Source organism: Allobosea sp. GW822-FHT03F07 (assembly GCF_058801345.1).
In genome coordinates this window covers 1-53,693 of sequence record NZ_JBXAND010000014.1, presented here as the reverse complement: position 1 = coordinate 53,693, position 53,693 = coordinate 1, and the positions used below count along the sequence as shown (strand labels likewise).

Annotated in this window: 57 protein-coding genes; 27 read left to right on the top strand and 30 right to left on the bottom strand. The window is 66.7% G+C overall.

Features of this window, described 5'->3' with window-relative positions:
- The first annotated feature begins 92 nt into the window (after window positions 1-92).
- The gene (locus AC1RMY_RS24560) at window positions 93-1,340 is read left to right on the top strand and encodes a ubiquinone biosynthesis hydroxylase (RefSeq protein ID WP_492869074.1); all 1,248 of its coding nucleotides are present in this window, start codon (window positions 93-95) and stop codon (window positions 1,338-1,340) included.
- Window positions 1,341-1,405: 65 nt separating this feature from the next.
- Here the strand turns inward: AC1RMY_RS24560 and AC1RMY_RS24555 are convergent, their stop codons facing one another.
- Together AC1RMY_RS24555 and AC1RMY_RS24550 are read right to left on the bottom strand one after the other, a co-directional pair.
- Window positions 1,406-1,606 carry a Trm112 family protein gene (locus AC1RMY_RS24555; RefSeq protein WP_492869072.1) on the bottom strand — a complete coding sequence of 67 codons (201 nt, stop codon included), beginning with the start codon at window positions 1,604-1,606 and terminating at the stop codon, window positions 1,406-1,408.
- 26 nt (window positions 1,607-1,632) lie between these two features.
- A complete protein-coding gene (locus AC1RMY_RS24550; protein ID WP_492869070.1) occupies window positions 1,633-6,480 on the bottom strand; it encodes an NAD-glutamate dehydrogenase in 4,848 nt (1,615 codons plus the stop codon).
- A 173-nt stretch (window positions 6,481-6,653) separates the two neighbouring features.
- Here AC1RMY_RS24550 and AC1RMY_RS24545 point away from each other — a divergent pair, with 173 nt between their 5' ends.
- Both AC1RMY_RS24545 and AC1RMY_RS24540 read left to right on the top strand, forming a co-directional pair.
- Complete coding sequence (locus tag AC1RMY_RS24545; RefSeq protein WP_492869085.1) at window positions 6,654-7,202, top strand: peroxidase-related enzyme; 549 nt, start codon at window positions 6,654-6,656, stop codon at window positions 7,200-7,202.
- Window positions 7,203-7,572: 370 nt separating this feature from the next.
- A complete protein-coding gene (locus tag AC1RMY_RS24540) occupies window positions 7,573-7,941 on the top strand; it encodes a DUF2794 domain-containing protein (protein WP_492869068.1) in 369 nt (122 codons plus the stop codon).
- 9 nt (window positions 7,942-7,950) lie between these two features.
- Here AC1RMY_RS24540 and AC1RMY_RS24535 read toward each other — a convergent pair whose 3' ends face one another.
- The 4 genes from AC1RMY_RS24535 to AC1RMY_RS24520 form a co-directional block, all read right to left on the bottom strand.
- Entirely contained in the window at window positions 7,951-8,487 is a 537-nt protein-coding gene (locus AC1RMY_RS24535) for a GNAT family N-acetyltransferase (RefSeq protein ID WP_492869084.1), read from the bottom strand.
- Window positions 8,488-8,579: 92 nt separating this feature from the next.
- Window positions 8,580-9,356 (bottom strand): Bax inhibitor-1/YccA family protein, encoded by a 777-nt coding sequence (locus AC1RMY_RS24530; protein ID WP_492869066.1) that lies wholly within the window; start codon window positions 9,354-9,356, stop codon window positions 8,580-8,582.
- A gap of 220 nt (window positions 9,357-9,576) precedes the next feature.
- Window positions 9,577-12,162, bottom strand: a complete 2,586-nt coding sequence (locus AC1RMY_RS24525) for an ABC transporter permease (protein WP_492869065.1) — start codon at window positions 12,160-12,162, stop codon at window positions 9,577-9,579.
- A gap of 2 nt (window positions 12,163-12,164) precedes the next feature.
- On the bottom strand, window positions 12,165-12,896 hold the full coding sequence (locus AC1RMY_RS24520) for an ABC transporter ATP-binding protein (protein WP_492869063.1): 732 nt from the start codon (window positions 12,894-12,896) through the stop codon (window positions 12,165-12,167).
- Between the two features lie 171 nt (window positions 12,897-13,067).
- Here AC1RMY_RS24520 and AC1RMY_RS24515 point away from each other — a divergent pair, with 171 nt between their 5' ends.
- The 4 genes from AC1RMY_RS24515 to AC1RMY_RS24500 all read left to right on the top strand — a co-directional run bounded on the left by AC1RMY_RS24515 (window position 13,068) and on the right by AC1RMY_RS24500 (window position 15,875).
- The gene (locus AC1RMY_RS24515) at window positions 13,068-13,670 is read left to right on the top strand and encodes an arylesterase (RefSeq protein WP_492869061.1); all 603 of its coding nucleotides are present in this window, start codon (window positions 13,068-13,070) and stop codon (window positions 13,668-13,670) included.
- An 83-nt stretch (window positions 13,671-13,753) separates the two neighbouring features.
- Window positions 13,754-14,809, top strand: a complete 1,056-nt coding sequence (locus tag AC1RMY_RS24510; RefSeq protein WP_492869059.1) for an aldo/keto reductase — start codon at window positions 13,754-13,756, stop codon at window positions 14,807-14,809.
- A gap of 194 nt (window positions 14,810-15,003) precedes the next feature.
- A complete protein-coding gene (thpR, locus tag AC1RMY_RS24505; protein ID WP_492869057.1) occupies window positions 15,004-15,582 on the top strand; it encodes an RNA 2',3'-cyclic phosphodiesterase in 579 nt (192 codons plus the stop codon).
- 2 nt (window positions 15,583-15,584) lie between these two features.
- Window positions 15,585-15,875, top strand: a complete 291-nt coding sequence (locus AC1RMY_RS24500) for a 4a-hydroxytetrahydrobiopterin dehydratase (protein ID WP_492869055.1) — start codon at window positions 15,585-15,587, stop codon at window positions 15,873-15,875.
- Window positions 15,876-15,910: 35 nt separating this feature from the next.
- Here AC1RMY_RS24500 and AC1RMY_RS24495 read toward each other — a convergent pair whose 3' ends face one another.
- On the bottom strand, window positions 15,911-16,570 hold the full coding sequence (locus AC1RMY_RS24495; protein ID WP_492869083.1) for an RluA family pseudouridine synthase: 660 nt from the start codon (window positions 16,568-16,570) through the stop codon (window positions 15,911-15,913).
- A gap of 172 nt (window positions 16,571-16,742) precedes the next feature.
- On the opposite strand from AC1RMY_RS24495, the gene ftsY reads away from it, so the two are divergent.
- The 4 genes from ftsY to AC1RMY_RS24475 are packed head-to-tail and all read left to right on the top strand — an operon-like array spanning window position 16,743 to window position 19,774.
- A complete protein-coding gene (gene ftsY, locus AC1RMY_RS24490) occupies window positions 16,743-17,924 on the top strand; it encodes a signal recognition particle-docking protein FtsY (protein ID WP_492869053.1) in 1,182 nt (393 codons plus the stop codon).
- A complete protein-coding gene (locus tag AC1RMY_RS24485) occupies window positions 17,921-18,571 on the top strand; it encodes a septation protein A (protein WP_492869051.1) in 651 nt (216 codons plus the stop codon). The genes ftsY and AC1RMY_RS24485 overlap by 4 nt, the downstream gene beginning before the upstream one ends.
- A gap of 58 nt (window positions 18,572-18,629) precedes the next feature.
- Complete coding sequence (locus AC1RMY_RS24480) at window positions 18,630-19,043, top strand: MbcA/ParS/Xre antitoxin family protein (RefSeq protein WP_492869049.1); 414 nt, start codon at window positions 18,630-18,632, stop codon at window positions 19,041-19,043.
- Window positions 19,040-19,774: an RES family NAD+ phosphorylase gene (locus AC1RMY_RS24475; RefSeq protein WP_492869047.1), complete on the top strand. Its 735-nt coding sequence runs from the start codon at window positions 19,040-19,042 to the stop codon at window positions 19,772-19,774. The genes AC1RMY_RS24480 and AC1RMY_RS24475 overlap by 4 nt, the downstream gene beginning before the upstream one ends.
- A gap of 24 nt (window positions 19,775-19,798) precedes the next feature.
- Here AC1RMY_RS24475 and AC1RMY_RS24470 read toward each other — a convergent pair whose 3' ends face one another.
- The gene (locus AC1RMY_RS24470) at window positions 19,799-20,584 is read right to left on the bottom strand and encodes an SDR family NAD(P)-dependent oxidoreductase (protein ID WP_492869045.1); all 786 of its coding nucleotides are present in this window, start codon (window positions 20,582-20,584) and stop codon (window positions 19,799-19,801) included.
- Window positions 20,585-20,768: 184 nt separating this feature from the next.
- Here AC1RMY_RS24470 and AC1RMY_RS24465 point away from each other — a divergent pair, with 184 nt between their 5' ends.
- Window positions 20,769-21,143 (top strand): YkvA family protein, encoded by a 375-nt coding sequence (locus AC1RMY_RS24465; RefSeq protein ID WP_492869043.1) that lies wholly within the window; start codon window positions 20,769-20,771, stop codon window positions 21,141-21,143.
- 3 nt (window positions 21,144-21,146) lie between these two features.
- Here the strand turns inward: AC1RMY_RS24465 and AC1RMY_RS24460 are convergent, their stop codons facing one another.
- Window positions 21,147-22,121: an NADPH:quinone oxidoreductase family protein gene (locus AC1RMY_RS24460; RefSeq protein ID WP_492869041.1), complete on the bottom strand. Its 975-nt coding sequence runs from the start codon at window positions 22,119-22,121 to the stop codon at window positions 21,147-21,149.
- Window positions 22,122-22,335: 214 nt separating this feature from the next.
- On the opposite strand from AC1RMY_RS24460, the gene AC1RMY_RS24455 reads away from it, so the two are divergent.
- From AC1RMY_RS24455 to AC1RMY_RS24445, 3 genes are all read left to right on the top strand, one after another.
- Complete coding sequence (locus AC1RMY_RS24455) at window positions 22,336-22,941, top strand: invasion associated locus B family protein (protein WP_492869039.1); 606 nt, start codon at window positions 22,336-22,338, stop codon at window positions 22,939-22,941.
- Between the two features lie 247 nt (window positions 22,942-23,188).
- The gene (gene rlmN / locus AC1RMY_RS24450) at window positions 23,189-24,412 is read left to right on the top strand and encodes a dual-specificity RNA methyltransferase RlmN (protein ID WP_492869037.1); all 1,224 of its coding nucleotides are present in this window, start codon (window positions 23,189-23,191) and stop codon (window positions 24,410-24,412) included.
- Window positions 24,413-24,417: 5 nt separating this feature from the next.
- Window positions 24,418-24,894: a hypothetical protein gene (locus tag AC1RMY_RS24445; protein WP_492869035.1), complete on the top strand. Its 477-nt coding sequence runs from the start codon at window positions 24,418-24,420 to the stop codon at window positions 24,892-24,894.
- Between the two features lie 18 nt (window positions 24,895-24,912).
- Here AC1RMY_RS24445 and ggt read toward each other — a convergent pair whose 3' ends face one another.
- The gene (gene ggt, locus AC1RMY_RS24440) at window positions 24,913-26,682 is read right to left on the bottom strand and encodes a gamma-glutamyltransferase (RefSeq protein ID WP_492869033.1); all 1,770 of its coding nucleotides are present in this window, start codon (window positions 26,680-26,682) and stop codon (window positions 24,913-24,915) included.
- Between the two features lie 159 nt (window positions 26,683-26,841).
- Here ggt and AC1RMY_RS24435 point away from each other — a divergent pair, with 159 nt between their 5' ends.
- The 3 genes from AC1RMY_RS24435 (at window position 26,842) to AC1RMY_RS24425 (ending at window position 29,041) form a co-directional block, all read left to right on the top strand.
- On the top strand, window positions 26,842-27,450 hold the full coding sequence (locus tag AC1RMY_RS24435; protein WP_492869031.1) for a LemA family protein: 609 nt from the start codon (window positions 26,842-26,844) through the stop codon (window positions 27,448-27,450).
- Between the two features lie 101 nt (window positions 27,451-27,551).
- Complete coding sequence (locus AC1RMY_RS24430; protein ID WP_492869082.1) at window positions 27,552-28,436, top strand: TPM domain-containing protein; 885 nt, start codon at window positions 27,552-27,554, stop codon at window positions 28,434-28,436.
- Window positions 28,436-29,041 carry a TPM domain-containing protein gene (locus tag AC1RMY_RS24425; protein WP_492869029.1) on the top strand — a complete coding sequence of 202 codons (606 nt, stop codon included), beginning with the start codon at window positions 28,436-28,438 and terminating at the stop codon, window positions 29,039-29,041. The genes AC1RMY_RS24430 and AC1RMY_RS24425 overlap by 1 nt, the downstream gene beginning before the upstream one ends.
- Window positions 29,042-29,048: 7 nt before the next feature.
- Here AC1RMY_RS24425 and AC1RMY_RS24420 read toward each other — a convergent pair whose 3' ends face one another.
- The 11 genes from AC1RMY_RS24420 to acnA form a co-directional block, all read right to left on the bottom strand.
- Window positions 29,049-29,810, bottom strand: a complete 762-nt coding sequence (locus AC1RMY_RS24420; protein WP_492869028.1) for a DUF1223 domain-containing protein — start codon at window positions 29,808-29,810, stop codon at window positions 29,049-29,051.
- 64 nt (window positions 29,811-29,874) lie between these two features.
- On the bottom strand, window positions 29,875-30,852 hold the full coding sequence (locus AC1RMY_RS24415) for a lipid A biosynthesis lauroyl acyltransferase (protein ID WP_492869026.1): 978 nt from the start codon (window positions 30,850-30,852) through the stop codon (window positions 29,875-29,877).
- Between the two features lie 130 nt (window positions 30,853-30,982).
- A complete protein-coding gene (locus AC1RMY_RS24410; RefSeq protein WP_492869024.1) occupies window positions 30,983-32,005 on the bottom strand; it encodes a zinc-binding dehydrogenase in 1,023 nt (340 codons plus the stop codon).
- A gap of 15 nt (window positions 32,006-32,020) precedes the next feature.
- Window positions 32,021-32,305: a type II toxin-antitoxin system RelE/ParE family toxin gene (locus tag AC1RMY_RS24405; protein WP_492869023.1), complete on the bottom strand. Its 285-nt coding sequence runs from the start codon at window positions 32,303-32,305 to the stop codon at window positions 32,021-32,023.
- Window positions 32,302-32,544: a CopG family ribbon-helix-helix protein gene (locus AC1RMY_RS24400; protein ID WP_492869021.1), complete on the bottom strand. Its 243-nt coding sequence runs from the start codon at window positions 32,542-32,544 to the stop codon at window positions 32,302-32,304. The genes AC1RMY_RS24405 and AC1RMY_RS24400 overlap by 4 nt, the downstream gene beginning before the upstream one ends.
- Window positions 32,545-32,603: 59 nt before the next feature.
- Window positions 32,604-33,350, bottom strand: a complete 747-nt coding sequence (locus tag AC1RMY_RS24395) for an SDR family oxidoreductase (RefSeq protein WP_492869019.1) — start codon at window positions 33,348-33,350, stop codon at window positions 32,604-32,606.
- A 13-nt stretch (window positions 33,351-33,363) separates the two neighbouring features.
- Window positions 33,364-34,662 carry a beta-ketoacyl-ACP synthase gene (locus tag AC1RMY_RS24390; protein ID WP_492869017.1) on the bottom strand — a complete coding sequence of 433 codons (1,299 nt, stop codon included), beginning with the start codon at window positions 34,660-34,662 and terminating at the stop codon, window positions 33,364-33,366.
- Between the two features lie 10 nt (window positions 34,663-34,672).
- Entirely contained in the window at window positions 34,673-35,800 is a 1,128-nt protein-coding gene (locus tag AC1RMY_RS24385; RefSeq protein WP_492869015.1) for a beta-ketoacyl-ACP synthase, read from the bottom strand.
- 2 nt (window positions 35,801-35,802) lie between these two features.
- The gene (locus tag AC1RMY_RS24380; protein WP_492869013.1) at window positions 35,803-36,270 is read right to left on the bottom strand and encodes a 3-hydroxyacyl-ACP dehydratase FabZ family protein; all 468 of its coding nucleotides are present in this window, start codon (window positions 36,268-36,270) and stop codon (window positions 35,803-35,805) included.
- Between the two features lie 175 nt (window positions 36,271-36,445).
- A complete protein-coding gene (locus tag AC1RMY_RS24375) occupies window positions 36,446-36,727 on the bottom strand; it encodes an acyl carrier protein (RefSeq protein WP_492869011.1) in 282 nt (93 codons plus the stop codon).
- A 252-nt stretch (window positions 36,728-36,979) separates the two neighbouring features.
- Window positions 36,980-39,679 carry an aconitate hydratase AcnA gene (gene acnA / locus AC1RMY_RS24370; protein WP_492869009.1) on the bottom strand — a complete coding sequence of 900 codons (2,700 nt, stop codon included), beginning with the start codon at window positions 39,677-39,679 and terminating at the stop codon, window positions 36,980-36,982.
- 232 nt (window positions 39,680-39,911) lie between these two features.
- Here acnA and ccmA point away from each other — a divergent pair, with 232 nt between their 5' ends.
- Both ccmA and ccmB read left to right on the top strand, forming a co-directional pair.
- Window positions 39,912-40,532, top strand: coding sequence for a heme ABC exporter ATP-binding protein CcmA (ccmA, locus tag AC1RMY_RS24365; protein ID WP_492869007.1), 621 nt, complete (start codon window positions 39,912-39,914; stop codon window positions 40,530-40,532).
- Window positions 40,529-41,197, top strand: a complete 669-nt coding sequence (gene ccmB / locus AC1RMY_RS24360) for a heme exporter protein CcmB (protein ID WP_492869005.1) — start codon at window positions 40,529-40,531, stop codon at window positions 41,195-41,197. Before ccmA ends, ccmB begins: the two co-directional genes overlap by 4 nt.
- A 19-nt stretch (window positions 41,198-41,216) precedes the next feature.
- Here the strand turns inward: ccmB and AC1RMY_RS24355 are convergent, their stop codons facing one another.
- Window positions 41,217-41,459 (bottom strand): hypothetical protein, encoded by a 243-nt coding sequence (locus AC1RMY_RS24355; protein ID WP_492869003.1) that lies wholly within the window; start codon window positions 41,457-41,459, stop codon window positions 41,217-41,219.
- Window positions 41,460-41,692: 233 nt separating this feature from the next.
- On the opposite strand from AC1RMY_RS24355, the gene AC1RMY_RS24350 reads away from it, so the two are divergent.
- From AC1RMY_RS24350 to AC1RMY_RS24335, 4 genes are all read left to right on the top strand, one after another.
- Window positions 41,693-41,932, top strand: a complete 240-nt coding sequence (locus AC1RMY_RS24350; RefSeq protein ID WP_492869001.1) for a hypothetical protein — start codon at window positions 41,693-41,695, stop codon at window positions 41,930-41,932.
- A 112-nt stretch (window positions 41,933-42,044) separates the two neighbouring features.
- Window positions 42,045-42,806 (top strand): heme ABC transporter permease, encoded by a 762-nt coding sequence (locus AC1RMY_RS24345; protein ID WP_492869000.1) that lies wholly within the window; start codon window positions 42,045-42,047, stop codon window positions 42,804-42,806.
- Window positions 42,803-42,976 carry a heme exporter protein CcmD gene (gene ccmD / locus AC1RMY_RS24340; protein ID WP_492868998.1) on the top strand — a complete coding sequence of 58 codons (174 nt, stop codon included), beginning with the start codon at window positions 42,803-42,805 and terminating at the stop codon, window positions 42,974-42,976. The genes AC1RMY_RS24345 and ccmD overlap by 4 nt, the downstream gene beginning before the upstream one ends.
- Window positions 42,973-43,590, top strand: a complete 618-nt coding sequence (locus AC1RMY_RS24335) for a DsbE family thiol:disulfide interchange protein (RefSeq protein ID WP_492868996.1) — start codon at window positions 42,973-42,975, stop codon at window positions 43,588-43,590. Before ccmD ends, AC1RMY_RS24335 begins: the two co-directional genes overlap by 4 nt.
- A gap of 15 nt (window positions 43,591-43,605) precedes the next feature.
- Here the strand turns inward: AC1RMY_RS24335 and purQ are convergent, their stop codons facing one another.
- From purQ to purC, 5 genes are all read right to left on the bottom strand, one after another.
- The gene (gene purQ, locus AC1RMY_RS24330) at window positions 43,606-44,301 is read right to left on the bottom strand and encodes a phosphoribosylformylglycinamidine synthase subunit PurQ (protein WP_492868994.1); all 696 of its coding nucleotides are present in this window, start codon (window positions 44,299-44,301) and stop codon (window positions 43,606-43,608) included.
- A 3-nt stretch (window positions 44,302-44,304) separates the two neighbouring features.
- Window positions 44,305-44,820, bottom strand: a complete 516-nt coding sequence (locus AC1RMY_RS24325) for a hypothetical protein (RefSeq protein WP_492868993.1) — start codon at window positions 44,818-44,820, stop codon at window positions 44,305-44,307.
- A gap of 18 nt (window positions 44,821-44,838) precedes the next feature.
- Window positions 44,839-45,078: a phosphoribosylformylglycinamidine synthase subunit PurS gene (gene purS, locus AC1RMY_RS24320; RefSeq protein ID WP_492868991.1), complete on the bottom strand. Its 240-nt coding sequence runs from the start codon at window positions 45,076-45,078 to the stop codon at window positions 44,839-44,841.
- A gap of 82 nt (window positions 45,079-45,160) precedes the next feature.
- Window positions 45,161-45,769 (bottom strand): hypothetical protein, encoded by a 609-nt coding sequence (locus tag AC1RMY_RS24315; protein WP_492868989.1) that lies wholly within the window; start codon window positions 45,767-45,769, stop codon window positions 45,161-45,163.
- A 29-nt stretch (window positions 45,770-45,798) separates the two neighbouring features.
- Window positions 45,799-46,593: a phosphoribosylaminoimidazolesuccinocarboxamide synthase gene (purC, locus tag AC1RMY_RS24310; protein ID WP_492868987.1), complete on the bottom strand. Its 795-nt coding sequence runs from the start codon at window positions 46,591-46,593 to the stop codon at window positions 45,799-45,801.
- Window positions 46,594-46,945: 352 nt separating this feature from the next.
- Between purC and AC1RMY_RS24305 the strand changes: the two genes are divergently transcribed.
- Together AC1RMY_RS24305 and AC1RMY_RS24300 are read left to right on the top strand one after the other, a co-directional pair.
- Complete coding sequence (locus AC1RMY_RS24305; RefSeq protein ID WP_492868985.1) at window positions 46,946-47,269, top strand: DUF1476 domain-containing protein; 324 nt, start codon at window positions 46,946-46,948, stop codon at window positions 47,267-47,269.
- A 170-nt stretch (window positions 47,270-47,439) separates the two neighbouring features.
- Window positions 47,440-48,219: an HpcH/HpaI aldolase family protein gene (locus AC1RMY_RS24300; RefSeq protein WP_492868983.1), complete on the top strand. Its 780-nt coding sequence runs from the start codon at window positions 47,440-47,442 to the stop codon at window positions 48,217-48,219.
- 10 nt (window positions 48,220-48,229) lie between these two features.
- On the opposite strand, the gene AC1RMY_RS24295 is transcribed toward AC1RMY_RS24300, so the two are convergent.
- Window positions 48,230-48,871, bottom strand: coding sequence for a DNA-3-methyladenine glycosylase family protein (locus tag AC1RMY_RS24295; protein ID WP_492868981.1), 642 nt, complete (start codon window positions 48,869-48,871; stop codon window positions 48,230-48,232).
- Between the two features lie 217 nt (window positions 48,872-49,088).
- Here AC1RMY_RS24295 and gluQRS point away from each other — a divergent pair, with 217 nt between their 5' ends.
- A complete protein-coding gene (gene gluQRS, locus AC1RMY_RS24290; RefSeq protein ID WP_492868979.1) occupies window positions 49,089-49,985 on the top strand; it encodes a tRNA glutamyl-Q(34) synthetase GluQRS in 897 nt (298 codons plus the stop codon).
- A 10-nt stretch (window positions 49,986-49,995) separates the two neighbouring features.
- Here gluQRS and AC1RMY_RS24285 read toward each other — a convergent pair whose 3' ends face one another.
- Together AC1RMY_RS24285 and AC1RMY_RS24280 are read right to left on the bottom strand one after the other, a co-directional pair.
- The gene (locus AC1RMY_RS24285; RefSeq protein ID WP_492868977.1) at window positions 49,996-50,913 is read right to left on the bottom strand and encodes an AEC family transporter; all 918 of its coding nucleotides are present in this window, start codon (window positions 50,911-50,913) and stop codon (window positions 49,996-49,998) included.
- Window positions 50,914-51,025: 112 nt separating this feature from the next.
- Window positions 51,026-53,053: a peptidoglycan DD-metalloendopeptidase family protein gene (locus AC1RMY_RS24280; RefSeq protein ID WP_492868976.1), complete on the bottom strand. Its 2,028-nt coding sequence runs from the start codon at window positions 53,051-53,053 to the stop codon at window positions 51,026-51,028.
- Window positions 53,054-53,693: the final 640 nt, after the last annotated feature.

The window sequence follows — 53,693 nt, the reverse complement described above, 5'->3', positions numbered from 1 at the left end:
TGACGGTTCGGCCGGACGTGCCGCATCAGCACCGACGCCTCGCGAACCGTCAAGCCGGCGGGAGAGCCGGCAATGCGCAGGAGGAAAACAACATGGCCGCCTCGACCAACAGCCGCGATGCGATCGTCATCGCCGGGGGCGGCATCGCAGGGCTTTCGCTCGCGCTCGCGCTGAAGCAGGCGCTCGGCCCGGGTTACGCGATCGTCATCGCCGATCCGGCTCTGGCGAAGATGTCGCGCCCCGACAACCGAGCCTATGCGATCGCGGCGGCGGCCCAGGCGATGCTGGGCGCACTCGGCATCTGGGACGACATCGCCGCCACTGCCCAGCCGATGACCGAGATGATCGTTTCCGACAGTCGCAGTGGCGACGTGGTGCGCCCGGTGTTCCTGACCTTCGACGGAGAGGTCGAGCCGGGACAGCCCTTCGCCTATATGGTCAACAGCTCAGCCCTGACGACCGCGCTGACCGATGCGTGCCGAGCGGCGGGCGTGATCCTGCGGGCCGAGGGCGTCGCCAGCTTCGACAGCAGCGAAGCGGGCATCACGGTTAGGCTGTCTGGCGGCGAAGAGCTGCCCGCGCGGCTGCTGGTCGCGGCCGATGGCGCCCGCTCGAAGCTGCGCGAGCAGGCCGGTATCGGCTGGGTGGGCTGGGATTACGGGCAATCGGGACTCGTCGCGACGATCGGCCATGAGAGGCCGCATGGCGGCCGCGCGGTCGAGCATTTCCTGCCGTCGGGGCCCTTCGCGATCCTGCCGCTGACCGATGGCGGTTGGCTGGGACATCGCTCCTCGATCGTCTGGACCGAGCGGGCCGAGAACCTGCCGGCGCTGCTCTCGCTCGACGATGAGGACATGCTGGCCGAGATCGAGCGCCGTTTCGGGCTAGAACTGGGCGAGATCACGCTGGAAAGCCCGGTCTCCGCGCATCCGCTCGGCTTCGGCGTGGCGCGGCGCTTCGTGGGCGAGCGCCTCGCGCTTCTGGGCGATGCCGCGCATCTGATCCACCCGATCGCCGGCCAGGGCCTCAATCTCGGCCTCAAGGACGTCGCGGCGCTGGCCGAGGCGATTGTCGATGGGGCCCGGCTCGGACTCGATCCCGGCACGGCCGATGTGCTCGAGGGTTATGAGCGGGCGCGGCGCTTCGACACGGTGGCGATGGGCGCGGTCACCGACGGGCTCAACCGGCTGTTCTCGAACGACGCGACGCCGCTCAGGCTGGCGCGCGATCTCGGCCTGGGCGTGGTCGATCGGCTGCCGGCGCTGAAGCGCTTCTTCATCCGCGAGGCAGCAGGCGTCGCAGGCGAACCGCCGCGATTGATGCGGGGCGAAGCGCTGTGAACTGCTTCGCATTGCACGGGGTCACGGCGTGTTTCCCGTGAAACATTAGAGCGATCGAGCGGTTCTCAATCCTCCAGCGGCCGTGCCTCTTCCGGCAGCATGATCGGGATGCCGTCGCGGATCGGATAGGCGAGCTTTGCAGCCCGGCTGATCAGCTCCTGACGGGCAGCATCGTATTCCAGCGTCGTCTTGGTCAGCGGGCAGACCAGGATTTCGAGCAGCTTGGGGTCGATGCGGGTGGCGGCTTGGTTCTGGGCGTCGGTCATCGCTTGTTTTCCGTGGGTGCGCCGGGTCAGGCGCTTTTGCGTGGCAGATCGGCGAGCATGCCGGCGGCCACCATCAGTTTCGGTAGGGACAGGCCCGAGGCGGCAATCGCCTGGACCGTGCTGCGCGTCCGGTCGGCGTCGTCCTTGCGCTGGTCCTGCCAGGATTCGAGCGTGCCCTTGCCGCCTGCGCCCGATGCGATCTCACGGGTCAGCCCGGCATGGGCGTCGGTCAGGGTCTCGATGGCGCGTTCGCGGGCGAGGCGCTCGTAATCGTCGGTGGCCGGAACGGCGGCTGCCGAAGCCGCGAGCGCCGACAGGCCAAAGATCGAATCGACCCCGAAATGAATCGTCGCGACGTCGGCGATGTCGCGGCTCGTCTGGCCGGCGATGTCGACGATATCCGTCGCCTGGGCCAGCGACGGCAAGCTGGCGATGCGGGCCGCGAGCACGTCGGGAACGCCTTCGGACACGAGCACGGCGATGCGGGCCTGCCGCGCCTGGGCCGCAGCCTCCGGCAGCAGGCTGTGGAGATCGGCGGCCAGCGCCGTGACGCCAGCAGCATAATGGGTGACCGTCGGCTCGATCGCGCCCGGCTTGGCCACGCCCCGGCGCAGGAACCAGCCCATCCTGTCGGTGACGAGTTCCTGCACGGCGGCATAGAGCCCGAGCTGGGTCTTGCCGGGCAGCTTGGTATCGAGCGCATCGATCGCGCCGTTGAGCGAAATCAGATCGAAGGAATCGCACGCGATCGCGTAGGCGGCGGCGATGGCAGGTGCCTGTGCGTGGGTCAGCGCCGAAAGCACGGGCACCAGCGCCGGGCCGCCACGATTGACGATCGCGTTGGCCAATTGCGTGGCGACGATCTCGCGGCGCAGCTTGTGGCCCGCGATCTCCGGCGCATAGCGCTCGCGCAGCGCCTGCGGGAAATAGCGAACCAGCTCGCCGTTCAGATAGAGGTCGTCCGGAACGTCGGATTCCAGCAGGGCGTCATGCAGGGACAACTTGGCATAGGCCAGCAGCACCGCCAGCTCGGGCCGGGTCAGCCCCTCGCCGCGCTTCTCGCGCTCGGCCAGAACCGCATCGCTGGGCAGGTACTCGACCGTGCGGTCGAGCCGGCCCTGCGCTTCGAGCGTCTGCATCAGGTAGCGCAGGCCCGGCGTCGCCGCGACGCCCCGCGCTTCGGTCAGCGAGAGGGCCAGCGTTTGCAGATAGTTGTTGCGCAGGACGAGCAGGCCGACCTCGTCGGTCATCTCCGCGAGCAGGGCGTTGCGGGCGTCCTCAGCGAGGCGCCCATTCTTAACGGGCCCGGCGAGCGCGATCTTGATGTTGACCTCGACGTCGGAGGTGTTGACGCCGGCGGAGTTGTCGATCGCGTCGGTGTTGAGCCTGACGCCTTTGCGCGCGGCCTCGATGCGGCCGCGCTGTGTGGCGCCCAGATTGGCGCCTTCGCCGATGACGCGGGCGCGGACGTCGCCGCCGCTGATCCGGATCGCGTCATTGGCGCGGTCGCCGACCTGCGCGTCGCTCTCGTCGGTGGCGCGGATATAGGTGCCGATGCCGCCGAACCAGAGCAGATCGACACGGGCCTTGAGGATCGCCGTCATCAACTCGGGCGGCGAGACCTCGGCTTTCGGCAAATCGAGCAGCTCCTGCAGCGCGGGCGAGAGCGGGATGCTCTTGGCCTGGCGCGAGAACACGCCACCACCGGCCGAGATCAGCGACTTGTCGTAGTCCTGCCAGGACGAGCGCGGCAGATCGAACAGGCGCTGGCGCTCGGCCAGCGATTTCGCCGCATCCGGGTCGGGATCGAGGAAGATGTCGCGGTGGTCGAAGGCCGCGACCAGCTTGATCGCCGGTGAGAGCAGCATGCCGTTGCCGAAGACGTCGCCCGACATGTCGCCGACGCCAGCGACGCTGAAGGGCGTCGTCTGGATATCGATGTCGATCTCGCGGAAATGGCGCTTCACCGCCTCCCAGGCGCCGCGCGCCGTGATGCCCATCTTCTTGTGGTCGTAGCCCTGCGACCCGCCGGAGGCGAAGGCGTCGCCGAGCCAGTGATGCTTTTCCAACGAGAGCGCGTTTGCCGTATCGGAGAAGGTCGCGGTGCCCTTGTCGGCGGCGACGACGAGATAGGGGTCGTCGCCGTCATGGCGCACGGTGTCGGGCGGGGGGATCACCGTCTCGCCGTCGAGATTGTCGGTGAGTTCGAGCAGGGTTCGGACGAAGATGCGGTAGCTCTCCGTGCCCTCAGTCAGCCAGGCCTGGCGATCGGAAGCCGGCGGCAGCTGCTTGGGCACGAAGCCGCCCTTGGCGCCGACGGGCACGATGACGGCGTTCTTGACCTGCTGCGCCTTGACGAGGCCCAGCACCTCGGTGCGGAAATCCTGCGGCCGGTCGGACCAGCGCAGGCCACCGCGGGCGACCTTGCCGTAGCGCAGATGAATACCCTCGACGCGCGGCGAATAGACGAAGATCTCGTAGAGCGGGCGCGGCAGCGGCAGCGAATCGACCTTCGCGCATTCGTACTTGATCGAGATCGTGCCGCGCGGCTGCCCGTCCGGGCCGATCTGGAAGAAGTTGGTGCGCAGGCCTGCGTCGATCAGGTTGACGAGGCGGCGCAGGATGCGGTCCTCGTCGAGGCTGGTGACGGCGTCGAGCGCGGTCTCGATGGCCTTGCGTTCGGCGTCGGATCTCGCAGTGCGCTGCGCCTCGCTCAGGCGTGGATCGAACTTGGCCGTGAAATAGGCGACCAGGCCGGAGGCAATCCCGGCATGGCGCGTCAGCGCGTCGGCGATGTAGTCCTGCGCATAGGGCGCGCCGACCTGGCGCAGATAGCGCCCGAGGGCGCGTAGCAACGCGGCCTCGCGCCAGGCGAGGCCGGCAGCGAGGACGAGCTGGTCGAAGCGGTCTGATTCCGCCAGGCCGCGGAACTGCGCCATCAGCGCGGCTTCGATGGTGGGGTCGAGGCTGATGACGTCGATCTCGCCGTCATCGGCGCGCTCGAGGGTCATGTCGTGCAGCCAGACGCGCACGCCGTCGCCGCCGTCGCCGGCCACCGGCTGCGGGGTGATGTTGTAGGTGCGCTCGTTGACGACGCGGAAGCCCATATTCTCCAGCACGGGTACGCGGGCCGAGAGCGAGATCGCGGCGCCGCGCGAGAACACCTTGAGGTTGGCTCGCGTCGCCGGGTCGCCCTCGCGCCGGTAGAGATTGACCGCGCGTGCGCGCTCGGCCGTCAGCTTCTGCAGGATGTCGATGTCGTCGAGCGTCTCGGCAGGCGAGAAACGGTCGCGATAGGCGGCGCCGAAAGCCTCGGCATAGCGCTCGGCCAGCGCCCTCGCGGCAGGGCCGGCGCGCTCCTGGTCGAGCACCTCCTTCAGCCCGTCGCTCCAGGTCCGCACGATCGCGGCGATGCCGGCTTCGAGCGTGGCGCGGTCGACCTTCGGGGTTTTGCCCTCGTCGCGGCCGATGATGTAGTGCGTGCGCGAGAGCGGCCCTTCCGGATAGGCCGGATAGGCCGCCGAAATGCGCCCCTGATAGATGCCGGCGAGGAACTCGCCGACGCGGCGACGGACCCGCGTGTCGTAGCGGTCCTTCGGGATGAAGACGAGAATCGAGACGAAGCGGTCGAACTCGTCGAGACGGGCGAGCGCGCGGATGCGAGGCCGCTCGGTGAGCTGGAGGATGGCGAGCGCAAAGCTTTCGAGCGTGGCGGCATCGATCTGGAACAGCTCGTCGCGCGGATAGGCGTCGAGCACGTTGATCAATGCCCGGCCGGAATAGCTCGCCGGGTCGAAGCCGATGTTCCTGGCGACGCGGGCGACCTTGAGCCGCAGATAGGGAATGGCGAGCGCGCTGCCGGTATAGGCGTTCGAGGTCAGCAGTCCCAGGATGCGCAATTCGCCGTCGAGCCGGCCATCGGGGGTGAACAGCTTGACGCCGACATAGTCGAGATGGACGCGGCGATGCACCCGGCTCTTGACGTTGGCCTTGGCGATGATCAGCGCCTGCGGCTTGGCCAGGAAGGCGCGGATCTCCGGCGTCACAGTGACCATCTCGCCATTCTTGCGCAGGACCTTGACGCCGGGGTCGCGCAGGATGCCGAGGCCGGAGCCTTCGATCGGGTCGGCGGCGGCGTCGCCGCCAGGAAAGCGATAGGCCCGGATGCCGAGCAGGGTGAAATTGTCGCCGGCGATCCATTCGAGGAACTGCAGGGCTTCGTTGACCTCGTCCTCCGGCAGCGGCGGCGGATTGGCGCGATAGGCCTGGATCACCTCGGTGATGCGGCCGCGCATCGCCGCCCAATCTTCGACCGCGAGCCCGACATCGGCATAGACGCGATCCAGCCCGGCACGGAGGCGATCACGGGCCTCGGGCGAATCGATCCGCTCCAGATGGATCTGGATCAGGCTCTCGCGGCGGGTGCCTTCCGGCGCGCGGCCGGCGGCCTCTCCGGCCAGCGAGACGAAGGCTCCGTCAGCAGCACGTGCGACGGCGAGGATCGGATGCGCGACGAGACGGGGCTCGTAGCCCTGCTCGGCTAGCTCCGCGAGCGTCGAATCGAGCAGGAACGGTTTGTTGTCGTTGATGACTTCGAGAATCGTGAGCTGATGGTCACGCCCCTGCGCATTGAAGCTGTCGTCGCGGAAGCGCAGGTTGATCGTCTCGGCGCGGCGCGGCGCGGCGAGATGCTCATAGGCGGCCGCAGCGGTCCGGGCGAGGAGATCCGCCGGCAGGGCTTCAAGGTCCTCGGCGACAGCGCGACCATAGAGCAGCCGCGGGAATTCCGGCGGCATCGAGCCGGGCAGGCCGGCAGCGGCAGCCTCGATCGCGGATACGGCCGCAGCCGCCGCATTGCTCACGCGCTTCCCCATAGTCCCACCCCTGTTATTTTGCCGCAGCGATGCCATAGGCTGTGCAGCCTTTCAATCTCGGCGCGACGCAGGGCGACGACCCGGACGACACGACAGGACCTAGCATGGCGAGCAAACATGACAAACCGAAGCCCGGCGAGCAGCCATTGCGGCAGGACATTCACGCTTCGGCCATGGCGCTCGACCTCAAGCCCGGCACGCTCGGCGCCGAGAACCAGGCCTATTTCGACAAATGCCTGGAGAAGCTCGGCTTCGTGCCGAACGTGCTGGTTGCCTATGCCCATGACGATGCCAAGCTCTCGGCCTTCGCCGCCTTCTACAATGACCTGATGCTGGCACCGTCCGGCCTGTCCAAGCTCGAGCGTGAGATGATCGCGGTCGCGGTCTCCAGCGTGAACCGCTGCTATTATTGCCTGACGGCCCATGGCGCGGCGGTGCGCCAGCTCTCGGAAGATCCGGTGCTGGGGGAGTTGATGGCGATGAATTATCGCGCGGCAGATCTGTCGCCGCGGCACCGGGCCATGCTCGATTTCGCGGTCAAGCTGACGGAGACGCCGCATCTGATCGGGGAGGCCGACCGGGCCGGCTTGCGGGCCGTCGGATTCGGCGAGCGCGACGTCTGGGACGTTGCCGCGGTCGCGGCCTTCTTCAACATGTCGAACCGGATGGCGTCGGCCGTCGATATGCGTCCGAATGCCGAGTATCACCGGCAGGCGCGCTGAGGCGGGCGAGCCCCGAGAAAGAAAAACGGCCGGCGCAAAACGCCAGCCGCTGAGTTGGCCTCGACTTGACTGGCCCGGCCCCACCAGATCTCCGGGGGGCTGGGGGGCTGACAAACCGAAGACCGGCGAAGCCGGGCCGTCGAGGCAACAATGCCATTCGAAACCCGCAACAGGGCGGGCGCTTGGCCTGATCGGGGCAAAATTGCGGCGATGCTGACGAAGCCGTGATTCCGGTTACGCGTGGGGCATCCCTTGAGCGCGCGGGCCGAACTGCGCCGATCCGGATCGCTTGCCAGCACAGCATCCTGGGCGCATCATCGGCCGCCTAGCAATCAGGACGGGGCTTCGCGGCCGTCGATCGGGAGGCGCAATGAGCGATAGCGATACGCCGCAATCGCATTCGACGGCCGGGGTGATTCCATTCCCGGCCGTATCCAGGCCGGCCGCGGTCACCTTCGACCGGCGGGAGCTTTCCGAACTGCTCAACCTTTATGGCCGGATGGTCGCCGCCGGTGAATGGCGCGACTACGCCATCGATTTCCGCAAGGATCACGCCCAGTTTTCGGTCTATCGGCGCTCCTCCGAGGTGCCGCTCTACCGAATCGTCAAGGATCCGGCGCTGGCCAAACGCCAGGGGGCCTATTCGGTGGTCGCCGCGACCGGCCTCGTGCTGAAACGCGGCAGTGAGCTCTCGCGGGTGCTGCGCGTGCTCGACAACAAGCTGAGCGTGGTCGGATAGGTCTATCCGCTAGGGTGCCGGCGGCGTCCGGTCGCCCTCACCCAATGCCTTCTGCATCAGCATTTGGTCGAGCCAGCGGCCATGCTTGAAGCCGACCTTCTCGGCGACGCCGATCAGGCGGAAGCCGGCGCGCTCATGCAGGCGGCGCGAGCCGACCGAGGCGCCGGTGCCGTCGCCGATCACGGCGATCATCTGGCGGAAGCCGCGGGTGGTGCACTCCGCCATCAAGGCGGTGAGCAAGGCGCTGCCGACCCCCGATCCTTGCGCCTCCGGTGCGATGTAGATCGAGTTCTCGACGGTCGTGCGATAGGCCGGGCGGGGGCGATAGGCGCCGGCATAGGCATAGCCGAGCAGTCGGCCGTCGCGCTCAGCCGCGAGATAGGGGTAGCCACCGGCCAGAACCGCCTGCTGGCGCCGCAGCAGCTCAGCTTCGTCGGGAGGCTCGATCTCCCAGGACGCGGTGCCGTTGAGCACGGCGTGCCCGTAGATCCGGGCGATAGCGGGAATGTCGGCAGGGGTGACCGGGCGGATCGAAAGCGGGGAGATCATGTATCGATCATGAGCCGCCGGCCCGCCAAAAGAAAAGCCCCGGCCGTGGGGCCGGGGCTCGATCCATCCGCATGACGGAGGCAATCAGGTCATTCGCTGCGGTTGCCGAAGAGCGAGAGCAGCATCTGGAACATGTTGATGAAGTTCAGGTAGAGCGACAGGGCGCCGTTCACCGAGAGCTTGGCAGCCGATTCCGCGTCCAGGTCGGAGTAGAGATACATCTCCTTCAGGCGCTGCGTATCCCAGGCGGTCAGGCCGGCGAAGACCAGGACGCCGATCGCCGAGATGGCGAAGGATAGCGCGCTCGAATGCATGAACAGGTTGACCACCGATGCGATCACGAGGCCGATCAAGCCCATGATCAGGAACGAACCCATGCCCGAGAGCGACTTCTTCGTGGTGTAGCCGGCGAGGCTGAGCGCCCCGAAGGCTGCGGCCGTGATGAAGAACACCTTGGTGATCGACTCGCCGGTGAAGACCACGAAGATCGACGACATCGACACGCCCATCACCGCCGCGAAGGCGAAGAACATGGCGCGCGCGGTCGAGGAGCTCATGCTCTCGGCCTTGAACGAGAAGAACAAGATGAAGGCCAGCGGGGCCAGCATCACGACCCATTTCAGCGGGCTGAGATAGATCGCCTGGCCAAAGGCCGTCAGCGCGGTGACCTTGCCGGTTGGCGAGACGCCGGCGATCGCCAGCATAGAGATGCCGATGGCGGCGAGACCGGTGATGGCCAGGCCGATCGACATGTTGTTGTAGACGCCGAGCATGAACGAGCGCAGGCCCTGATCCATCTCGACGGCGCTGGTCTGCTGTGCGCGGCCGGCACCCCAGACTGGAGCATTGCGGTCGAAGTTGCTCATGGAGCGAGTTTCCCCTGACAGTGATTCCGAAGACGGCATCGCCCTTGGCGATGGCCTGTCGTCGCGCACAATCGTGGCGATGCCCGGAATATGAGGGGCTTTGCCGGTTCTTACAAGGGGCCCGCATGGTTAAGGCGCCAGCGTTTATAGAAACGCGACGCCCAGACCATGCAAATTTACCTGCGTTTAATGTCTATCGTGAGTCGTTCATAGATAGTCATCATAAATTCCGCAGGTGAGAAGCCGGTGCTTTCGACAGTATTTTTACCGTCCCGGCGAGACCGAACAGGACGGTAACACCAATCGCGGCAGTCGCAGCCAGTAACGCGCCCGTGGGGTCACTGACGAATTCGATCTTCATCACTTGAGTCACGACGCCCCAACCCGCCAGAGCCCCCGCGACAACGCCGAACAGCGCCGAGACGAGGCCGATCGCCGCGTATTCAAGGGCGTACGACGAAAGTATGAAGCGACGCGTCGCGCCGAGCGTCTTCAGGATCATCGCGTCATAGAGCCGCGCACGCTGTCCGGCTGCGAGCGCCCCGCCCAGAACGAGCAGGCTGGCGGCGATGGCGAGGCCGGAAGCGCCCCGGATCGCGGTGGCGAGCTGGCTGACGATGGTGTTGATTGCCTCGAGCGCATCCTTGACCCGAACGGCCGTCACCGAGGGCAACTCGACGGCGAGCCGGCGCAGCAGGGCGGCGTCCGTGCTGCCTGCGCCATCGGGCCCCGGCGTGATCGTCGCGAGATTGGTATGCGGCGCGCCGGCGAAGGTGTTGGGCGAGAACAGCATCACGAAATTGATGCCGAGCGAGCGCCACTCGACCGCGCGAAAACTGGCGACGCGGGCGGTGATGTTGCGGCCGAGCACGTTCACCGTGAGCCTGTCGCCGATCTTGAGGCCGATGCCGGCGGCGTTCTGGGCGTCGAACGAGACGAGCGGCTCGCCGCGATAATCGGCCGGCCACCATTCGCCTTCGGCCAGCTTCGAGCCCTCGGGCATCTCCTGCGAATAGGTGATGCCGCGATCGCCATCGAGCACCCAGGCGGATTGCTCGGAGGCCTTGATGTCCTCCGCGCGGACGCCGTTCACCGAGACGATGCGGCCGCGCATCATCGGCACGCGGGCGAGCGTCGCACCGGGGCGCTCCTGATGCAGGACCGCATCGAAGCGGGCGGCCTCGGCATTCGGTATGTCGAGGAAGAAGAAGCTCGGCGCCTTCTGCGGCAGGGACTGGGTGAGCTGGCGGGTCAGGCTGGTGTCGATGAAGGCGAGCGCCGAGAGCAGGGCGACGCCGAGCCCCAGCGAAAGCACCAGCGAGGGGGTGAGCGCGCCAGGGCGATAGCTGTTGGCGAGCGCCATGCGCAGCGACGGATTCTTCGGCCGTGGCGTCCGGCGGGCGAGCGCCATCAACATCGTGGAGACGGCGCGCAGCAACAGGAAGATGCCGGTCATCACGCCGATATAGATCAGCGCGATGCGCCGATCGTATGCGAAGGCGAGCGCGACGCCGACGAGGCCGGCTAGCGCCAGAAGGCATATCGCGAGATAGATGGCGCGCGGCCGGCGCGCATCGGGCTCGATCTGGTCGCGGAACAGCGCCGAGACCGGCACGTCATGGGCGCGGCCAAGCGGCAGGATCGCAAAGACCAGCGCCGTCAGCAGCCCGTAGAGAGCGGCGACGCCCAGCTCCCCCGGCGCCAGCGTCGGCTCGAACGGCACCGGAAGAACCGATTGGAGCGCGGCGCCCAGGGCGAAGGGGGCGGCGGCGCCAAGCCCGAGGCCGATGGCGGTGCCGAGCACTGCGACCAGCATGACTTCGGTGAGATGGATCGCGACGACGCGGCCGCCGGTCGCGCCGACCGCCTTCATCGTGGCGAAGTCGAGCTTCTTGGCCTCGACGAAACGGCGCACCGCATTGGCCACGCCGACGCCGCCGACGAGCAGCGCGGTCAGGCCGACCAGGGTCAGGAACTGGGTGAAGCGTTCGAGATTGCGCTGGAAGCCCGGATTGGCGTTGGCGCGGGAGCGGATCTCCCAGCCGGCATCGCGCTGCTGCGTCCCGGCATCGGCGATGAGCGCCTCCAGCGCGGCATCGCTGGCTGCCTGCGGCGGCAGCGCGACGCGATAGGTCCAGCGCACCAGGCTGCCGGGCTGGAGCAAGCCGGTGGCGCGAAGAGCGTCCTGCGAGATCAGCAGGCGCGGACCGAAGCCGACGCCGGCGGCGATCTTGTCGGGTTCGGAGACGAGATTGGCGCGCAACTCTACCCGCGCCGCGCCGACCTTGACGACGTCGCCGGGCTTCAGATCGAGCCGGCCGAGGAGTACGGGGTCGGCGACCGCACCGAAGACGCCATCCTTCGCGGCGAGCAGGTCGGAAACAGGAGCTTTCGGCTCGGTGACAAGTTCGCCGATGCCGGGATAGCCGCCGTCGACCGCCTTGATCTCGACCAGGGCCGCGCCTTTTTCGCCGGCATTCGCCATGCCGCGCATCGTCGCGATGGTGGAAACCGTGCCCTTGCCCGCCAGGAAAGCGAATTCCTGCGGCGTCGCCTCGCGATGGATGAGGCTGAAGGCGGCGTCGCCGCCGAGAATGCGGCGGCCCTCGCGCGACAGGCCCTCGGTCAGGCCGCGTGAGGCGGAGGCGACGGCCGCGATCGTCATGACGCCGAGCGCGAGGCAGGCGATGAAGACGCCGAAGCCACGCAAGCCGCCGCGCAAATCACGCCAGGCGAGGCGAAGGGCGAGCCGGAAGCCGGATGTGCCGGAGGGTGCCGCCGGAACGGGCTTGACGGTTCCGTGCATGCTCAGGCCACCGCCGCATCGGCGCCGGCCGGGGCTTGCGTCTCGATCCGGCCGGCGCGCAGGCGCACAGTACGGTCGCAGAGCGCCGCCAGCGACAGGTCGTGGGTGACGAGCACCAGCGTGGCACCGCGCTCGCGGCGGAGCGCGAAGATCAGGTCGACGATGGAGCGTCCGGTGCTCTCGTCGAGATTGCCGGTCGGCTCGTCGGCGACGAGGATCGCAGGATTCGGCGCGACGGCGCGGGCGATGGCGACGCGCTGCTGCTCGCCGCCGGACAATTGGGCGGGGTAGTGGTCCATGCGATGGCCCAGGCCGACATTGCGGAGTTCCGCTTCGGCGCGGGCGAAGGCGTCGCCGGCTCCGGCCAGTTCCAGCGGCAGGGCGACATTCTCGCGCGCCGTCATGGTCGGGACCAGATGGAAGGATTGGAAGACGATGCCGATATGGCGGCCGCGGAAGACGGCGAGCCCGTCCTCGTCGAGCGCGCCGAGATCCTGGCCCGCGACCTTCACGCTGCCGGCATCGGGGCGCTCCAGCCCGGCCATGGTCATCAGCAAGGTCGACTTGCCCGAGCCGGACGGGCCGACCAGGCCGGTCGCCTGGCCAGCGGCGAGTGACAAAGAAACGCTCTTGAGGATATGGACGCGGGCGGCGGCACGCCCCAAACTAAGGTCGACATCCCGCAATTCGATCGCCGGCTGCTCGGTCGGTGGGACGCCCATATCGCTCATCATCCAATGATCCTGACTTCGATATCCATCAGCGTCCCTGCTCGCACCGAAACGCGGCCCGAGCGGGGCAAAACGCCGTCGCGCCCCATAAGCAGCCGATATGGGCGTGCCCGGGCGCTTGTCCAATCTCTCTGCGCCGCATTGTTGTGTTTCCTACTGTTTCCGGTTGCGAGCATGTCCCAGACTTCGGCCCAGACATCGACGCCGGCGCGCACCCTGAAAATCGTCGCGCTCGGCGACAGCCTGACCGCCGGCTACAACCTGCCGGGCAGCGCCGCGTTTCCGCCGGTTCTCGAGCAAGCGCTGCGCCAGAAGGGCATCGCTGTCGAAATCGTGAATGCCGGCGTCTCCGGCGACACGGTCCAGGGCGGGCTCGAGCGCCTCGACTGGTCGGTGGCCGATAGCACCGATGGCGTGATCCTGGAACTTGGTGCAAACGACGCGCTGCGCGGGCTCGATCCGGCGATGACCCGCAAGGGGCTGGAGACGATCATCACGCGGCTGAAGGCGCGCGGCATTCCGGTCCTGCTTGCCGGCATGTACGCGCCGCGCAATCTCGGCGCGGATTATGCAACGCTTTTCGACGGCATCTACCCCGAGCTTGCGAAGAGCCACGGGCTGGTGCTTTACCCGTTCTTCCTGGAGGGCATCGCGGGCGACCGCACGCTCAACCAGCCCGATCTGCTCCATCCCACGGCCGAAGGCGTCCGCGTCATCGTCCGCAACATCCTCCCCACGGTCGAGCGCTTCCTCGCGACGTTGCCGGCCAAACCCTGACGGGCCTGCCGGCCCGCCAGCCCCTCCTCTGCCCATCTGCTGACCGTGCGCCTTTCGCCGGCCGCTTCCGGAGTTGCTTTGCCATGGAATATCGTCGTCTCGGCCGCACCGATCTTAAGGTCTCGGTGATCTGCCTGGGAACCATGACCTGGGGCGAGCAGAACAGCGAAGCCGAGGGCCATGAGCAGATGGACTATGCCCTCGACCAGGGCGTGAACTTCTTCGACACGGCCGAACTCTACGCGATCCCGCCCAAGGCGGAGACGCAAGGCTCTACCGAGCGGATCATCGGGAGCTGGTTCAAGGCGCGCGGCAACCGCGACAAGGTCATCCTCGCCTCGAAGGTCTGCGGGCGCGGCGGCAACACCTGGTTCCGCGACGACAAGAGCCCGACGCGCGTCACCGCCAAGCAGATCCGGGAGGCGGTCGATAAGAGCCTGAAGCGGCTGCAGACCGACTATATCGACCTCTACCAGATTCATTTCCCCGAGCGGCCGATGCCCTGGGGCTCGAACCCGACGCGGTTTTCCAAGGCCGCCTTCGAGCGCCCGGACGACGAAACGCCCATCGCCGAGCAGCTCGACGCCTTCGCCGAGATCGTGAAGGAGGGCAAGATCCGCCATCTCGGGCTCTCGAACGAGAGCGCCTGGGGTACGATGAGCTTCCTGCAGGATTCGGCGGCGCGCGGGACGCCGCGTGTCCAGTCGATCCAGAACGCCTATAACCTGCTCAACCGGACCTTCGAGACGGCGCTGGCCGAGATCGCGATCCGCGAGGATGTCGGCCTGCTCGCCTATTCGCCGCTGGGGCAGGGCTTCCTGACCGGCAAATATCTCGACGGGGCAAGGCCCGCGGGCGCCCGCACGACGCTGTTCGATCGCGGCCAGCGCTACCAGACCGACGGCGCCGAGGATGCGATCAAGCGCTACATCGCCCTCGCTCGCGAGGTCGGGCTCGACCCGGCACAGATGGCGCTGGCCTTCGTCAATTCGCGCGCCTTCGTCACCGCCAACATCATCGGCGCGACGACGATGGCGCAGCTCAAGACCGACATCGCCTCGATCGGCGTGACGTTGTCGCCGGAGGTGGAAGCCAAGATCGACGCGATCCACCAGCTCGTCGGCAATCCCTGCCCGTAAAGCTGCGCTGACCGTCACGGTCGGGCTCGTCCCGACCATCCGCGTCTTCGCCGGCTGAGCGTCGCGTTCAAGACGTGGATGCTCGCCACAAAGGGCGAGCATGACGGGCGGTGTTATCGATCCCTGTTGAAGAAGGCGGCAGGTGCCCGGCTTTTCGTCTCGCCAGAGTCACAAAAAGCTGGCACTGATTCGTCATGCCGAGGCTGTTCACAGCTCTGGAGATTCCCGCCGAGGTCGCCTCGGCCCTGACGCTGCATCGCGGCGGGCTGGCCGGGGCGCGCTGGATCGATCCGGCCGACTATCACATCACCCTGCGTTTCCTCGGCGATGTCGACCGGCGCACGGCGAATGATCTGGACGAGTTCCTGGCGGATATCCGCAGCTATCCCTTCGAGGTGACGCTGGATGCGCTCGGCAGCTTCGGTGGTGACAAGCCTCGCGCCGTGTTCGCGCGGGTGCAGCCGACGCCGCGGCTGACGGAGCTTCAAACCGATCTCGAACGGCTGATGCGCCGGCTCGGGCTGCCACCGGAAGGGCGCAAATTTGTGCCGCATGTGACGCTTGCACGCTTGCGCGATACCTCGCCGGTCGATGTCGCGCATTATCTCAGCCTGCATCCGATCGTCCGCCCGATCAGCTTCACCGCCCGTCGGCTCGCCCTGATGTCGTCCCGCGATTCGGTCGGCGGCGGTCCCTATGTGCTGGAAGCGGCCTATCCGCTCGGGCCGTCCTACCCGAACCGGCCGCTGCGGGGCGAATTCCAGCGGAGGTGACGATGCCCAAGCGACTGGCCCCCGAGGCCCGCGAGGAAGCGCTGACCACGCTGACCGGCTGGAAGCTGGTCGAGGGGCGCGAGGCCATCACCAAGCGTTTCGTGTTTCGCGACTTCAACGAGGCGTTCGGCTGGATGACCCGGGTCGCGCTGCTCGCCGAAGCGATGAATCACCACCCCGAATGGTTGAACGTTTATCGCACGGTCGAGGTGACGCTCTCGACCCATGACGCCGGCGGGCTGACCGAACTCGACGTGAAGCTCGCCCGCGCCATCGACGCTTTGGGAAAATAGCTCCGACCTACGAGAGCGATCATCGTGGGACCCAGCTACTCGGCCCAGCCGCAGGCCCGCAGCGCGGCCCGCATATGCTGGGGCGGCGGCGCCTCGATGCGGATCGCCGGCTTCTTGCGGTAGAGCGGAACGGTGATCGCGCGGGCATGGAGCTGCAGGCCCGGGCCGCCCTCGCGCGGGGCATCGCCATAGATTTCGTCGCCCAGCATCGGCCAGCCCGAGGCGGCGCAATGCACGCGGAGTTGGTGGGTGCGGCCGGTGAGCGGTTCGAGTTCGAGCCAGGCGAGTGGGCCGGCTTCGCCCTGGCCGCGCCCGAGCACGCGATAGCGCGTCTGCGAGGGCAGGCCGTCGGGATCGACCTTCATCCACCAACCGCGATCGGGCGCGCGCTTGCCCAGGGACAGATCGATCAGCCCCTCGTTGGTTTCAGGGCTGCCCTGGACGATCGCCCAATAGGTCTTGTCGATCTTGCCATCGCGAAACATCTGGTTGAGCTCGGCCATGGCGCGGGGATGGCGGCCGAGGATGAGGCAGCCGGAGGTGTCCTTGTCGAGTCGGTGCGCCGCTTCCGGCCGCCGTGGCAGGCCAAAGCGCAGCGCGTCGAGATGGTCGGTCAGGACGGGGATGACGCGCCGCTTGGCCTGCGGACCGCGATGCGAGGGGAGGCCCGCGGGCTTGTCGATGACGAGCATCATCGCGTCGCGATAGAGCAGCGCGAATGGCAGCGGCGGCTCTTCGCGTGACGCCAAGGCCTCGCCTGGTCGGGAAATCTCTGGTCGGTCGGGCGTTGTCATGGCATTGCGCTAGCGAAGGCCACCCTGCGGTGCAAGCACGAGAAGCTGCGCGGCAAGGCCACGGGAAGAGTTGATGAGCGAGAACGAACCGAAGAAGCGCGGCTTCTTTTCGAGATTGTTCGGCAGCGAGCCGGAGCCTGCGACGCACGCGATGGTCGTGCCACCGGCGCCTGCTGAGGCTCCGCGCGAGGCCCCGGTCGAAGACGGGCCGATCGCGCCCGACCTGCTGACGGGCGAAGCGGCGCCGCTGCCGATCGCGATGCCGGAGCCAGCTTCCGTGCAAGCCGCGTCGGTGATGGCGCCGGCCGTCGCCGCTCCGCCCGAGCCGAAGCGGAGCTGGTGGCGCCGGCTGACCGAAGGGCTGTCGCGGACATCCTCGGCGCTGACGACCGGGATCACCGACCTCTTCACCAAGCGAAAGCTCGACGCCGGCACCCTCGAGGATCTCGAAGACATCCTGATCCAGGCCGATCTCGGCCTCGCCACGGCCGCCCGCGTCGCCAAGGCGGTGGGCGAAGGCCGCTACGACAAGCAGATCGAGCCGGCCGAGGTCAAGGCGATCCTGGCGCGCGAAGTCGAGGCGATCCTGACGCCGGTCGCGCTGCCGCTTGCGATCGACGCCACGAAAAAGCCGTTCGTGATCCTGATGGTCGGGGTCAACGGCTCGGGCAAGACGACGACGATCGGCAAGCTCGCCGCCAAGTTCCGGGCAGAAGGCAAATCCGTGATGCTGGCGGCTGGCGATACCTTCCGTGCGGCGGCGATCGAGCAGCTCAAGGTCTGGGGCGAGCGGACGGGTGCCGACGTCATCGCCGGCAACCAGGGAGCCGATGCTTCGGGGCTCGCCTTCGAGGCGCTGCAGAAGGCGAAGGCCGCGGGCACCGACGTGCTGCTGGTCGACACCGCCGGGCGGTTGCAGAACAAGGCAGGGCTGATGGATGAACTCGCCAAGGTGGTCCGCGTCATCCGCAAGCTCGATCCGGAAGCGCCGCATGCGGCCTTGCTGGTGCTCGATGCGACCGTCGGCCAGAACGCCGTCAGCCAGGTCGAGGCCTTCCGCGAGACGGCCGGCGTCACCGGGCTGGTGATGACAAAGCTCGACGGCACGGCGCGCGGCGGCATTCTGGTGGCGCTGGCGGCGAAGTTCGGCCTGCCCGTGCATTTCATCGGCGTCGGCGAGAGCGTCGACGATCTGGAGCCGTTCTCGGCGCGCGATTTCGCGCAGGCCGTGGCGGGATTGGGAGAGGCGGCGTGACGAGCGACAATGGAGCAGACACCGCAGAGGCGGTGACGGAACGGGCATTGACCACCCGCAACGTCCACCCGCTGCTCAAGCTGGCGCTCGAATTCGGGCCGCTGGCGATCTTCTTCTTCGCGAACTCCTATGGCGACCGGCTGTTCGGCGTGACGAGCGATCGGCGCATCTTCGTCGCGACCGGCATCTTCATTGCGGCCTCGCTGATCGCGCTCGCGCTGTCGCGGATCCTGATGGGCTATCTGCCACGCATGGCTATCGTGAATGCCGTCGTCGTGACCGTGTTCGGCGGGCTGACGATCGCGCTCGACGACGCCTTCTTCATCAAGGTGAAGCCGACCATCGTGAACGCTCTGTTCGGCTGTGTTCTGCTGGGGGGCCTCTGGTTCGGCCGTTCGCTGCTGGCACTGGTGCTGGAGACGGTACTGCAGCTCGACGAGGCTGGCTGGCGCAAGCTGACCCTGCGCTGGGGCCTGTTCTTCTTCGTGCTGGCAGCTTTGAACGAGATCGTCTGGCGCACGCAGACGCAGGATTTCTGGGTCGCCTTCAAGGTCTGGGGCGTGATGCCGCTGACGATGGCGTTCGCGCTGGCGCAGACGCCGCTGATCCTGAAGCACGAGATCAAGCCGGCCAAGGCCGCCGAATAGCGCGATCTTGCCATTTGGCGTGGTATCTCCCATTTTACGCCAGATGGGAGGTATGGCGATGAGCGCCTTGCTGCATGTCGACACCGCCGCACGGGACTTCGCGCCGGAGCCGATCTCCGATGCGGAGGCGGTGGCGATGCTGCGGGCCGCCGTCAACCTGTTCCGGCTCTGGCGGCTGACCGACGAACAGGCTGCGACGCTGCTCGATCTTCCCCCACGGAGCTACAGCCGGTGGAAAGCGGGGCAGATCGGCCGCATCTCGCGCGACGGCAAGGCCAGGCTCTCGAACCTCATGGGCATCCACAAGGCGCTGCGCATCATCTTCCGCGAACCGCAGCGCGGCTATGACTGGATCCAGTCTGCGAATGCCGACTTCGGCGGCCGCTCCGCGTTGCAGGTCATGCTCGGCGGCGAACTGACCGATCTGATGCGCGTCCGTCGCCATCTCGACGCCGAGCGGGGCGGCTGGTGACAGATGCGGCCGGCATCCCCGTCGCCGAGATCGACTGGCGAGGTGCGGTGCGGATCATCCGGAGCGTGTTTCCGCCGATCGACCTGTTCGAGGACATCGCCGACCCAGCCGACTGGCCGCTCTTGCTCGCTGCCGAGCAGAGGACCAATCCGCGGCTGATGGAATCGGTCGGCAATCTCGACCTGGTGCCGCCTGGGCGGCGGGTGTCCGGTCCCGGTGCGAGCTGGCTCATGGCGCCCTTCACCCATGTCAGCCTGGATCGCCCGAGCCGCTTCTCGGCCGGGCGCTTCGGCGTGCTCTATGCCGGCGAGTCGTTTGGCGTCGCGCTGTTCGAAACGATCCACCATCATTCCCGTTTCATGGCGGCGACACGGCAGCCTCAGGGCTGGACCTCGCAGTTCCGCGAAGTCCTGATGGACGTGAAGGCGAGTCTGCATGACCTGCGCGGACCGGAGGCCGACGCCGCGTGCCTGCTTCCGGATGACTATTCGGCGAGCCAGGCGCTGGGGACAGAACTGCGCGCTGCGGGATCGGAAGGCGTCGTCTATCCAAGCGTGCGGCAACCCGGCGGGCAATGTGTCGGGCTGTTCTATCCGGATTGCGCGGCGAACCCGACGCAGGGACGCCATCTCGATTATCACTGGGATGGCGAGCGCGTGGATCTCTATCGCGATCGCAGCGCCAACACCGTCTACCGCATCGTGCAGGAGGATGACGGGGGAGGCGGATAGGCGAGGCTGCGTGCCGCCTCGTGGCTATTTCGGTGCCATGCGGAGCGCACCGTCGAGCCGGATCGCGCTGCCGTTCAGCATGTCGTTCTCGACGATGCTGCGGACGAGGGCTGCATATTCCGATGGTCTGCCGAGGCGCGAGGGGTGCGGCACCGAGACGGCCAGCGAATTACGGGCTTCCTCGGGCAGGCCGTCGAACATCGGCGTCTCGAACAGGCCGGGCATGATCGTCATGACGCGGATGCCGGCGGATGCGAGTTCGCGGGCGATCGGCAGCGTCATCCCGGCGACGCCGGCTTTCGAGGCGGCATAGGCGGCCTGGCCGATCTGGCCATCCTCGGCCGCGATCGAGGCGGTGCAGATGAAGACGCCGCGGCCGCCATCGGCCGTCACCGGTTCGAGGCCGGCCAGCGCCGCGGCCGATTTCGCGATCACGCGGAAGGTCCCGGTCAGATTGATCGCGACCGCCTTCTCGAACAGGGCACTGTCATGGGCGATCAGCTCGCCCGTCTCGCGCTTCTTCGAGACGATGCGGCGGCCGGGCGCGATGCCGGCGCAGTTGACGACGATCCGGGCGACGCCGTGGGCGGCCCGGGCCGTTGCCAATGCCTGATCGACCGAGGCTTCGCTGGTCACGTCGCAGGCGACGAAGAGGCCGCCGATCTCGGCTGCGACCTTCTTGCCGCGCTCGGCATTGAGGTCGAACAGCGCAACCTTCGCACCCTGTCCGGCGAGCATGCGGGCGGTGGCCTCGCCGAGGCCCGAGGCACCGCCGGTGACGATGGCGGCGATGGAGGAATCGAGCTGCATCGGGCGTGTCCTGATCGTGGCGGGTCCAGAGAAGCGTTTAAGGCGCGGGCGAAGCGGCTCCAAGCGTGTTTATGCGCAGGGCTCTTGTGCGGCGCTTCGGCGGGGCCACATCTTTCGATATTGCGCGCGGATTCCGATCGGGGAATCATGCCACTTTCTTCACTGGCCCTCAGGAGGGGCTGTCATGAGCGACGGTTTCACCTCCCGCTTCACGGCGGAGGAGATGGCTGCGATCCGCAAGAGCCTGCGCGACGAGGCGCGCTTCGGCTCAGAATTCCTCGCCCGGCTGAAGCGCGTGGCGAAGCGGGTTCCCTTTGCCGAGGATCTGCTGGCGGCCTGGATTTGCACGCGCGATCCAGCGACCCCGCGGCGTGTCCGGATGACGCTGCTGGCGGCTCTCGGTTATTTCGTGCTGCCGGTGGATGCGCTGCCCGATATCATGCCGATCCTCGGCTTCACCGACGATGCGGCGGTGATCGCGGCCGCTCTGGCGGCGGTCGCCGGCTCGATCACGCCCGAGCATCGCGAACGGGCCAGGAAGGCGATGTCGGACCTCTGAAATTCAGAAGGTCAGGACGACCTTGCCCTTGGCCTTGCGGTCGCCGATCAGCGCATAGGCTTGCACCCAGCGCTCGAGCGGGATCTCCGCATGGACATGGGCGCGGATATGGCCGCCGGCCGCCCAGCCCAGCAACCGCTCCATGTTGCGGCGTTGGGCGGAGGGTTCGCGCTGGACGAATTCGCCCCAGAACACGCCGCGCAGGTCGCAACCCTTCAGCAGCAGCAGGTTGAGCGGGATTTTGGGAATGGTGCCGCCTGCGAAGCCGACGACGAGATAGCGGCCCTCCCAGGCCATCGAGCGGACCGCGGGCTCGGTCAGATCGCCGCCGACGGTGTCGTAGAGCACGTCGACGCCGCGGCCGCCCGTGAGCCGGCGCAGGCCCGCCCTGATATCCTCGGTGGTATAGTCGATCTCCTCCTGCGCGCCGTGCTCGCGGGCAAGTTCGAGCTTGTCGGCCGAGGAGGCGCAGGCGATGACATGGGCGCCGAGCAAGGCCCCGATCTCGACCGCTGCGAGGCCGGCGCCACCGGCCGCGCCGAGGATCGCGAGCGTCTCGCCGCCTTTCAGCGAGGCGCGCTGGACCAGCCCGTGCATCGCCGTGCCATAGGTCACGAAAAGCCCGGCCGCCTGCGAATCCGTGAGCGAATCCGGCACCCTGACTGCGCCTGCGGCTGGGACGATGACGCGTTCACGGGCCGCGCCATAGCCGAGCCAGGCGGCGACGCGGTCGCCGACATGCCAACCCATGACGCCCTCGCCGACTGCGGCGACCGTTCCCGCGCATTCGGCCGAGGGCGAGAAGGGCAGGGCCGGCTTGGTCTGGTAGCGGTTCTCGATGATCAGCGTGTCGAAGAAGTTCAGCGCGGCAGCCTTGACCGCGATGGCGATCTCGCCGGGGCCGGGCTGCGGTTCGGGAAGGTCGCGGATGACCAGCGTCTCGGCCGGTCCGTGGTTCTCGCAGAGCAGTGCCCTCATCGTCGCGTCACCCGTCGCACTCAAGTCCGCAAGCCGCAGTTCTTACAGCCCGAATGTGCCATGGGCTCCCGGCGAACGAAACAGCCTCGCGGCCGCTGCTGGCATTCGCATTTTCGCCAGGATCGTGACACTCTATGCGCTTGCCTCCCGCCATCGCGCCCACTGAAGGTGTGGTAAAGGCAGTGTTAAGATTTTTAATGACTGATGGCGGTCCATGAATATCTCGTCTTTCCGCTCCGGCGTTGCCGCCTCGCCCCGCCCGACTCTCCTGCTCGCCATGCTGGCAGCCTGCGTGGGCATCGCCCTCACCTCGACGAACGCGACGGCGCAGCGCGCCAAGGCCGCAGCGCCTGCGGCAACGCCCGCCGCGGCCGGCCAGGGCCAGGCGATGCTCCTGGAAACCGCCGGCAAATGGCAGGCCTTCTCCTCGCAGCAGGGCCGTGCCAAGGTCTGCTACGCGCTTTCGAAGGCGGAAAGTCGCCTTCCGGCCAATCTGAAGGATGTAGAAGGCCTGCTCTTCGTCGCGACCCGCCCGACCGAGGGCGTGCGCAACGAGATCAGCTTCGTGCTGAATTTCGACCTCAAGGAAGATGTCGAGCATCAGGCGCTGATCGGCTCCGAGCGTTTCGCGTTGGTCGCCAAGGGCCAGAACATGTGGCTCAAGAATCCGGCCGAGGAGCCGCGCATGCTCGATTCGCTGCGCAAGGGTTCGGCGCTCGAGATCAAGGGCACGTCGAAGCGTGGCAATCCGACCGCTGACAAATATTCGCTCGCGGGCATGAATCAGGCCGTGAAGCGCGCCGAAGACGCTTGTAAGTAGCACGGTTCGGCACTCCGCTTCCGCTCGGAGTTCTTGGGTCATCCCGGACAAGCCGCGCAGCGGCGCCGATCCGGGATCCATTCCGGAGCCTATCGGGATTGGCGTTCCGGAACGGATCTCGGGTCTTTGCTTCGCTGCGCCCGGGATGACGGAGAGGTGAAACAGGCGCGATTTCGCGGCCGGGCGTTCTTGTGCTATGAGCCGCGGACATTCGGGCCTGTGTTGCCCGATCCGAGCCAGAGTTCCGATGACCTTGTCCGTTCTTGAACCCGCCGCGCCAGCGGCCGAACCCGTTTTGCAGCGCCTGTCGCTGGTCGGGCGCACGCGTGCCGGCCTGAACGACGCGCTGGCCGAGATCGGTGTGCCCGAGAAGGAACGGCGCATGCGCGTCGGCCAGCTCTGGAACTGGATCTATCACTACGGCGTGCGCGATTTCGCAGCGATGACGACGATCGGCAAGGGCCTGCGCGGGCAGCTTTCCGAGCGTTTCACGCTCGACCTGCCCGAGGTCACGGCCGAGCAGGTCTCGACCGACGGCACCCGCAAATGGTTGCTCAGGATGGCACCGACCGGCCCGCGCGACCGTGGCGCCGAGATCGAATGCGTCTATATCCCCGAGGTCGATCGCGGCACGCTCTGCGTCTCCAGCCAGGTCGGCTGCACGCTGACCTGCACCTTCTGCCACACCGGCACGCAGCGCCTCGTGCGCAACCTGACGACGGAGGAGATCGTCGCGCAGCTGATGGTGGCGCGCGACCGGCTCGGCGATTTCCCCAACCGCGTCGCGCCGGACGGTGCCTTCGTTCCCAATGATGGCGGGCGCTTCGTCTCCAACATCGTCTTCATGGGCATGGGCGAGCCGCTCTATAATTTCGACGGCGTGCGCGATGCGATCGACGTTATCTCCGACAATGAGGGGCTCTCGCTCGGGCGCCGCCGCATCACCGTCTCGACTTCGGGCGTCGTGCCGCAGATCGGGCCGCTCGGATCCGAGATGGGCACGATGCTGGCGATCTCGCTGCATGCGGTGCGCGACGATCTGCGCAACGAACTCGTGCCGCTGAACAAGAAGTACCCGATCAAGGACCTGCTCGAGGCCTGCCGGACCTATCCGGGCGTCTCGAACGCGAAGCGCATTACCTTTGAGTACGTCATGCTCAAGGGCGTGAACGACAGCGACGCCGAGGCGCGCGAGCTGGTGCGCCTGCTCAAGGGCATTCCGGCCAAGATCAACCTGATTCCGTTCAATCCATGGCCCGGCACCCGCTACGAATGCTCGGATTGGGACCGGATCGAGCGTTTTTCCGAGATCGTCTTCCGCGCCGGCTATGCCTCGCCGGTCCGAACGCCGCGCGGGCGCGACATCCTGGCCGCCTGCGGCCAGCTCAAGAGTGAGACGGAAAAACTCTCCGCGCGCGCGCGGCTCATGCTGGAGCAGGGCGAGGCGAGCGGCGCCGCGGTCGCCGGCTGACCGCCATGCTGCGCTGGCTGCTCTTGATTCCCTTCGCGCTGGTCATGGCGATGGCTGCCGGTCTCGTGGCGATGATGGTCGCCAGCGTCGTCTCGCCCGGCATCGCGCTCCTGATCGGCGGCGGCTTCGAGCGCCTGCTCGATGCGTTGTTCGGCTTGGCCGAGAGCGGCGTCGATCCGGGACCGACCGCCCTCGCGGCCTTCTCCCTGCTGGGGCGGCTCGGCTTTGCGATCATCGTCGCGCCGGTCGTGCTCGTCGCCGTCGCTTCGGAGCTGTTTTCCCTGCGCAGTGGATTGATCCAGAGCGGGCTGACGGGCCTGCTGGCGGCGCTTCTGCCGCTCGCCCTGCTCGGACTGACGCGCACGCCGACCGGTGCCGAGGTCCAGATCATCGGCGCGCTGGTTCTGGTCGGAGCAGCGACGGGCTTCGTCTACTGGCTGATTGCCGGGCGCGGGGCAGGCGGCGAGCGGGCCACCGCCTGATCTGCCGCCTCTGCAGGCTCAATCCCCGATCGCGACGCCCTCCCGGCGCCCATCCGCCCCGCCGATGAAGCCTTCCGGCGTCTTCACGATGGCCTGGATGCCCGAGGTCATCTCGAGCAGGCGGACTTCGTGGCCCTTCGCCTCCAGCGCAGCCTTCCAGCCTTCGGCCTCGGTGCCCTTCTCAAGCTCGGTCGGACCGTTGCGGCTGCCGAAATTGCCGAGATCGACGGCGGCCTGCGGGTCCATCTTCCAGTCGAGCAGCGCCACCAGCGTCTTGGCGACATAGCCGATGATCTGGCTGCCGCCGGGCGAGCCGACGACGGCGTAGAGCCGGCCGAAGGCGTCGAAGACCAGCGTCGGCGCCATCGAGGAGCGGGGGCGCTTGCCGGGCTCGACACGGTTTGCGACGGGCTTGCCGTCCTCTTCAGGCAGGAAGGAGAAATCGGTCAGCTCGTTGTTGAGCAGGAAGCCGCCGGCCGTCATCAGCCGCGCGCCAAAACCGTCCTCGATCGTCGTGGTCATCGAGACGGCGTTGCCGTCGGCATCGACCACGGAGATGTGGCTGGTGCCGTTCTCGATGCCTTCCGAGGGGGCCAGCAGCTGCGCGCGTTTGTTCGGCGGCTCGCCGGGCTTGGCGCGCCCCCTCGAGCGCTCGGGGCTGACGAGGGCTGCGCGCGAGCGGATGTAGTCGCGGTCGATCAGCCCGGCGAGCGGAATGCCGATGAAGGCGGGGTCGGCGAGATAGAGATTGCGGTCGGCGAAGGCGAGACGGCCGGCCTCGGAAAACCAGTGCGCGGCCTCCGCGCCGGCACCGAGGCGGGCGAGCGGCTGTGTTTCGAGGATGCCCAGCATCTGCTGCACGGCGACTGCTCCCGAACTCGGCGGCCCCATGCCGCAGATGCGCCAGACGCGGTAGGCGCCGCAGACCGGCTCGCGCTGCTCGACCCTGTAGGCGGCGAGGTCCTCCAGCGTGATGTCGCCGGGATTGGTCGGGTGGCCGGTGACGGTCACGACGATGTCGCGGGCGATCTCGCCCGCATAGAAGGCGTCAGTGCCCTTCTCCGCGATCGTGCGCAGCGTCGCGGCGAAGGCCGGGTTTCGCAGCGTCGTGCCGACGGTCCTGGCCTTGCCGTCAGTCTCGTAGAAATAGGCGGCGGCGCGGGCGTCCTTCGCGAGGCTCTTCTCGCCGGACAGGAGCCCGTTCAGGCGCGGCGAGATGGCAAAGCCGTCTTCCGACAGCTTGATGGCGGGCGCAAGCACCTGCGCCCAGGGCAGGCGACCCCAGCGGCGGTGAGCGTCTTCGAGCAGCTTGAGCGTGCCGGGGACGCCGACCGAACGCCCGCCCACGACCGCATCGACAAAGCGCATCGGCTTGCCGTCAGGGCCGATGAAGCGGTCGAGCCTGGCGGTGCGAGGGGCAGTCTCGCGGCCATCCAGCGTCACCAGCCGCTTTCCGGCCTCGTCCCAGTGCAGCATGAAGGCGCCGCCGCCGATGCCGGAGCTCTGCGGCTCGACCAGATTGAGCACGAGCTGGATAGCGATCGCCGCATCGGTGGCGCTGCCGCCGGCACGCAGGATGTCGCGCCCGGCGCTGGCGGCCAGCGGGTTGGCTGCCGCAACCATGAAGCGCTGGGCGGTGCCATGCGCTTTGACGGTGCGGCCGGTCGAGGCCTCCGGTGCAGGTGCGAGCGTCTGCGCGCCTACGGGGTTGGCCGGCATTGCTGCGACCAGCAGGGCGAAGGCGAGGAGGCTACGGAGTGGAACGCGATGACCCGGAAAAGAATGCATGGCCCGAACTCCCCGCGGACGATCTCGCCGGCAGAGTAGCGTAAGCGTCGGATCGTGCCACGCCGCATTCGGCAACCCCGCATTCGTCTTGGAGCGGTCGTCGCCGGGCGCTAAGGTCCGAATCCTCGTTTTCCGAGACGCTGCCAAAGGGGCTCCGGCATGTCGCTTGTTCCGTCCACGATCCTTCGCCGCCCTCTTGCCGTGCTGGCGGCTGCCCTGCTTGGGCTGGGGCTGGCCGGCTGCGGCATCAACAACGTGCCGACGCTGGAGGAAAAGGCCAAGGCCAGCTGGGGCGAGGTGCAGAACCAGTATCAGCGCCGTGCCGACCTGATCCCCAACCTGGTCGAGACGGTGAAGGGCTATGCCGCGCAGGAGCGCGAGGTCCTGACCGCGGTGGTGGAAGCGCGCGCCAAGGCGAGCCAGGTCAAGGTCGATGCCTCGACCATCACCGACCCCGTGAAATTCAAGGAGTATCAGGATGCGCAGAACCAGCTCAGCGGCGCGCTTGGGCGGCTGCTCGTGACGGTCGAACGCTATCCCGATCTGAAATCGAACCAGAACTTCCTTGCCCTGCAATCGCAGCTCGAGGGCACGGAGAACCGCGTCGCCGTGGCGCGGCGCGACTACATCCAGGCGGTCCAGGCCTTCAACACGGAAATCCGTACCTTCCCGGGTGTGATCTGGGCGCGCCTGTTCTGGGGCGCCAAGGCGCTGGAGAGCTTCACCTCCACGGCGGGAGCAGAGAAGCCTCCGACGGTGAAGTTCTAAAACGCCCGTTGCTCTCTTCGATGACCAGCAGGCGCGTGAAACGCGGCGAACCCTCTCCCGCGGGGAGAGGGCAGGGTGAGGGGTCGGCCCTTCTGCGCATGATGCGCGACATTGCCGCGTCGTGCCGTCGGCTTGGTGCTTCGCTCGTCCAACAGCCGACACCTCACCCCTACCCCTCTCCTTACAGGAGAGGGGTTCTCCGTCGTGTTTCCGCGTTTCTGTTGCTGCTGTGCTGGAGCGGCCTCGTCCTCGCGGCCGAGCCGACCTATCCCGCTCTCACCGGGCGGATCGTCGACGGCGCCAACCTGATCGCGCCCGAGGCGCGCCAGCGGATCGAAGGCAAGCTCAAGGCGCATGAAGACAAGACCTCGGACCAGCTCGTGGTCGCGACGGTGCCGTCGCTGCAGGACGTCACGATCGAGGACTATGCCAACGGCCTGTTCCGGTTCTGGAAGCTCGGCCAGGCCAAGACCAATAACGGCGTCTTGCTGCTGGTCGCGCCGAAGGAGCGCAAGGTCCGGATCGAGGTCGGCTACGGGCTCGAAGGCGCGCTGACGGACGCTCTCTCCAAGGTCATCATCACCACTGCGGTCGCGCCGAAGTTCAAGGCGGGCGATTTCGCCGGCGGCATTGAAGGCGGAGTCGACGCGATCCTGAGCATTCTCGCGGGGGATGCCGAGGAATGGCAGAGGCGCGCCAGCGTCCGCAGCGACGACACTTCGGTCGTCGAAGTCATTGCGATCATCTTCGTGATGCTGATGATCTTCGTCCTCATCACCGCCTTCATGAACGAATTCCGCGGGAATGGCGGTGTGCGGCGTCATCGGATGCGCGATGGTCGCTGGGTGACGCTGCCACAGAGTTCCGGCTGGAGCACCGGCTCGGGTTCGAGCGGTGGCGGCTGGAGCTCGGGGTCCAGTTCCGGAGGCGGCTTTTCGGGTGGAGGCGGGTCGTCGGGCGGCGGCGGCGCCTCGGGAGACTGGTAATGGACGAGCAGGACCGGGACGCTATTGCCGAGGCCGTGCGGCAGGCCGAGAGCGCGACGGCGGCCGAGATCGTGGTGGTGATCGATCACGCTGCGTCGAGCTATCGGACGGTGCCGGTGGTGATGGCCCTTTCGCTGTCGCTGCTCGTGCCCTGGCCATTGCTGGCTATGACGACGATTAGCGCGCCCCGCATCTTCCTGGTTCAGATCATTTGCGCGGCGCTGCTGCTCGCCGCGCTGCTCTGGTATGGTCGCGGCGGTCGTTTCGTGCCGGGCTTCGTCAAGCGCGGGCGCGCCCATGACGTGGCGCTGCGGGAATTCACCGCGCGCGGCCTGACGCGAACCCGCCAGCGCACCGGCGTGCTGCTCTATGTCGCTATCCAGGAGCGCTATGCCGAGATTCTCGCCGATACCGGCATCGAGGGCAGGGTTGATCAGGCCGTCTGGGACGGGATCATCGAGTCTCTGCTCGTGGCCGCCCGCGAGGACCGGCTGCGGGACGGGCTGGTTGACGCCGTGCGTGCCACCGGGGCGGTGCTGGCGAACCATGCACCGCGTACGCCTGATGACGTCGACGAGCTGCCGAACAAGGTGGTGATTCTCTGAACGCTTGTCAGCGCGGGCTGCGCGAGGCACCCAGAATCGCGCCGGGCATCATGCCGTATTTACCGATCTGCTCGGCCTGAACGATGACGACATAGCTGTCCGCCTCCGGCACCTGCGTCGTGGCGAGCGCTGTGGTCAGCGTCGCCTCCTTACCGTCCCAGTCGCCGATGCGGGTCATGCCGCGCACGACATTGGCGTAGGAGACGGTCTTGCCCTGATTCTCGCCGCGCGTGATCGGCACTGTCACAAGGCGCGTCGTCGCCACGACCCAGACGCCGGCGGTCCGCTCGACGGGGACGTCAAGCGGCGCGAGACGGACCTGCAACGTGCCGGCATCTTCCTTCAGGGAGAGCTTCGTGACGAAGCCCGTGCCCGACGGCTGTTTCACCGCTCGTTCAATCTCTACCCTATCAGAGCCGACGACATGCGAGGCACCGTTGATTACGGCCTGGGGCGTATAGACCTGTCCGTCGCCCCGCGCCTTGGCGTAGAACTTCTGCCGCTTGGCGAAGCTGTCCTTCCCAAGCGTGTCCTTCCAGCCAAGGTAATCCCAATATGTCACGGGCAGCGTCAGGGCGATCATGTCCGGGTTCTTGGACAGTTCGACGAAGAGCGCATCGGCTGGCGGGCAGGAGGAACAACCCTGGCTGGTGAAGAGCTCGATCACCGCCTTGGGCTGCCGGTCCGCAGGATCCGCGCACACGACCGCGCCGCCCAAGACAAGCAGGGCGGCGGTAGCCGAAAAGAGCTGCGCGAGACGGATCATCATTTGAACTCGGCGAGACCTTACATCTCAGGCGTTACCAAAGCGCCCAATCGATCTCACTTGGAAATCACGTTGCCTTGAAAACCGGGGTGTGCGCAACCGCCATGCCAGCTTCGGCGGCTGAGATCGTGATCATGTTGGGTCGCCAGCGCCGGTGCATCCAGAGCCATTGCTCGGGATGCTCGCGAACCCAACCCTCGACCACGGCCGTCATCATCGCCATCGCGCCCTGCACGTCGATCTCGCCCTCGGCGTCGCGCGGCAGGTCGAGCGGGGGCGTCAGCACCAGCCGGAAGCGCTGATGGGGCAGGCGGATGACGCGCACGCCATGCACGGGGCATTCGAAGCGGCGCGCGAACTTGCCGAGGATCGGATTGGTCAGGGCCGGGCGACTCAGGAAGGGTACCACGACCCCGCGGGTGAAATGCTGGTCGATCAGCATGCCCAAATGACCGTTGCGCTCCAGCACGCCCTGCATGGCGAAAGCGGCGCCCTGCTTGGCGGCGGCGAGGCCGCCCATCGCGCCGGAGCGGATCTCGTGGACCACGCTGGCGATGGCCGGGTCGTTGGGGGCGCGGAAGACGGCGGTTGTGTCCAGCCCGTAGGCCTCGGCGCAGATTGCGGGCAGTTCCCAATTGGCGAGATGGGCCGAGAAGATCAGGCCCGGCTTCTCGTCGTCCTTCAGCGCGACGAAATGCTCGATGCCATCGACCTCGACGCGCGAAGGCGCGTCGGGATTGAGATGGTCGTAGTCGAACAGGTCCTTGAGATGGGCGTATTCGGCGGCCGTCCGGCCGAGATTGTCCCAGGCGCCGCGGGCGATGCGGCGTACCTCAGACTCCGGCATATCGGGAAAGGCGGCGCGGATATTGGCGAGCGCGACACGGTTGACCGGGATCAGCGGACTCACGCTCCGCAGCAGCCAGCCGCCGAGATCGCTCGCCCGTTCCGGCCCGAGCAGGCGCAGGAACGCGAACAGCGCCCGGACCACACCGATCATCACAAAGGCACCGGCGCGCCCGGCAAGCAGTTTCAGTCGTCTCAAGATCGGCCCGGCCCCATTTTGCCCGCATGGCCTGCGAGGCCGGGCTGGAGCCGCGACTTGCGGCAGGAACGCGGTTTCGTCAAGTTTTGCCGGCGTCCGGGGTGGTAATCCTGTGTTACGGCACCGCGCTTCAGAACGTCACGATGACCTTGCCGAAGACTTGGCGCCCTTCGAGACGCGCGAGGCCTTTCTCGAAATCTGCGAGCGGAAACACCGAATCGATGACGGGCTTCATGCCGCCGGCCATCTTTTCGAGCGATTGCGCGATGTTTTCGATGCGACAGCCGAAGGAGCCGGTGATGCGGTACTGCTGCTGGAAGAGCTGCATCAGGTTCATCGTCGTCGAGGCGCCCGAGGTCGCGCCGCAGGTGACGAGCCGGCCGCCGCGCTTGAGGCAGAGCAGCGAGCCATTCCAGGTGTCGGCGCCGACATGCTCGAAGACGACGTCGACGCCTTTGCGCTTGGTGAGCTGCCGGACCTCGCCCTCGAAGCGCTCGGTCTTGTAGTTGATGACGTAGTCGGCGCCGAGTTCCTTGGCCTTGCGGCCCTTCTCGTCGTCTCCCACCGTCGTGTAGACGGTGCAGCCGATCGCCTTGGCCATCAGGATCGCGGCCGTGCCGATGCCGGAGCCGCCGGCATGGACCAGCACGGATTCGCCGGGTTCGAGCTTCGCATTGTCGAAGAGCATATGCTGGACCGTACCGAAGCCGATCGGCGCGCAGGCGGCGTCCTCGAAAGACACGCCTTCGGGTGCCTTGATGACAAGGCGCGCCTCGCGGTTCAGCAGCTCGCGCGCGAAGCCGTCGATATGGAAGCCCATGATTCCCGCGACGTTCTCGCAGAGATTGTCGCGGCCTTCGCGGCAGGCCTTGCAGTGGCCGCAGGTGTCGGCGCCATAGGCGGTCACGGTGTCGCCGACCTTCAGGTTGGTGACGCCCTCACCGACGCAGACGATCTCGCCCGAGGCCTCGACGCCGGCCGCCTGCGGCATCTTGCGCTTGGCGAAGGCCATTCCACGAAAACCCCAGACGTCGAGGTAATTCAGCGCGACGGCGCGGATGCGGATCTGAACCTCGCCGGGAGCCGGCGGCGGCGGCGGATCGATCTCCTCAAGACGGAGGTCGCGGTCGCCATGGAGCTGGAGGGAGCGCATGAGAAGTTCAGTCTTTCAAAGGTGTTCTGGCCAAGCTCGCGAGGTATGGAACACTGCCAGGATTTCGATGCGACCATCACGGACGCGATACGGCAGAATATAAGGGATGCCGGACAGGACGAGCTCGCGTGTCCCGTCTTCTCGCCCCGGACGGCCGATGTCTGGATGATCGGCCAGCACCGCAGCGCGACCCTCGACAACAGCGACCATCGCCGATGCTGCGACGCGACTATCACGGGCGACAAAAGCGAAAATCTGATCGATCTCGCGTAGTGCGCGGCGCGTCCAAACGATCTTCACGCGGGCTGAGCCCGGTACTTCGCAAAGACGGCTTCCACCTCTTCTTCAGTCGCAAACTCGCCGCGGTCGGCCTCGGCTATGCCCTCCTTGATCCGGGCAATCTGCCAAGCGTTGAGCTCGACATAGTTCTCGATCGCCTTGGCCGCGAGCCAGTTGCGCGAGCGGTCGGTGTCAGCGGCAAGCGCGTCGAGCTTGGCGAGCATCTCATCTTCGATACGAATCGTGAAGGCAGCCGTCATGACGGTTCACTCCGGTTCGGACCGAACAAATCTAGTTCACTTGTCGCGAAAAGTCGATCTCAGCGATGCACGCCCAGATGCGCGGTCACGCCGCCATCGATCGGGATCACCGTTCCGGTGATGTAGGCGGCGGGCCCGCTCATCAGGAAGGCGGCGAGGCCGGCGACCTCCTCGGGCTTGGCGAAGCGCCCGGCCGGAATCTGGCCCTGCATCTTGTCGCGATAGGCGGCATAGGGCGCCATCATGTCGGTATCGACGAAGCCCGGCGCGATGACGTTGACGGTGACGCCGCGCTTGCCGGTCTCGACCGCGAGCGTCTTGGCGTAGGAGATCAGCGCGCCCTTGGAGGCGGCATAGGCGGCATTGCCGGGGTTGCCGCGCAGGGCCGCGACGGAGCCGATCGCGACGATGCGCCCGGCGCGGGCGCGGATCATGTTGCGCATCAGGCTCTTGGCTAGGCGGGTGAAGGCCCAGAAATTGACCTGCATCGCCGCTTCCGCCTTGTCCTGCACCATCATCGCGGCGAGCGAATCATAGGGCTGGCCGGCATTGTGGACGAGGCCGAAATAGCTTTCGCCTTCGCGCTCCTCGCAGAAGGCGTCGAGCGCCGCCTTGTCGGAGAGGTCGAGCGGGAGGGCGTCGATGCTGCGCCCGGGATGGGCCTGCGCGATCTCGGCCGCCAGGGCGAGGGCCTGCTCACCCGAACTGCGATAGGTGAAATCGACGTCGTGGCCAGCCGCTGCCAAGGCACGCACGATCGCCGCGCCGACGCCCTTGGCGCCTCCGGTGACGAGAATTTTTGTCATGGAAGAACCGGGGTCATACGCGCGCGGGCTCCGCGGTCAGGACGAGGCTGGTGTTCTGGCCGCCGAAACCGAAGGAGTTCGACAGGACGGTCCGCACCGTCGCGTCGCGCGCGACATTCGGCACCACATCGAGGGCGATGGCCGGATCCGGCGTGTTGTAGTTGATCGTTGGCGGAATGCGGCCATGGGCGATGGTCAGGAAGGAGATCACCGCCTCGACCGCGCCAGCCGCCGTCAGGGTGTGGCCGAGCATCGACTTGTTGGAGGACATCGGCAGCTTGTTCATCCGCTCGCCGAAGACGGCGGCGCAGCTCATCGCCTCCATCTTGTCGTTCTCCGGCGTCGAGGTGCCGTGGGCATTGATGTAGTCGACATCGTCAGGCTTCAGCCCGGCATCGGCCAGAGCGTCCTGCATGGCGAGGATGGCCGGCTTGCCGTCCGGGCTCGAGCGGGTGCGGTGGAAGCCGTCGCCGCGCTCGCCGCAGCCAGCGACGATGCCGAGGATGGTCGCGCCACGCGCCAGCGCGTGATCGTAATCCTCCAGAACCAGCGCGCCGGCGCCCTCGCCCATGACGAAGCCGTCGCGATTCTTGGAGAAGGGCTTGGCGGCGGCTTCCGGCGGGTCGTTCTGGGTCGACAGCGCCGATAGCAGCGAGAAGCGGATCAGCGCCTCGGCATGGATCGAGCCGTCGGTACCGATGCAGAGCGCGGCCTCGGTCTCACCACGGCGGATCGCCTCGACGCCCATCTGGATCGCGGTCGCGCCAGAGGAGCAGGCGGTCGAGAGCGAAATCGGCGAGCCCTTGGTGCCGAAGGCGTCGGCGACATGGTCGGCGACGGTTCCGAACAGGAACATCTCGTGCATGGCGCCGAACTTCCGGGAGGCCGCGACCTTCAGCAGGCCGTCATAGTCGACCTCGCCTTCGACGGCTGCGGCCAACTTCTGCTTCTGAGGCCATTCCATCTCGACGGGCGGCACGGCCATGAAGAGCTCGCCCGGAAAATCGCCGGGCTTGCCCAGCCCGCTCTGACCGACGGCCTCCTCGGCTGCCAGCATCGCGAGCTTCTCGGAAAGCTCCGGCGCGGTGAAAGGGCCGTCGAACAGGAAATCGACGGTGCCGCCGATCGTGGTGCGCAGGCCTTGCGTCGGGAAGCGCTCGATCGCGTGGATGCCGGAGCGGCCGGCCGTCAGCGCCTCCCAGTTGGCGTCCTTGCCCTGGCCGAGCGAGGTGACGATGCCGAGGCCGGTGACGGCGACGATCGGGCGGCCCTTGGAGTCGCGGTGCGGGGAGGTCTGGTTGATCGCGTTCATGAAAGCGTCCTCAGGCCGTGACCAGATGGGCTGCGCCCTCGCCGCGCCAGTGGCCGGCGCCCGTCACGACAGCTTCCTTCGCCTGTCCGGCTGACAAGGCGGTGGCTGCAAGCGCGACGGAGATCGGGAAGGCGGCTTCGAGTGTATGGCCGACGAGATCGCCGGTCGCGATGCGACGGGCTTGCGGCAGCGTGGCGAGGGCGGCGGCCTCCTCGGCCGTGATGCCGGCTGCGCCTGTCGCGGCCGAAACGACCAGCGCCCCGCCCGCAACAGGCCGGAGATCGGCGAGCAGGCTGCGAAGATTGGCTTCGACCGTGCCCTGTTGGCGCTTCGAACGGGTGGCGACGACCTTGTCGAGCCTGGCCTGAACGCGGGCGCCGCGTGCGGCGGCGCGCTCGGCCGATTCGAGCACGAGGAAGGCAGACGCGCTGCCGGTGATGAGGCCGGGTGCGTCTTCGCGCTCGAAGACCGGGGCGAAATCGCCCTTGCGCAGAAAGCCGCCGAGTTCGAGCAGCAGCAGCATGTCGCGCCGCTCGGCATTGTAGGAGCCACCGACCAGCATGACCTCCGCCTGCCCGGAGGCGATGCGGGCATGGGCGGTGCGGATCGCGTCGACGCCGGCCTGTTCCTCGCCCATGAAGGTGCGCGAGGCGCCAGTGATGCCGTGGACGATGCCGATATTGCCGGCGAGCAGGTTCGAGAGCTGCGCCAGGAACAGGGTCGGGCGCAGATCGCCCATCAGCCGCTCGTTGAGGAAGGCGCCGGGCGCATTGGCGCCGCGCAGGCCGGTGAGGATGGCGCTGTCGACGGCATGGTCGCGCTCGCCGCCGCCGGCTGCGACGATGACCTGGAGCGTCGCCTTGGCCTCGGCGTCGTCCTTTAATCCGGCGCCGTCGAGCGCGAGGCCGGCCGAGTACACACCGAGGCGCTGCCACGGCTCCATCTGGCGCTGGTCGGATTTTTTCGGGATCTGCCGGTCGAGTTCGAGCGGCTTCAGCGCATGCACGGGAAAGGGGGCGAAGCTCGTCGTGTCGACGACGGGCGCGACCTTGCCGGCGAGCGCGGCCGCATGGACGTCGAGGCCCTCGCCGAGGCTGGAGGCGAGACCGATTCCGGTAATGACGACATCACGCTGCATGATCAGGCCTGTTCCGGGGCAAGGCCGATGGCGGCGAGGCGCGCTTCCATCAGGTCCCGCATGTCGGCGGGGAAGGGCATCAGCCGGAAGCGCAGTTCGGCGTCGCAGATCGGCTTGCCGTCGATCGCGATCTTCGCTTTCGTCGCAGCGTAACCGGAGCCTTCGATCACGAGTTCGGCGGAGATATCGAGCACGGCGTTGGGTTCGACGAAGGTGCGGAAGCGCGCCTTGTCGACCGTCATCAGGAAGGGCATCTGCGTCAGCTTGTTGAGGGCGAGCAGCAGATAACCGGAAGCCTGCGCCATGGTCTCGGTCAAGAGCACGCCGGGCACCAGCGGATGACCGGGGAAATGCCCCTCGAAGACCGGGCTGGCATCGGCCGCAGGCACAGTCGAGCGCGTCACGATGCGCTTCTCGCCTGGCTCGAAGGCCAGAACCTTGTCGATCATGTCGAAATATTCGAGGCGCATGCGCTTCCGATCGTCGATGACGTGCGTCGAAGCCGGCTCCGGCGCCGGCTATCCTCTACCGGCTGATGCAGCAAGGCTCAAGCAGGCCTGCCGCAACGCCAGCGGCCTCCATTTCCGGGACACCGCGGCGGGCATACCGGCATGGAGGCCTAACATGGTCTGTCGGGAGGCTAGATCAAGCGGCCTTGGCGGCGACGAGGTCGTCGATGCGCTTGCAGAGGTTGTCGAGCACAAAATACTGCTCGGCCGGGGCCTTGCCCTCGTTGACTTCCTGCGTCCACTGCTCGAGCGGCAGCTTGATGCCGAAGGCCTTGTCGATCGCGAAGGCGATATCGAGGAAGGCGAGCGAGTCGATGCCGAGATCGGCGATGGCGTGGCTCTGGGGCGTGATCTTCTCGCGAGGAATGTCGCAGGTCTCGGATATGATTCCGGCGACCGTCTCGAAAGTGGCGGACATGCGGGTGCTCCCGTCGTGATGATGGAGGCGGTCGACATCCGGGCGCGGGTGTTAGCCCTGCGCCTGCCCCAAGCCGCCCGCCGAAGGATGACTGCGACGCCCCCTTACACCGCGATCCGCCTCAGGACAACCGTGGTGGCTGGCAAAGGCTGTCATGGCCGGGCTCGACCCGACCGGCCAGTTACATGCTCGTCCTGGCTGCGATTCCCGGGTCCGCGGCTGACGCGGGCCCGGGAATGACGTGACCTGCGCTTACGCGGCGATGCCGCGCAGCACGTAGTGCAGGATGCCCGCGTTCTTGAAGTAGTCGATCTCGTCCAGCGTATCGATGCGGCAGAGGATCGGCACCTTCTTCACCGTGCCGTCGGCGTAGGTGATCTCGGCTTCGAGCATCTGGCGCGGCTTGACCGTCGCGAGACCCTTGATCGAGACGGTCTCGTCGCCCTTCAGGTCGAGCGAGGCCCAGCTCGTGCCCTCCTGCAGGGTGAAGGGGACGACGCCCATGCCGACCAGGTTCGAGCGGTGGATGCGCTCGAAGCTCTGGGCGATCACGGCCTTGACGCCGAGCAGGTTGGTGCCCTTCGCCGCCCAGTCGCGCGAGGAGCCGTTGCCGTATTCGACGCCGGCGAAGATCACCAGCGGCACCTTCTCCTGCTGATAACGCATCGAGGCGTCGTAGATCGGCAGCTCTTCCTTGCTGGGATAGTGGATGGTGTAGCCGCCCTCGCGGCCGTTCGGGCCGAGCATGTGGTTGCGGATGCGGATATTGGCGAAGGTGCCGCGCATCATCACCTCGTGATTGCCGCGACGCGTGCCGTACTGGTTGAAGTCCGCGACCGCGACGCCATGCTCTGTGAGATAGGCGCCGGCGGGCGAGGCTGCCTTGATCGAACCGGCCGGGGAGATGTGGTCGGTGGTGATCTTGTCGCCGAACAGACCGAGGATGCGCGCGCCCTGAATGTCGGTGACCGGCGCCGGCTGCTTGCCCATGCCCCGGAAGTAGGGCGGGTTCTGCACGTAGGTCGAGGCGTCGTCCCAGGCATAGGTTTCGCTGGTCGGGGCGTTGACCGCCTGCCAATGCTCGTCGCCCTTGAAGACGTCGGCATATTTCGTCTCGAACATCTGACGGGTGACGTTCTCACGGATGAAGGTCTGGATCTCCTTGTTGGAGGGCCAGATGTCCTTGAGATAGACGTCCTTGCCGTCAGAGCCCTGCCCGATCGGCTGCGTGGTCAGGTCCATCTGGACCGAGCCGGCGAGGGCATAGGCCACGACCAGCGGCGGCGAGGCGAGGTAGTTCGCTTGCACATCCGGCGACACACGGCCTTCGAAGTTACGGTTACCCGAGATGACGGCGCCGGCGATCAGCCCCTTCTCGTTGATGGTCTTCGAGATCGGCGCGGGCAGCGGGCCGGAATTGCCGATGCAGGTGGTGCAGCCGAAGCCGACCAGGTTGAAGCCGAGCTTGTCGAGGTCGGCCTGCAGGCCGGACTTCGCGAGATATTCCGCGACGACCTGCGAGCCGGGGGCAAGCGAGGTCTTCACCCAGGGCTTGACCTTGAGCCCCTTGGCCACGGCGTTGCGGGCGAGCAGGCCGGCGGCCATCAGCACCGAGGGGTTCGAGGTGTTGGTGCAGGAGGTGATGGCGGCGATGACGACGTCGCCATGCCCGAGATCGAAGTCCTCACCCTCGACCTGCACGCGGCGGGCGATCTCGCCGCCCTTCTTGTAGTCCGTGTCCATCGCGGCGGCGAAGCCGGCCTTGACGTCGGAGAGGTTGACGCGGCCCTCCGGGCGCTTCGGACCGGCCATCGAGGGCTGAACCGTCGTCAGATCAAGTTCGAGCGTGTCGGTGAAGACCGGATCGGCCGAGGCAGGGGTCGCGAACAGGCCCTGCGCCTTGCTGTAGGCCTCGACCAGCGCGATGCGGTCCGATTTGCGGCCCGTCGTGGTCAGGAAGTCGATGGTTTCGGCGTCGACCGGGAAGAAGCCGCAGGTCGCGCCGTATTCCGGGCCCATATTGGCGATGGTGGCGCGGTCGGCGAGCGTCAGGTTGTAGAGGCCGGGGCCGAAGAACTCGACGAACTTGCCGACGACGCCCTTCTTGCGCAGCATCTGGGTGACGGTCAGCACGAGGTCGGTGGCGGTGATGCCTTCCTTGAGCGAGCCGGTCAGCTTGAAGCCGATGACCTCCGGAAGCAGCATCGACTGCGGCTGGCCGAGCATCGCGGCTTCCGCCTCGATGCCGCCGACGCCCCAGCCGAGAACGGCGAGGCCGTTGACCATGGTGGTGTGCGAATCGGTGCCGACGACGGTGTCGGGATAGGCGACCTCGACCTCCTTGCCGTCGATGACCTGGTTGCGGGTCCAGACCGTCTGGGCGAGATATTCGAGGTTGACCTGGTGGCAGATGCCGGTGCCGGGCGGGACGACGCGGAAATTGTCGAAGGCGCCCTGGCCCCATTTCAGGAACTTGTAGCGCTCGGCGTTGCGCTCGTATTCGAGCTCGACGTTCTGCGCGAGCGCCTTCGGCGTGCCGAACTCGTCGACGATGACCGAGTGGTCGATGACGAGATCGACGGGCACGAGCGGGTTGATTTTCTGCGGGTCGCCGCCGAGCGCCTTGACGCCGTCGCGCATCGCGGCGAGGTCGACGACCGCGGGAACGCCGGTGAAGTCCTGCATCAGCACGCGGGCGGGCCTAAAGCCGATCTCCTTGCCGGCCTTGCCCTTGTCGTCGAGCCAGGCGACGAAGCCTTCGATATCGGCCTTGAAGACCGAGCGGCCGTCCTCGAAGCGCAGCAGGTTCTCGAGCAGCACCTTCATCGAGAAGGGCAGCTTCGAGATGCCGGCGAGGCCGTTCTGCTCGGCGAGCGGCAGGGAGTAATATTCATAGGTCTTGTCGCCGACAGTCAGTGTCTGGCGGCATTTGAAAGAGTCGAGCGAAGCCATGCGGGCTGATCCTGATCAAGGGGTTGCGGTCGCGAGCCGACGGACGCCTTGCGGTATCGCCGGATCGAAGGCCTAATGCGCATGACGCGCGCGCCGCCTCGGGAGTGCCCGAGCCCCGCGCCGGATCGGCGTGCGGCGTAGCCACGGGTTCTATAGAGCAATTCCAAGAAGCCCGCTACATGAACGAAGCGCATTCCTTCGCAGTCCTGACGTTCCGGAAGACGCTTCGGCCTTGACGCAATTTTCATTCCCAAACCTCACCCTCGATGCGGAGAATCTCGCCTGCCGTCGCGGCGGTCGCCTGATCTTCGGAGGGCTGACGTTCCGGCTGGGCAATGGCGAGGCGATCGCGCTGACCGGACGCAACGGCGCCGGCAAGTCGAGCCTGCTCGCGATGCTGGGCGGCAGGTTGCGGCCCGACGCCGGGACGATTCGCGTGGAGGGTGCGCCCGAAATCCCCTCGATCGAGCTCAGTCATGTCGTCGGGCATCGCGACGGCTTGAAGACCGCGCTGACGGCGCAGGAGAATCTCGTCTTCGCGCAGTCGCTTCTCGGCGATGCCGCGCTTTCGCCGGCAGACGCGCTCGCCGCTGTCGGATTACCACATGTCGCGGCGCTGCCGGTGGGCTATCTCTCGGCCGGTCAGCGCAGGCGTGTCGCTCTGGCGCGGCTCCTGGTGTCGCGGCGGCCGTTCTGGCTGCTCGACGAGCCGATGTCGGCGCTGGATCTCGCGGCGCAGGCGATGCTGAGCGGGCTGATGCGGGGTCATCTGGCGCAGGGCGGGGCGATCCTGGCGGCGACGCATGGTCCGCTCGGGCTGGATGACGCGCGCGAATTGAGGATCGGCCCGTGAGCCGCGCCTTCCTCGCTATTCTCAGGCGCGATCTCGCGCTGGCCTCGCGGGCCGGTGGCGGTGGCGAACTCGCGCTCGTCTTCTTCCTGACGATCGTGGTGCTCGTGCCCTTCGCGCTCGGGCCGGATCTGAACCTGTTGTCGCGGATCGGGCCGGCCATCCTGTGGCTCGGAGCGCTGCTGTCGATGCTGATCGGGCTCGACCGGCTGTTTCAGGCCGACGAGGAGGATGGCTCGCTCGACCTCATCCGGGCCTCGGTCCTGCCGCTGGAACTCGCCGTGCTGGCCAAGGGGCTGGCGCATTGGCTGACGACTGGCCTGCCGCTCGCGCTGGCCGCCCCGCTGCTTGGACTTCTGGTCGCGCTGCCTGGCGAGGCGATGCTGCCGGTCGCGGCGACGCTTCTGGTCGGCACGCCGGCCCTGAGCTTCATCGGGGCTGGCGGCGCCGCGTTGACGGCCGGATTGCGGCGGGGCGGATTGATCCTGCCCGTGCTGGTCGCGCCGCTGACGGTGCCCGTTCTGATCTTCGGCGTCTCGGCCGCCAATGCCGCGCTCGGCGGGACGATCCCGTTCAGGACGCCCTTCCTGATCCTGTGCGCGCTGTCCCTTTCAGCCGTCGTCATCGGCACCGCGGCCGCGGCTGCGGCCTTGCGGCAGGGCGAGTAGGTTCAGCTATCGCGTGGCTTCAGGCCGATGCCGTTTCGCGGCTCTCGGCTTGCTGCTCGCCGAATTCGACGGCGCAGCCATATTGATTACCGAGGCGCGCGACCGTCCCTGCGATGTCTTTCAGGCAGACTTCGGGACCGGGGTGCCTGCGGCAGATTTCTTCCGCAGTCGCATAGACGTCGAGGACGCGGGACTCATTCGCCTTCGAACGGATCACTGCTTCGATCTCGCGCTGAATGCCATCGGGCAGATGCTCGAGCATGGTTCTCTCCCCCTCGTTTCCTTTCTAGGCTAACGGATAGGCCGGAACATGGCAAGATTACGCTAGGTAAATACCCAATCATTCCAATTAGTTAGTCATTCGGGTCAGAAGCGCTTCCGCCGCTGTTCGCTGATCATATGCAGAAGGCGGCCGGTACTGTCGATCTTGTCACCGAGCAGCATGTGCTTATGGTGCCTCTTACTCATTCAATGGCATCGGGTGGGATAGAACAGATGGCAGAGCTGGAGCGGCCCGAGCGCCTTCAGATCATGTTGAGTCGCAGCGAGTTGAGGGCGCTGGAGGACTGGCGCTTCGACAAGCGGATGCCGAGCCGGGCCGCGGCCGTGCGCGAACTGCTGCGCCGCGGACTTGCGGCGGAGGGCTTCGCCGTCGCCGGCGCAGGGGCCCGTTCGCAGGATTTCGGTGTCGTCGGGCCGAACAAGACCAGCGACGCATCGGGGAGCGGTAGCTGATTCCCGGCGTCGCCGGTGTCGCATGGTCGGCAAGCGCATTGCTGGTCACGGCGTGCATTGGTAAAGCTGCGGCGGCAGCTGTGGGGGCAGCCCCCGAGCATGATGCGATGACATGGCTGGCCTGATCGACCTTGCGAACCCGACGCGCTTCATGCGCCTCGCCGCCGTGCTGCTGCCCTGGCTTGCGGGTGCAGCCGCGTTGCTGCTGGCGGTCGGCTTCTATCTCGCCTGGTTCGTCGCTCCCGCCGACTACCAGCAGGGTGAGACGATCCGCATCATGTTCGTGCATGTGCCGGCCGCTTGGCTGGCGCTGATGTTCTATTCCGTGATGTCGCTCTCGGCGCTCGGTACGCTGGTCTGGCGGCATCCGCTCGCGGATGTCGCGCAGAAGGCGGCGGCTCCGATCGGCGCCGGCTTCGCGCTGATCTGCCTCTTGACCGGCGCCTTCTGGGGCAAGCCGATGTGGGGCACCTACTGGGTCTGGGATGCGCGGCTGACCTCGGTGCTCGTGCTCTTCCTGATCTATCTCGGCATCATGGCGCTGTGGCGCACGCTGGACGAGCCGTCGCGGGCCGGCCGCGCGGTCGCGATCCTGACGCTGGTCGGCTTCGTCAATGTGCCGATCATCAAGTTCTCGGTCGACTGGTGGAACACGTTGCATCAGCCGGCCTCGGTGCTGCGGATGGGCGGGCCGACGATCCATCCCTCGATGCTCTGGCCGCTGCTGATCCTGGCCATCGGCTTCACCTGCCTGGCGCTGGCGCTGCATCTCGGCGCGATGCGGGCCGAGATCATGCGGCGGCGCGTGCGGACGCTGACGATCCTCGAGGCCGAGCGGCTCGACCGGCTCGCGGCTGAGGGTTCACCGGCATGACCAGTCTTGGACCGCATGCCGGTTTCATCCTGGCGTCCTATGCCACTGTCGCCGTCGTGCTGGGCGGGCTGATGCTGGCGGTGACGCTCGATCACCGCGCCCAGAAGCGGGCGCTGGCCGAACTGGAGCAGCGTGGAGCGGGCCGCCGTTCGGAGCGGCGAGCGTCATGAGCCAGATCGAGAATCAAGGCGAGCGCGCTGCCGACGTCGCGCAGCGCCGGCGTTCGCCGTTGATTTTCCTCGTGCCGCTGATCGTGTTTGCGGCCCTCGCCATGGTTTTCATGGTCGGACTGTTTTCCGGCGATGCGAGCAAGGTGCCCTCGGCGCTGATCGGCAAGCCGGCGCCGCCGATCACGCTGACCGCGCTCGAAGGGCTGCAGCGGGAGGGGAAGCCGGTGCCGGCCTTCGGCATGGCGGATCTCGCGGCCGGGCGCGCCACCATCGTCAATGTCTTCGCGAGCTGGTGCGCGCCCTGCCGGGTCGAGCACCCGTTCTTGGTGGCGTTGGCGGACGCGCCGGCCGTCAAGGCGGGCAAGGTTGCCGTCGTCGGGCTGAACTACAAGGACGAGGCCGAGAACGCCCGGCGCTTCCTCGGCGCGCTCGGGAATCCCTATTCCGCCGTGGGCGTCGATCGCGCAGGGCGCGCGGCGATCGAATGGGGCGTCTATGGCGTGCCCGAGACCTTCGTCATCGGGCCGGACGGACGCATCCTCGAAAAGCACGTCGGCGCGCTGGACGCGGCATCCGCCGGTAAGCTCCTGGCGCGGGCGATGGCGGCCCGCTGATCACACCGCCTGACGTCAAGCGGCTTGCTTGCCGCCCATCAGGCTCTCGAACATGCCGCGGCCATCGGTGCCGCCGGTGAGCGAATCGATCAGGTTCTCCGGGTGCGGCATCAGGCCCAGCACATTGAAGCCGGGCGAATAGATGCCGGCGATGCCGTTCAGCGAGCCGTTGGGGTTGGCTGTTTCCGTCACCTGCCCCTGGGCATCGGCATAGCGGAAGGCGACGAGTCCCTCGCCCTCGAGCCGTGCCAGCGTCTCCGGATCGGCGATGTAGTTGCCTTCGCCATGGGCGATGCAGACGTCGATGACCTGGCCCTTGGCATAGGCGCTGGTATAGGGCGTGTCGTTGCGCTCGACCGTCAGGTGCTGGCGGCGGCAGACGAATTTCAGGTCGGCATTGCGCATCAGAATGCCCGGCAGCAGGCCCGCCTCGCAGGCGATCTGGAAGCCGTTGCAGATGCCGAGCACGAAGCCGCCGCGGGCGGCATGGGCCCTCGTCGCATCCATGATGTGGGCGCGGCCGGCGATGGCGCCGGTGCGCAGATAGTCGCCATAGGAGAAGCCGCCCGGCAGCACGACGAGATCGGTGCCCGCCGGCAGCTCAGTGTCGGCGTGCCAGACATGGGCGACGCTGGCGCCGGCCTGCTTCAGCGCCTTGGCGACGTCGCCGTCGCGGTTCGAGCCGGGAAAGGTGATGACGGCGGCTTTCATCAATTATGCTCCATCTCTGAAATTTGTGTATTGGCCATAATCTCGATTGAATAGATCCACGGCAATGTCATCCACGTCAGAATTGCTGGGTACTATGTCGATGTAATTTTGGAATGCTGTACGAAATCCAATATATCCGCCAATTGTTTCACGCATTTGGCCAAGTTTATCTGGCAGTCCTAAGAAGCGTTTCAGTACTAATAAGACTCCAGGCACAGAAGCTATTACACTCAGCAAAACTGTTTTTGTGTGAGAGATGCAGTCTTGAAATGAATCTTGACTTGTCAATGCATGTTTGCATACTCCGGTGTATATAACGATATTATCAATCATCTTAGTTTGAGTTAAATAAGTTACTGCGGACGCGGTTGCCAATATGCTGGCTATTGCTCCAATGCTATCAATTGAAAAATTCAAAGCAGATAAATTTCTAGCTCGAGAACGAATCCGTTTTAGAGCTGTATTACATTCAACAATGGATTCTGCTGCGGGGACTAAAATCGCGGATGAATGAGGCACGGATTTGCTCCTCAGAGATCAATGAATCTCTATACCGTAGTTTTCGATCACGGTGTTGGCGAGGAGCTTTTCGCAGGCGTCCTTGAGCGCGGTCTCGGCGGCTGCCTTGTCCGAGCCCGAGAGGTCGATGTCGAAAACCTTGCCCTGGCGGACCGCGCCAATGCCGTCGATGCCGAGCGATTTCAATGCGCCCTCGATCGCCTTGCCCTGCGGGTCGAGCACGCCGGTCTTGAGGGTGACGGTGACGCGGGCTTTCATGGGAATCTCCGGACAAGCGCTGTGCGGGTGCCTTACCGGCGAATCGAGCCGGGCTCAACCTTTTCGCGCAGTTTCACGTGAATCAGCGGCTGCGCCATGCGGCGGCCGCATCGCGGCGGGCCGCCTCGGCATTCTCGGCAACGGCGAGCGCGACGACGAGGCGATCCCTCTCACGGCCATAGAGAATTGCGGTGACGGCCTGGCGTGCCGGCGAGGCTTTCGATCTGATGGTGACGACGACGCCTCGGGCCTCCGGCACGTCGAAGCGAGCGATATCCGTCGTGCTGCGGTCCGGTGCCGGCTTGGCCGGTTTTCTGGTCTTGCGCTGGCGTTCGGCTGCGTTCTCGGCCGCGAGCCGCGCAAACGAACGGGCGAGTTCGGCTGGGGAGGCGGAGAGGGCCTCCTCCATCCGGCGGCCCCGACTACCCCCAAAGGCGACGAGCGCGGCAAAGCCCCGGTGAGGGCAGGTCTCGCCGGGGCAGAACGCCATGGTTCGCGCCTCGACGCCATCATTCAGCACCCAGGTCCCGATCGGCAATGGCTGCCAACCCTGCGACGCTGGAAGCTCCGCGAAACCGAACCCAAACTGGTTCGCACAGGCGGAAAGCAGGAAGGCGCAGCCGGCGATCGCAGCCATGACGCGAAAACGGGAGCGCGTGCGCTCCCGTTTCGAGATCAATGATTGCGTCATGCCGGAGCCCATAGCGCCGGGCTTCTCGCTTACTGGACCAGCCGGGGGCCGGCGGGGCCGACCTTCTCGTTCTCGCCGAGGATGCCGAGGCGGCGCGCCACCTCGGTATAGGCCTCGATGAGCCCGCCCATGTCGCGGCGGAAGCGGTCCTTGTCCATCTTGTCCTTCGACTTGATGTCCCAGAGCCGGCAGGAATCGGGGCTGATCTCGTCGGCGACGACGATGCGCATCATCTCGCCTTCCCAGAGCCGGCCGCATTCCATCTTGAAGTCGACGAGACGGATGCCGGCGCCGAGGAAGAGGCCGGAGAGGAAATCGTTGACGCGGATGGCGAGCGCCATGATGTCGTCGATCTCCTGCGGCGTCGCCCAGCCGAAGGCGGTAATGTGCTCTTCCGAGACCATCGGGTCGTTCAGCGCGTCGTTCTTGTAATAGAACTCGATGATCGAGCGCGGCAGCTGCGTGCCTTCCTCGAGCCCGAGGCGTGTCGCCAGCGAGCCGGCTGCGACATTGCGGACGACGACCTCGAGCGGAATGATCTCGACCTCGCGGATCAGCTGCTCGCGCATGTTCAGCCGTCGGATGAAATGCGTGGGGACGCCGATATCGTTCAGGTTCGAGAAGATGTGCTCGCAGATGCGGTTGTTGAGCACGCCCTTGCCGTCGATCACTTCATGCTTCTTGGCGTTGAAGGCGGTGGCGTCATCCTTGAAGTGCTGGATCAGCGTACCGGGCTCGGGTCCCTCATAGAGGACCTTCGCCTTGCCTTCGTAGATGCGACGGCGGCGATTCATTGGGATGTACCGTGGCTTGAGGAAATCCAAAGGTCGGCCTTTCTCTGGACGCAGGTCACCCTGCGGCGGGATCTGGGCCCCTGATCAGCCGGTTCGGCACCAATCCGTGCTGATTCCGATCAGGTTGGAATCAGCGTAGACCGCGCTGCCGGCCGGCTCAATATTCACGCGACGGAGGTTAAGGTCGCCTGAGTGCCCGCTATATGGCCCTTCTGCAGTGCAAACGCAACAAACGGGTCCGAGCCTCGGGTTTGCGGGCGCGGGTCTGTCGGGGGGATACGAACCGCAATCCGGACTGGTCTCGCGTGGCGCGGCATCCTATATGGCAGCAATATGCCTTCCGAGCCCTTCCAGGCCGTGCCCCGCGAGAGGACAGACCCGCATGACCACCTTCGATCAGCGCAAGGATGCCTTCGAGACCAAGTTCGCACTCGACGAGGAGCTGCGCTTCAAGGCGACGGCGCGGCGCAACAAGCTGCTCGGCCTCTGGGCGGCGGCGAAGCTGGGCAAGAGCGGCGCCGATGCGGATGCCTATGCGAAGGCGGTCGTCGTGGCCGATTTCGAGGAGGCCGGCGACGAGGACGTCGTGCGCAAGGTCAAGGGCGATTTTGCGAGCGCCAGCGTCGCGGCGAGCGACGAGGAAATCCGGCAGGTGATGACCGAGCTGCTGATCAAGGCGGCCGAGGAAATCCAGGCCGGCCGCTGAGCCGGACGGGCTTACCGGGCAGGTCGCCTGAAAACGCAGGGCGTGCAAAAACGCAAGACGTAATTGAAGCGGGCGCATGGGCGCCCGTTTGCATTTTCGCGCCCGCCCGGTCCAACGTGGCGCACCCGCCTCGCTATCGAAGAGCGGGCCTGCAACGGATGAAACGCGCCATGGCCACACCGACCGTCCTCTCCTCGCTCGCCGACCGCCTCGCCAAGGGCGACACGATCGTCTCGGCCTGGTGCGGCCTGCCCGAGCCGGGCATCGCCGGCCTGCTGGCGCGTGCGAATTTCGATGCCGTCACGCTCGACATGCAGCACGGCCCGATCACGCTGGGCGAGGTCATCAAGGCCGTGCCGCTGATCAACGCCGCCGGCAAGCCGGCGCTGGCGCGCATCCCGGTCGGCGAATTCCAGAACGTCTCGCGGCTGTTCGATGCCGGGGTCTCCGGCGTCATCGCCCCGATGATCAACACGATGGCGGATGCCCGCACCTTCGCGGCCTATTCGAAATATCCGCCGATGGGCGAACGGAGCTGGGGCAGCTATGGCGGCCTCGGGGCCTCGGGGCTCGACCAGAACGGCTATCTGCGCGAAGCGAACCGCTTCTCGCTCTCCTTCGCCATGATCGAGACCCGTGAAGCGATGGCGATCCTCGATGACATTCTGGCGCTGGACGGCATCGATGCCGTCTTCGTCGGCCCGTCCGATCTCTCGATCGCGCTGTCGGGCGGCAAGGAGGTCAATCCGCTCTCGGCCGAGGTCGACCAGGCGATCCGCCATATCATCGCCCGCGCCTCCGCTGCCGGAAAGCCGGTCGCGATCTATGCGCAGTCGGCCGAGCGGGCCAAGGCCTTCCTCGACATGGGCGCGAAGCTCGTCACCGTGATGAGCGACAGCGCCTTCCTGCGCAGTGCTGCTGATGTCGCGCTGAAGGTGGTGGGACGCTGAATGCCGGGCGTCAGGTGTTGACGCCCTCGCGGGATTTGAGCGCCGCGTAATAGGCCCAGAGCAGGCGGGCGGCGACGCCGCGCCAGGGGCGCCAGCCCTCCGCCAGCACCTCGAGTTCGGCGGCTCTCGGCCGTGCCGGGAGGCCGAAGGCGACGCGCGCGGCTTCCTGGATCGCGAGATCGCCCGGTGCGAAGCCGTCGCGATGGCCGAGGCAGAACAAGAGATAGATGTCCGCCGTCCAAGGGCCGATCCCTGAGACCGCGGTCATCAGGGCATGGACCCGCTCGGGTGTCGCGGTTTCGAGCGCTTCGAGGGTGAGATCTCCCCCGGCGATGGCGGCCGCGACCGCGCGCATGGTGCGCTGCTTCGGGCGTGACAAACCCGACAGCCGCATCTCCTCATCCGTAGCCGCGAGGACTCGCTCCGGCGTCAACGGAGCCAGCACCGTTTCGACGCGGGCCCAGACGGCGCGGGCGCTCGCGACAGAGAGCTGCTGCGAGACGATGATGGCGGCAAGGCCGGCAAAGCCGCCCTCGCGCCGGCGCAGGGGCGGAACGCCGGTGCGCTCGATGATCGCGGCCCAATCGGGATGGAGCGCGCGCAGCGCCGCCATGCCCTCTTCGAGATCCGCGTCGCAGGTGATCTTGTGCATCGTCATATCAGCGCGCAGGATTGTGCCCAATCTCGTCAGCAACTGTCATCGTCATTGTCTCTGCGTTATTCCGAACATGCCGCGGAAGCGGCGCCGCTCCGGAGTCCGTCGGAGGGCGATGTGCCTTACGATGGATTCCGGGTCTCCGCTGCGATGCGCCCGGAATGACGGCGCCGGTGGCCTTGGCCGCTCGGGAACAAGATCATAGACACGCAGCATGGCCTCGTCCCCTCCCGATACCGCGCAGCCGGTTCTGCGCTTCGCGCCGAGCCCGAACGGGCGGCTGCATCTCGGGCACGCCCTGTCGGCGCTGACCAATGCGCGTTTCGCGGCGCGGATGGGCGGGCGGCTTTTGCTGCGGATCGAGGATATCGACCGCGAACGCTGCACGCCGCAGCTCGAGCAGGCTCTGCGCGACGATCTGGCCTGGCTGGGGATTGGTTTCGAAGCGCAGGTGCGGCGCCAGTCCGAGCATTTCGACGACTATGCCGCCGCGCTCGAAGATCTTTGCCGGCGGGAGCTGGTCTATCCCTGCTTCTGTTCGCGCCAGCAGGTGCGGATGGCGGTTGCGGTGCGGGGGGCGGCATCAGGCGAAACGTGGTCTGTCGATCCGGACGGCGCGCCGCTCTATCCGGGGACCTGTCGCGCCTTGGGCCGGGCGGAAGCGCAGGCCCGCATCGCCGCCGGCGAGCCGCATGTGCTGCGCCTCCACATGAAGCGGGCGCTGGCGATGGTTGGAAACGACATCTCTTATGTCGTCTTCGACGAGGCGGGGCAGAGTCGCACCGTGCAGGCCCGGCCGGAGCGCTGGGGCGATGTCGTGCTGGCGCGCCGTGACGTCCCGACCAGCTACCACCTCTCGGTCGTCATCGACGATGCTTTGCAGGGCGTGACCCATGTCGTGCGCGGCAAGGATCTGGAAGCGGCGACCGACATCCACGCCTTGCTGCAGCATCTGTTCGGCCTGCCGGCGCCGCTTTATCATTTCCATGAGCTGCTGACCGACGAGACCGGCCGAAAGCTGGCGAAGAGCCGCCAGTCGGAAAGCCTCGCCGATCTGAGGGCGCGGGGCGCCACGGCAACAGCTCTCCGGCATAAGCTCGGCTTCGCCTGAGCGGGCGGGTTCAGCCGACACCGAGCCAGTTCAACCAGGCGGCCGTCGTGAACAGCGAAATCAGGGTGGAGAGGGTGATCGCGCTCGAGGCGTCGGCGATGCCCTGCCTGTAGCGCTCGGCGAAGAGATAGGCGTTGATGCCGCAGGGGCAGGCGGCGAAGAGCACGGCGACGCCTGACCAGTGCACCGGCATGTCGAAGAGGCGGGTCGCCAGCAGATAGACGATCAGCGGGTGCAGGCCGAGCTTGAGGACGCTCAGCACGCTCGGCAACCCGAGGCCGGATTCCAGCCCGTAGCGGCGCATGCTGATGCCCAGGCTGATCAGGGCGCAGGGCACGGCGGCATTAGCGATCAGGTCGATCAGCGTCCAGAACGGAGCCGGAAGCTGGTCGACGACGGGACGAGACAGCGTACCCAGAATGATGCCGATGATGATCGGGTGGGTGAAGAGGCGCCGGAACAGCATCGTGACCGAGGCCGTGCGGCCTTCGGCCAAAAGGGTCGCGATCGTCATCGTCACCGGCAGGTGGACCGCCAGGAGCAGGCCGAGCGGCACCGCGCCAGCGTCGCCATAGGCCTTCAGGATCATCGGCACGCCGACGAAGACGGTGTTGGATTGTGCGGCGGCAAAGCCCGAAACGACGAGTTCAGGGCCCTTGCGGGCGAAGAAGCGGCTGGCGATCAGCATGGCGAGCGCCCAGACGATGGTCAGTCCGGTGAAATAGGCGATCCAGTAACCCCAGGGCTGGGCCTGAGGGATGTCTGCCTTGGCCAACGTCCGGAACAGCAGGCAGGGAACCGCCAGCACAAAGACGAAATCCGAGAGGCCCTCGCCGGTGGTCTCGCGCAAAAGCCGTGTCCAGCGCGCGACATAACCGAGCGCGATCAAACCGAAGACGGGCAGGACGACGAGAAGGGCGGCGAGCATCGGCGCGGCACCTGCGAGAGCAAAGGGACGATCCTTTGCCGGTGTGCGTTCGAAGTCTGGAAGTCAAGCCATCACTGCAGGTCGCAGCGACTTTCGGGTCTCGGCTATGCGCTCAGCGCAGCTGTGCGAGCGTGCCGCCGGCGCGTTCGATCAGGCCCTGGATCTCGTCGCGCTGGCGCTTGTATTCGACCAGGGCGGACCCCTGGAGCTCACGGCCGCGCGGCACGCGAATCTTCATCGGATTGACGAAGTTGCCGTTGACCTTGACCTCGTAGTGCAGATGCGGCCCCGTCGACAGGCCGGTCGAGCCGAGATAGCCGATGACCTGACCTTGGCGGACCTTCGCGCCCGGCTCGATGCCCTTGGCGAAGTTCGACTGGTGGGAATAGGTCGTCACATAGCCGTTGGCGTGCTGAATGACCGTGTGCTTGCCATAGCCGGATGACCAGCCGGCCTCGAGCACGGTGCCGTTGCCGGCGGCCAGGATCGGCGTGCCGATGCGGTTGGCCCAGTCCACGCCGGTATGCATCTTCGAGTAGCGCATGATCGGGTGGTAACGCATTCCGAACCCCGAGCGCATCTCCGCATCGGCGATCGGCTTGCGCAGGAGGAACTTCTTCAGCGACTTTCCTTCTTCGTCGAAATACTCGATCAGCCCGTCCTCGGGCGCCTGAAAGCGGAAGACGCGGCGTGTCTCGCCACCGACGGTGAGCGATGCCGAAAGAATTTCGCCGCGCTCGCCCTCGTCGTCTTCGGTGAAAATGACCTCGAGATTGTCGCCGCCGCGTACGCGCTGCTGGAAATCGATATCATAAGAGAAGATGCGGACGAGTTCGTCGATCATCGGCCGCGGCAGATCGTGCCGCATGCCGGTCTCATAGAGGCTCTCATAGAGGCGCGCGCCGCTGCCGCCCTCGTCATCCTCCTCCTCGTCGTCATTCTTCCGCTGCGGGCGCTGCGGGCTGGCCAATTCCTGCCTCGGCAGGTTGACGGAGACGAACAGGCCCTTGTCGTTGACGGCGACAGTGCCGTCCGGTTGGCCATTGGTCAGGAGCGAAACACGGACGATCTGGCGCGCGTCGCCTGGATTCGGGCCCGGTGCATAAAGAGCCTGCAGCACCTGGCCGTCGGGCAGGGCGGCGGTCCGAACCCGGCCGCCGAAAGCCTGCATCATGCCGCGGATCTGGTCCGGGGCGGCGCCTGCGCTGCGCATCACCTGCTCGAAATTCTCGCCGCGCTTGGCGAGAAGCAGCTTTTCCTCGACGAGCGGCTCGCGCGATGCGGCCATCGGCGTCTTCGGTGCGTTGGTGACGTTTTCGGGAACGACACGGACCTCGATGCCCGAGAAGCGGGTGGTGTCGGTCGGAGGCGCATAGGAGAGCAGGTCACTGCCTGGGCCCGTCACGCCGCCGAGGGTGCGGCTCAGCATCAATTGCGGCGGGATCGGCAGGGGGCGCTGGCGCCCGGTCGCGGCGAGGTTGGCGCGTTCCTCCTCGATCTGGGTGATGACCTCGGCGTCGCCGAGCTGGGCCTTGCCCGGTGGTATCACGATGTCGGCGAGATCGCGCTTGACGATGGTGACGTCGGCATCCGGCATTTCGAGGATGGGTTCGGCATAGCGCTCGTTCGCCTGGCCGCCCTCGGCGAACAGGCGCAGCGGGTTGAAGGGCGGAATGTTGGTGGCGTAGACGCCGGTGGTCAGCGACAGGCTGGAAGCGAGCCGCACGAAGGGCCGCACGCGAATCACCTCGCGATTGCCGACGCGCTGGGACATCGGCGCCCGCACCGAATGCCGCGCCGCCATCACCGGCTGATCGGCGACGAGCTTGTCGGCCTTGCGGGCACCGCCGCCATCGCCCGCAGCTGAAGAGGCCCGGGCCGCGACGGTCTCGGGCTGTTCCGGAAAGCTGGTGTCGCCCCGCATTGCGACCAGGATCGCTGCGCCGAGAAGTGCTGCGCCGCAGGAGCCGACCAGAGCGCAGGCCGCGAGCCAGCGCAGCGAGACGCCGCGCCGATCGAGCGGTTGCTGGCTCGCGCCGGCGGGCTGGATCGGCGGCTCGATCCCGAGATCGACCAGAAGGGCGGCTGCCTCGGGGGCGAGCGGCTCGGCCGGAAGGTTGAACTCGGGGTGGGCGTTCATCGTGAGGCGTCTTACGATCCTTGAGACTCTGGCGATCCCGAGACGACGATCCCGGGGATCACAAGCCCGAAAGCAGTCCGAACGAACGAGCCTCGGCGCAAGGTCCTCGGCCTGAGAAGCTGAACAGCGGCAATCCCGGTGGGCGGCCGCCCGTTCCGAACGGCGCCCGTCGAGACCATGCCCGTGTCCCCGGCCAGAATCAATCCGGATGGCGGCCTGGCCGCTGCTGTGACCGGCGAATGCGGCTGTTTGCGGGCGCTGCCTCGTCTCGGCGAGCGCAACATACGCGCGCGCACGTATATAGAAGTCGAAGACCTGCTCGGAACGCCGTCGCCGGCGGGTTTCGTGCCGATTGTCGAAAAACTTTCAAAAAGGGCGTTGACACCCGGCGGGGGTCCCGCCTATAAACCGCCCATCGAGACGGCGCCGCCGCTGAGCGGCGCCTCTTCTGCGCTTCACTGGATGGCCAGGCCTTGTAGCCGACTAGCTCGGCGGCTTGCCTGTCTCTGTTGAGGCGACGCTGTTTGAAAACTGAAGACAGAAAGAGAAACGTGGACGGCGGAGTTCTTGCGGACTTGCCTACGGGCAAGTCATACGAGACTTCGGTGTGCTGCGTTTTACAAGAGCCATCGCTGATGAC

What these genes read in the sequence shown, in the direction of transcription:
- AC1RMY_RS24560 (WP_492869074.1), top strand. Translation starts at nt 93, where the DNA reads ATGGCCGCCTCGACCAACAGCCGCGATGCGATCGTCATCGCCGGGGGC.
- AC1RMY_RS24555 (WP_492869072.1), bottom strand. Translation starts at nt 1,606, where the DNA reads ATGACCGACGCCCAGAACCAAGCCGCCACCCGCATCGACCCCAAGCTG.
- AC1RMY_RS24550 (WP_492869070.1), bottom strand. Translation starts at nt 6,480, where the DNA reads ATGGGGAAGCGCGTGAGCAATGCGGCGGCTGCGGCCGTATCCGCGATC.
- AC1RMY_RS24545 (WP_492869085.1), top strand. Translation starts at nt 6,654, where the DNA reads ATGGCGCTCGACCTCAAGCCCGGCACGCTCGGCGCCGAGAACCAGGCC.
- AC1RMY_RS24540 (WP_492869068.1), top strand. Translation starts at nt 7,573, where the DNA reads ATGAGCGATAGCGATACGCCGCAATCGCATTCGACGGCCGGGGTGATT.
- AC1RMY_RS24530 (WP_492869066.1), bottom strand. Translation starts at nt 9,356, where the DNA reads ATGAGCAACTTCGACCGCAATGCTCCAGTCTGGGGTGCCGGCCGCGCA.
- AC1RMY_RS24525 (WP_492869065.1), bottom strand. Translation starts at nt 12,162, where the DNA reads ATGCACGGAACCGTCAAGCCCGTTCCGGCGGCACCCTCCGGCACATCC.
- AC1RMY_RS24520 (WP_492869063.1), bottom strand. Translation starts at nt 12,896, where the DNA reads ATGATGAGCGATATGGGCGTCCCACCGACCGAGCAGCCGGCGATCGAA.
- AC1RMY_RS24515 (WP_492869061.1), top strand. Translation starts at nt 13,068, where the DNA reads ATGTCCCAGACTTCGGCCCAGACATCGACGCCGGCGCGCACCCTGAAA.
- AC1RMY_RS24510 (WP_492869059.1), top strand. Translation starts at nt 13,754, where the DNA reads ATGGAATATCGTCGTCTCGGCCGCACCGATCTTAAGGTCTCGGTGATC.
- thpR (WP_492869057.1), top strand. Translation starts at nt 15,004, where the DNA reads ATGCCGAGGCTGTTCACAGCTCTGGAGATTCCCGCCGAGGTCGCCTCG.
- AC1RMY_RS24500 (WP_492869055.1), top strand. Translation starts at nt 15,585, where the DNA reads ATGCCCAAGCGACTGGCCCCCGAGGCCCGCGAGGAAGCGCTGACCACG.
- AC1RMY_RS24495 (WP_492869083.1), bottom strand. Translation starts at nt 16,570, where the DNA reads ATGATGCTCGTCATCGACAAGCCCGCGGGCCTCCCCTCGCATCGCGGT.
- ftsY (WP_492869053.1), top strand. Translation starts at nt 16,743, where the DNA reads ATGAGCGAGAACGAACCGAAGAAGCGCGGCTTCTTTTCGAGATTGTTC.
- AC1RMY_RS24480 (WP_492869049.1), top strand. Translation starts at nt 18,630, where the DNA reads ATGAGCGCCTTGCTGCATGTCGACACCGCCGCACGGGACTTCGCGCCG.
- AC1RMY_RS24470 (WP_492869045.1), bottom strand. Translation starts at nt 20,584, where the DNA reads ATGCAGCTCGATTCCTCCATCGCCGCCATCGTCACCGGCGGTGCCTCG.
- AC1RMY_RS24465 (WP_492869043.1), top strand. Translation starts at nt 20,769, where the DNA reads ATGAGCGACGGTTTCACCTCCCGCTTCACGGCGGAGGAGATGGCTGCG.
- AC1RMY_RS24460 (WP_492869041.1), bottom strand. Translation starts at nt 22,121, where the DNA reads ATGAGGGCACTGCTCTGCGAGAACCACGGACCGGCCGAGACGCTGGTC.
- AC1RMY_RS24455 (WP_492869039.1), top strand. Translation starts at nt 22,336, where the DNA reads ATGAATATCTCGTCTTTCCGCTCCGGCGTTGCCGCCTCGCCCCGCCCG.
- rlmN (WP_492869037.1), top strand. Translation starts at nt 23,189, where the DNA reads ATGACCTTGTCCGTTCTTGAACCCGCCGCGCCAGCGGCCGAACCCGTT.
- AC1RMY_RS24445 (WP_492869035.1), top strand. Translation starts at nt 24,418, where the DNA reads ATGCTGCGCTGGCTGCTCTTGATTCCCTTCGCGCTGGTCATGGCGATG.
- ggt (WP_492869033.1), bottom strand. Translation starts at nt 26,682, where the DNA reads ATGCATTCTTTTCCGGGTCATCGCGTTCCACTCCGTAGCCTCCTCGCC.
- AC1RMY_RS24435 (WP_492869031.1), top strand. Translation starts at nt 26,842, where the DNA reads ATGTCGCTTGTTCCGTCCACGATCCTTCGCCGCCCTCTTGCCGTGCTG.
- AC1RMY_RS24430 (WP_492869082.1), top strand. Translation starts at nt 27,552, where the DNA reads ATGCGCGACATTGCCGCGTCGTGCCGTCGGCTTGGTGCTTCGCTCGTC.
- AC1RMY_RS24425 (WP_492869029.1), top strand. Translation starts at nt 28,436, where the DNA reads ATGGACGAGCAGGACCGGGACGCTATTGCCGAGGCCGTGCGGCAGGCC.
- AC1RMY_RS24420 (WP_492869028.1), bottom strand. Translation starts at nt 29,810, where the DNA reads ATGATGATCCGTCTCGCGCAGCTCTTTTCGGCTACCGCCGCCCTGCTT.
- AC1RMY_RS24410 (WP_492869024.1), bottom strand. Translation starts at nt 32,005, where the DNA reads ATGCGCTCCCTCCAGCTCCATGGCGACCGCGACCTCCGTCTTGAGGAG.
- AC1RMY_RS24400 (WP_492869021.1), bottom strand. Translation starts at nt 32,544, where the DNA reads ATGACGGCTGCCTTCACGATTCGTATCGAAGATGAGATGCTCGCCAAG.
- AC1RMY_RS24395 (WP_492869019.1), bottom strand. Translation starts at nt 33,350, where the DNA reads ATGACAAAAATTCTCGTCACCGGAGGCGCCAAGGGCGTCGGCGCGGCG.
- AC1RMY_RS24390 (WP_492869017.1), bottom strand. Translation starts at nt 34,662, where the DNA reads ATGAACGCGATCAACCAGACCTCCCCGCACCGCGACTCCAAGGGCCGC.
- AC1RMY_RS24385 (WP_492869015.1), bottom strand. Translation starts at nt 35,800, where the DNA reads ATGCAGCGTGATGTCGTCATTACCGGAATCGGTCTCGCCTCCAGCCTC.
- AC1RMY_RS24380 (WP_492869013.1), bottom strand. Translation starts at nt 36,270, where the DNA reads ATGCGCCTCGAATATTTCGACATGATCGACAAGGTTCTGGCCTTCGAG.
- AC1RMY_RS24375 (WP_492869011.1), bottom strand. Translation starts at nt 36,727, where the DNA reads ATGTCCGCCACTTTCGAGACGGTCGCCGGAATCATATCCGAGACCTGC.
- acnA (WP_492869009.1), bottom strand. Translation starts at nt 39,679, where the DNA reads ATGGCTTCGCTCGACTCTTTCAAATGCCGCCAGACACTGACTGTCGGC.
- AC1RMY_RS24355 (WP_492869003.1), bottom strand. Translation starts at nt 41,459, where the DNA reads ATGCTCGAGCATCTGCCCGATGGCATTCAGCGCGAGATCGAAGCAGTG.
- AC1RMY_RS24350 (WP_492869001.1), top strand. Translation starts at nt 41,693, where the DNA reads ATGGCAGAGCTGGAGCGGCCCGAGCGCCTTCAGATCATGTTGAGTCGC.
- AC1RMY_RS24345 (WP_492869000.1), top strand. Translation starts at nt 42,045, where the DNA reads ATGGCTGGCCTGATCGACCTTGCGAACCCGACGCGCTTCATGCGCCTC.
- ccmD (WP_492868998.1), top strand. Translation starts at nt 42,803, where the DNA reads ATGACCAGTCTTGGACCGCATGCCGGTTTCATCCTGGCGTCCTATGCC.
- AC1RMY_RS24335 (WP_492868996.1), top strand. Translation starts at nt 42,973, where the DNA reads ATGAGCCAGATCGAGAATCAAGGCGAGCGCGCTGCCGACGTCGCGCAG.
- purQ (WP_492868994.1), bottom strand. Translation starts at nt 44,301, where the DNA reads ATGAAAGCCGCCGTCATCACCTTTCCCGGCTCGAACCGCGACGGCGAC.
- purS (WP_492868991.1), bottom strand. Translation starts at nt 45,078, where the DNA reads ATGAAAGCCCGCGTCACCGTCACCCTCAAGACCGGCGTGCTCGACCCG.
- AC1RMY_RS24315 (WP_492868989.1), bottom strand. Translation starts at nt 45,769, where the DNA reads ATGACGCAATCATTGATCTCGAAACGGGAGCGCACGCGCTCCCGTTTT.
- AC1RMY_RS24305 (WP_492868985.1), top strand. Translation starts at nt 46,946, where the DNA reads ATGACCACCTTCGATCAGCGCAAGGATGCCTTCGAGACCAAGTTCGCA.
- AC1RMY_RS24300 (WP_492868983.1), top strand. Translation starts at nt 47,440, where the DNA reads ATGGCCACACCGACCGTCCTCTCCTCGCTCGCCGACCGCCTCGCCAAG.
- AC1RMY_RS24295 (WP_492868981.1), bottom strand. Translation starts at nt 48,871, where the DNA reads ATGCACAAGATCACCTGCGACGCGGATCTCGAAGAGGGCATGGCGGCG.
- gluQRS (WP_492868979.1), top strand. Translation starts at nt 49,089, where the DNA reads ATGGCCTCGTCCCCTCCCGATACCGCGCAGCCGGTTCTGCGCTTCGCG.
- AC1RMY_RS24285 (WP_492868977.1), bottom strand. Translation starts at nt 50,913, where the DNA reads ATGCTCGCCGCCCTTCTCGTCGTCCTGCCCGTCTTCGGTTTGATCGCG.
- AC1RMY_RS24280 (WP_492868976.1), bottom strand. Translation starts at nt 53,053, where the DNA reads ATGAACGCCCACCCCGAGTTCAACCTTCCGGCCGAGCCGCTCGCCCCC.